Annotated in this window: 59 protein-coding genes, 2 tRNA genes and 1 pseudogene (2 of these 62 running past the window's edge); 33 read left to right on the forward strand and 29 right to left on the reverse strand. The window is 49.8% G+C overall.

Annotation, left to right across the window (positions count from 1 at the left end; translation table 11 throughout):
- Together RIF25_RS08040 and petE are read right to left on the reverse strand one after the other, a co-directional pair.
- Window positions 1-757 carry the 5' portion of an FAD-dependent hydroxylase gene (locus tag RIF25_RS08040; RefSeq protein WP_322878035.1) on the reverse strand. 470 nt of this gene lie to the left of the window's left edge, so the window shows 757 of its 1,227 coding nt (coding positions 1-757); it begins with the start codon at window positions 755-757; the stop codon falls past the left edge of the window.
- A gap of 26 nt (window positions 758-783) precedes the next feature.
- Window positions 784-1,206 carry a plastocyanin gene (gene petE, locus RIF25_RS08045; protein ID WP_322878036.1) on the reverse strand — a complete coding sequence of 141 codons (423 nt, stop codon included), beginning with the start codon at window positions 1,204-1,206 and terminating at the stop codon, window positions 784-786.
- Between the two features lie 292 nt (window positions 1,207-1,498).
- Here petE and nblB point away from each other — a divergent pair, with 292 nt between their 5' ends.
- From nblB to RIF25_RS08065, 4 genes are all read left to right on the forward strand, one after another.
- Window positions 1,499-2,167 carry a phycobilisome degradation protein NblB gene (nblB, locus tag RIF25_RS08050; RefSeq protein ID WP_322878037.1) on the forward strand — a complete coding sequence of 223 codons (669 nt, stop codon included), beginning with the start codon at window positions 1,499-1,501 and terminating at the stop codon, window positions 2,165-2,167.
- A gap of 93 nt (window positions 2,168-2,260) precedes the next feature.
- Window positions 2,261-4,390 (forward strand): bifunctional arginine dihydrolase/ornithine cyclodeaminase, encoded by a 2,130-nt coding sequence (gene argZ / locus RIF25_RS08055; protein WP_322878038.1) that lies wholly within the window; start codon window positions 2,261-2,263, stop codon window positions 4,388-4,390.
- 152 nt (window positions 4,391-4,542) lie between these two features.
- Window positions 4,543-5,100 carry a thioredoxin family protein gene (locus tag RIF25_RS08060; RefSeq protein ID WP_322878039.1) on the forward strand — a complete coding sequence of 186 codons (558 nt, stop codon included), beginning with the start codon at window positions 4,543-4,545 and terminating at the stop codon, window positions 5,098-5,100.
- Between the two features lie 123 nt (window positions 5,101-5,223).
- A complete protein-coding gene (locus tag RIF25_RS08065; RefSeq protein ID WP_322878040.1) occupies window positions 5,224-6,471 on the forward strand; it encodes an FtsW/RodA/SpoVE family cell cycle protein in 1,248 nt (415 codons plus the stop codon).
- Window positions 6,472-7,381: 910 nt separating this feature from the next.
- On the opposite strand, the gene RIF25_RS08070 is transcribed toward RIF25_RS08065, so the two are convergent.
- Window positions 7,382-9,460 carry an NAD(P)/FAD-dependent oxidoreductase gene (locus RIF25_RS08070; RefSeq protein ID WP_322878041.1) on the reverse strand — a complete coding sequence of 693 codons (2,079 nt, stop codon included), beginning with the start codon at window positions 9,458-9,460 and terminating at the stop codon, window positions 7,382-7,384.
- 110 nt (window positions 9,461-9,570) lie between these two features.
- Between RIF25_RS08070 and RIF25_RS08075 the strand changes: the two genes are divergently transcribed.
- Both RIF25_RS08075 and RIF25_RS08080 read left to right on the forward strand, forming a co-directional pair.
- Window positions 9,571-9,804 carry a hypothetical protein gene (locus RIF25_RS08075; protein ID WP_015125053.1) on the forward strand — a complete coding sequence of 78 codons (234 nt, stop codon included), beginning with the start codon at window positions 9,571-9,573 and terminating at the stop codon, window positions 9,802-9,804.
- Between the two features lie 199 nt (window positions 9,805-10,003).
- On the forward strand, window positions 10,004-10,816 hold the full coding sequence (locus tag RIF25_RS08080) for a DUF975 family protein (protein WP_322878042.1): 813 nt from the start codon (window positions 10,004-10,006) through the stop codon (window positions 10,814-10,816).
- A gap of 41 nt (window positions 10,817-10,857) precedes the next feature.
- Here RIF25_RS08080 and rsmA read toward each other — a convergent pair whose 3' ends face one another.
- The 5 genes from rsmA to RIF25_RS08105 form a co-directional block, all read right to left on the reverse strand.
- Window positions 10,858-11,679 carry a 16S rRNA (adenine(1518)-N(6)/adenine(1519)-N(6))-dimethyltransferase RsmA gene (gene rsmA, locus RIF25_RS08085; protein ID WP_322878043.1) on the reverse strand — a complete coding sequence of 274 codons (822 nt, stop codon included), beginning with the start codon at window positions 11,677-11,679 and terminating at the stop codon, window positions 10,858-10,860.
- Entirely contained in the window at window positions 11,679-12,959 is a 1,281-nt protein-coding gene (gene eno, locus RIF25_RS08090; RefSeq protein ID WP_322878044.1) for a phosphopyruvate hydratase, read from the reverse strand. The genes rsmA and eno overlap by 1 nt, the downstream gene beginning before the upstream one ends.
- Window positions 12,960-13,069: 110 nt before the next feature.
- Complete coding sequence (locus tag RIF25_RS08095) at window positions 13,070-13,636, reverse strand: hypothetical protein (RefSeq protein ID WP_322878045.1); 567 nt, start codon at window positions 13,634-13,636, stop codon at window positions 13,070-13,072.
- Between the two features lie 97 nt (window positions 13,637-13,733).
- Window positions 13,734-14,828, reverse strand: a complete 1,095-nt coding sequence (gene ald, locus RIF25_RS08100; protein WP_322878046.1) for an alanine dehydrogenase — start codon at window positions 14,826-14,828, stop codon at window positions 13,734-13,736.
- A 48-nt stretch (window positions 14,829-14,876) separates the two neighbouring features.
- The gene (locus tag RIF25_RS08105) at window positions 14,877-15,416 is read right to left on the reverse strand and encodes a DUF3172 domain-containing protein (protein ID WP_322878047.1); all 540 of its coding nucleotides are present in this window, start codon (window positions 15,414-15,416) and stop codon (window positions 14,877-14,879) included.
- Between the two features lie 151 nt (window positions 15,417-15,567).
- Here RIF25_RS08105 and RIF25_RS08110 point away from each other — a divergent pair, with 151 nt between their 5' ends.
- Both RIF25_RS08110 and RIF25_RS08115 read left to right on the forward strand, forming a co-directional pair.
- Window positions 15,568-16,749 carry a TRC40/GET3/ArsA family transport-energizing ATPase gene (locus RIF25_RS08110; protein ID WP_322878048.1) on the forward strand — a complete coding sequence of 394 codons (1,182 nt, stop codon included), beginning with the start codon at window positions 15,568-15,570 and terminating at the stop codon, window positions 16,747-16,749.
- A 17-nt stretch (window positions 16,750-16,766) separates the two neighbouring features.
- Window positions 16,767-17,468, forward strand: a complete 702-nt coding sequence (locus RIF25_RS08115) for an esterase/lipase family protein (RefSeq protein WP_322878049.1) — start codon at window positions 16,767-16,769, stop codon at window positions 17,466-17,468.
- Window positions 17,469-17,487: 19 nt separating this feature from the next.
- Here RIF25_RS08115 and trpS read toward each other — a convergent pair whose 3' ends face one another.
- The 4 genes from trpS to RIF25_RS08135 form a co-directional block, all read right to left on the reverse strand.
- A complete protein-coding gene (gene trpS / locus RIF25_RS08120; protein WP_322878050.1) occupies window positions 17,488-18,501 on the reverse strand; it encodes a tryptophan--tRNA ligase in 1,014 nt (337 codons plus the stop codon).
- A gap of 108 nt (window positions 18,502-18,609) precedes the next feature.
- On the reverse strand, window positions 18,610-19,329 hold the full coding sequence (gene nth / locus RIF25_RS08125; protein ID WP_322878051.1) for an endonuclease III: 720 nt from the start codon (window positions 19,327-19,329) through the stop codon (window positions 18,610-18,612).
- Window positions 19,330-19,428: 99 nt separating this feature from the next.
- Window positions 19,429-19,920, reverse strand: a complete 492-nt coding sequence (locus RIF25_RS08130) for an ester cyclase (RefSeq protein ID WP_322878052.1) — start codon at window positions 19,918-19,920, stop codon at window positions 19,429-19,431.
- A gap of 45 nt (window positions 19,921-19,965) precedes the next feature.
- Window positions 19,966-20,343, reverse strand: a complete 378-nt coding sequence (locus RIF25_RS08135; protein WP_322878053.1) for a hypothetical protein — start codon at window positions 20,341-20,343, stop codon at window positions 19,966-19,968.
- A 297-nt stretch (window positions 20,344-20,640) separates the two neighbouring features.
- Between RIF25_RS08135 and RIF25_RS08140 the strand changes: the two genes are divergently transcribed.
- From RIF25_RS08140 to RIF25_RS08150, 3 genes are all read left to right on the forward strand, one after another.
- Window positions 20,641-20,940, forward strand: coding sequence for a hypothetical protein (locus RIF25_RS08140; protein WP_322878054.1), 300 nt, complete (start codon window positions 20,641-20,643; stop codon window positions 20,938-20,940).
- Between the two features lie 63 nt (window positions 20,941-21,003).
- Window positions 21,004-22,176 carry a cyclophane-forming radical SAM/SPASM peptide maturase GrrM/OscB gene (gene grrM, locus RIF25_RS08145; RefSeq protein ID WP_322878055.1) on the forward strand — a complete coding sequence of 391 codons (1,173 nt, stop codon included), beginning with the start codon at window positions 21,004-21,006 and terminating at the stop codon, window positions 22,174-22,176.
- Between the two features lie 237 nt (window positions 22,177-22,413).
- A complete protein-coding gene (locus RIF25_RS08150) occupies window positions 22,414-23,307 on the forward strand; it encodes a 4-hydroxybenzoate solanesyltransferase (RefSeq protein ID WP_322878056.1) in 894 nt (297 codons plus the stop codon).
- Between the two features lie 372 nt (window positions 23,308-23,679).
- Here the strand turns inward: RIF25_RS08150 and RIF25_RS08155 are convergent, their stop codons facing one another.
- Window positions 23,680-24,117, reverse strand: coding sequence for a peroxiredoxin (locus RIF25_RS08155; RefSeq protein WP_322878057.1), 438 nt, complete (start codon window positions 24,115-24,117; stop codon window positions 23,680-23,682).
- Between the two features lie 183 nt (window positions 24,118-24,300).
- Here RIF25_RS08155 and RIF25_RS08160 point away from each other — a divergent pair, with 183 nt between their 5' ends.
- The 3 genes from RIF25_RS08160 to RIF25_RS08170 are packed head-to-tail and all read left to right on the forward strand — an operon-like array spanning window position 24,301 to window position 25,747.
- A complete protein-coding gene (locus RIF25_RS08160) occupies window positions 24,301-24,903 on the forward strand; it encodes a sigma-70 family RNA polymerase sigma factor (RefSeq protein WP_407682369.1) in 603 nt (200 codons plus the stop codon).
- Window positions 24,900-25,244, forward strand: coding sequence for a hypothetical protein (locus RIF25_RS08165; RefSeq protein ID WP_322878059.1), 345 nt, complete (start codon window positions 24,900-24,902; stop codon window positions 25,242-25,244). Before RIF25_RS08160 ends, RIF25_RS08165 begins: the two co-directional genes overlap by 4 nt.
- A 29-nt stretch (window positions 25,245-25,273) precedes the next feature.
- Window positions 25,274-25,747, forward strand: a complete 474-nt coding sequence (locus RIF25_RS08170) for a Spy/CpxP family protein refolding chaperone (RefSeq protein ID WP_322878060.1) — start codon at window positions 25,274-25,276, stop codon at window positions 25,745-25,747.
- 44 nt (window positions 25,748-25,791) lie between these two features.
- On the opposite strand, the gene RIF25_RS08175 is transcribed toward RIF25_RS08170, so the two are convergent.
- The 9 genes from RIF25_RS08175 to tpiA all read right to left on the reverse strand — a co-directional run bounded on the left by RIF25_RS08175 (window position 25,792) and on the right by tpiA (window position 34,950).
- Window positions 25,792-25,872, reverse strand: a tRNA-Leu gene (locus tag RIF25_RS08175).
- 38 nt (window positions 25,873-25,910) lie between these two features.
- A complete protein-coding gene (locus tag RIF25_RS08180) occupies window positions 25,911-28,166 on the reverse strand; it encodes a transglutaminase TgpA family protein (RefSeq protein ID WP_407682366.1) in 2,256 nt (751 codons plus the stop codon).
- Window positions 28,167-28,250: 84 nt separating this feature from the next.
- A complete protein-coding gene (locus RIF25_RS08185; protein WP_322878062.1) occupies window positions 28,251-28,916 on the reverse strand; it encodes a histidine phosphatase family protein in 666 nt (221 codons plus the stop codon).
- Between the two features lie 50 nt (window positions 28,917-28,966).
- Window positions 28,967-30,034, reverse strand: coding sequence for a type I restriction endonuclease (locus RIF25_RS08190; RefSeq protein ID WP_322878063.1), 1,068 nt, complete (start codon window positions 30,032-30,034; stop codon window positions 28,967-28,969).
- A gap of 814 nt (window positions 30,035-30,848) precedes the next feature.
- Complete coding sequence (locus RIF25_RS08195; RefSeq protein WP_015125075.1) at window positions 30,849-31,034, reverse strand: NblA/ycf18 family protein; 186 nt, start codon at window positions 31,032-31,034, stop codon at window positions 30,849-30,851.
- A gap of 264 nt (window positions 31,035-31,298) precedes the next feature.
- Window positions 31,299-32,015 carry a Stp1/IreP family PP2C-type Ser/Thr phosphatase gene (locus tag RIF25_RS08200; RefSeq protein ID WP_322878064.1) on the reverse strand — a complete coding sequence of 239 codons (717 nt, stop codon included), beginning with the start codon at window positions 32,013-32,015 and terminating at the stop codon, window positions 31,299-31,301.
- A gap of 57 nt (window positions 32,016-32,072) precedes the next feature.
- Window positions 32,073-33,749, reverse strand: a complete 1,677-nt coding sequence (locus tag RIF25_RS08205; protein ID WP_407682370.1) for an ABC1 kinase family protein — start codon at window positions 33,747-33,749, stop codon at window positions 32,073-32,075.
- A 100-nt stretch (window positions 33,750-33,849) separates the two neighbouring features.
- Window positions 33,850-34,152, reverse strand: coding sequence for a DUF6825 family protein (locus tag RIF25_RS08210; protein WP_015125078.1), 303 nt, complete (start codon window positions 34,150-34,152; stop codon window positions 33,850-33,852).
- Window positions 34,153-34,218: 66 nt separating this feature from the next.
- The gene (tpiA, locus tag RIF25_RS08215) at window positions 34,219-34,950 is read right to left on the reverse strand and encodes a triose-phosphate isomerase (protein WP_322878066.1); all 732 of its coding nucleotides are present in this window, start codon (window positions 34,948-34,950) and stop codon (window positions 34,219-34,221) included.
- A 227-nt stretch (window positions 34,951-35,177) separates the two neighbouring features.
- Here tpiA and hisB point away from each other — a divergent pair, with 227 nt between their 5' ends.
- The 6 genes from hisB to recJ all read left to right on the forward strand — a co-directional run bounded on the left by hisB (window position 35,178) and on the right by recJ (window position 40,234).
- The gene (gene hisB / locus RIF25_RS08220) at window positions 35,178-35,780 is read left to right on the forward strand and encodes an imidazoleglycerol-phosphate dehydratase HisB (protein WP_322878067.1); all 603 of its coding nucleotides are present in this window, start codon (window positions 35,178-35,180) and stop codon (window positions 35,778-35,780) included.
- A gap of 90 nt (window positions 35,781-35,870) precedes the next feature.
- A tRNA-Gly gene (locus tag RIF25_RS08225) sits at window positions 35,871-35,942 on the forward strand.
- 113 nt (window positions 35,943-36,055) lie between these two features.
- Entirely contained in the window at window positions 36,056-37,075 is a 1,020-nt protein-coding gene (locus RIF25_RS08230) for an ABC transporter ATP-binding protein (protein WP_322878068.1), read from the forward strand.
- A gap of 68 nt (window positions 37,076-37,143) precedes the next feature.
- Window positions 37,144-37,323, forward strand: coding sequence for a DUF433 domain-containing protein (locus tag RIF25_RS08235; protein WP_322878069.1), 180 nt, complete (start codon window positions 37,144-37,146; stop codon window positions 37,321-37,323).
- Window positions 37,324-37,371: 48 nt separating this feature from the next.
- The gene (locus RIF25_RS08240) at window positions 37,372-37,761 is read left to right on the forward strand and encodes a DUF5615 family PIN-like protein (RefSeq protein ID WP_322878070.1); all 390 of its coding nucleotides are present in this window, start codon (window positions 37,372-37,374) and stop codon (window positions 37,759-37,761) included.
- Window positions 37,762-37,882: 121 nt separating this feature from the next.
- A complete protein-coding gene (gene recJ, locus RIF25_RS08245) occupies window positions 37,883-40,234 on the forward strand; it encodes a single-stranded-DNA-specific exonuclease RecJ (RefSeq protein ID WP_322878071.1) in 2,352 nt (783 codons plus the stop codon).
- Between the two features lie 20 nt (window positions 40,235-40,254).
- Here recJ and RIF25_RS08250 read toward each other — a convergent pair whose 3' ends face one another.
- Window positions 40,255-40,851, reverse strand: coding sequence for a DUF3782 domain-containing protein (locus RIF25_RS08250; RefSeq protein WP_322878072.1), 597 nt, complete (start codon window positions 40,849-40,851; stop codon window positions 40,255-40,257).
- 216 nt (window positions 40,852-41,067) lie between these two features.
- Here RIF25_RS08250 and RIF25_RS08255 point away from each other — a divergent pair, with 216 nt between their 5' ends.
- The gene (locus tag RIF25_RS08255) at window positions 41,068-41,274 is read left to right on the forward strand and encodes a hypothetical protein (protein ID WP_322878073.1); all 207 of its coding nucleotides are present in this window, start codon (window positions 41,068-41,070) and stop codon (window positions 41,272-41,274) included.
- A 29-nt stretch (window positions 41,275-41,303) separates the two neighbouring features.
- On the opposite strand, the gene sufB is transcribed toward RIF25_RS08255, so the two are convergent.
- Window positions 41,304-42,740, reverse strand: coding sequence for a Fe-S cluster assembly protein SufB (gene sufB, locus RIF25_RS08260; RefSeq protein ID WP_322878074.1), 1,437 nt, complete (start codon window positions 42,738-42,740; stop codon window positions 41,304-41,306).
- A gap of 199 nt (window positions 42,741-42,939) precedes the next feature.
- On the opposite strand from sufB, the gene sufR reads away from it, so the two are divergent.
- The 4 genes from sufR (at window position 42,940) to RIF25_RS08280 (ending at window position 45,769) form a co-directional block, all read left to right on the forward strand.
- Complete coding sequence (sufR, locus tag RIF25_RS08265) at window positions 42,940-43,608, forward strand: iron-sulfur cluster biosynthesis transcriptional regulator SufR (RefSeq protein ID WP_322878075.1); 669 nt, start codon at window positions 42,940-42,942, stop codon at window positions 43,606-43,608.
- A gap of 51 nt (window positions 43,609-43,659) precedes the next feature.
- Entirely contained in the window at window positions 43,660-44,463 is an 804-nt protein-coding gene (minD, locus tag RIF25_RS08270) for a septum site-determining protein MinD (RefSeq protein WP_322878076.1), read from the forward strand.
- A 2-nt stretch (window positions 44,464-44,465) separates the two neighbouring features.
- The gene (minE, locus tag RIF25_RS08275) at window positions 44,466-44,780 is read left to right on the forward strand and encodes a cell division topological specificity factor MinE (protein WP_322878077.1); all 315 of its coding nucleotides are present in this window, start codon (window positions 44,466-44,468) and stop codon (window positions 44,778-44,780) included.
- A 149-nt stretch (window positions 44,781-44,929) separates the two neighbouring features.
- Window positions 44,930-45,769 carry a carbohydrate ABC transporter permease gene (locus tag RIF25_RS08280; protein WP_322878121.1) on the forward strand — a complete coding sequence of 280 codons (840 nt, stop codon included), beginning with the start codon at window positions 44,930-44,932 and terminating at the stop codon, window positions 45,767-45,769.
- A 29-nt stretch (window positions 45,770-45,798) separates the two neighbouring features.
- On the opposite strand, the gene RIF25_RS08285 is transcribed toward RIF25_RS08280, so the two are convergent.
- A complete protein-coding gene (locus RIF25_RS08285; RefSeq protein WP_322878078.1) occupies window positions 45,799-46,317 on the reverse strand; it encodes a type IV pilin-like G/H family protein in 519 nt (172 codons plus the stop codon).
- 177 nt (window positions 46,318-46,494) lie between these two features.
- On the opposite strand from RIF25_RS08285, the gene RIF25_RS08290 reads away from it, so the two are divergent.
- Entirely contained in the window at window positions 46,495-47,484 is a 990-nt protein-coding gene (locus RIF25_RS08290; RefSeq protein WP_322878079.1) for an SDR family oxidoreductase, read from the forward strand.
- Window positions 47,485-47,502: 18 nt separating this feature from the next.
- Window positions 47,503-48,438 (forward strand): NAD(+) kinase, encoded by a 936-nt coding sequence (locus tag RIF25_RS08295; RefSeq protein ID WP_407682371.1) that lies wholly within the window; start codon window positions 47,503-47,505, stop codon window positions 48,436-48,438.
- A gap of 4 nt (window positions 48,439-48,442) precedes the next feature.
- On the opposite strand, the gene RIF25_RS08300 is transcribed toward RIF25_RS08295, so the two are convergent.
- Window positions 48,443-49,450 carry an ArsJ-associated glyceraldehyde-3-phosphate dehydrogenase gene (locus tag RIF25_RS08300; RefSeq protein ID WP_322878081.1) on the reverse strand — a complete coding sequence of 336 codons (1,008 nt, stop codon included), beginning with the start codon at window positions 49,448-49,450 and terminating at the stop codon, window positions 48,443-48,445.
- Between the two features lie 80 nt (window positions 49,451-49,530).
- Between RIF25_RS08300 and RIF25_RS17225 the strand changes: the two are divergent.
- Window positions 49,531-49,720 (forward strand): annotated as a pseudogene (locus RIF25_RS17225) (antitoxin TumA).
- Between the two features lie 24 nt (window positions 49,721-49,744).
- The gene (locus tag RIF25_RS08305; protein WP_322878082.1) at window positions 49,745-50,092 is read left to right on the forward strand and encodes a hypothetical protein; all 348 of its coding nucleotides are present in this window, start codon (window positions 49,745-49,747) and stop codon (window positions 50,090-50,092) included.
- A 253-nt stretch (window positions 50,093-50,345) separates the two neighbouring features.
- Here RIF25_RS08305 and RIF25_RS08310 read toward each other — a convergent pair whose 3' ends face one another.
- The 3 genes from RIF25_RS08310 to RIF25_RS08320 form a co-directional block, all read right to left on the reverse strand.
- Window positions 50,346-50,789 (reverse strand): nuclear transport factor 2 family protein, encoded by a 444-nt coding sequence (locus RIF25_RS08310; RefSeq protein ID WP_322878083.1) that lies wholly within the window; start codon window positions 50,787-50,789, stop codon window positions 50,346-50,348.
- 146 nt (window positions 50,790-50,935) lie between these two features.
- Window positions 50,936-51,436: an orange carotenoid protein N-terminal domain-containing protein gene (locus tag RIF25_RS08315; RefSeq protein ID WP_322878084.1), complete on the reverse strand. Its 501-nt coding sequence runs from the start codon at window positions 51,434-51,436 to the stop codon at window positions 50,936-50,938.
- 283 nt (window positions 51,437-51,719) lie between these two features.
- The gene (locus tag RIF25_RS08320) at window positions 51,720-52,205 is read right to left on the reverse strand and encodes a nucleoside deaminase (protein WP_322878085.1); all 486 of its coding nucleotides are present in this window, start codon (window positions 52,203-52,205) and stop codon (window positions 51,720-51,722) included.
- Window positions 52,206-52,344: 139 nt separating this feature from the next.
- Here RIF25_RS08320 and RIF25_RS08325 point away from each other — a divergent pair, with 139 nt between their 5' ends.
- The 4 genes from RIF25_RS08325 to metH form a co-directional block, all read left to right on the forward strand.
- A complete protein-coding gene (locus RIF25_RS08325) occupies window positions 52,345-53,295 on the forward strand; it encodes an antibiotic biosynthesis monooxygenase (RefSeq protein WP_322878086.1) in 951 nt (316 codons plus the stop codon).
- 118 nt (window positions 53,296-53,413) lie between these two features.
- A complete protein-coding gene (locus RIF25_RS08330; RefSeq protein ID WP_322878087.1) occupies window positions 53,414-53,986 on the forward strand; it encodes a Uma2 family endonuclease in 573 nt (190 codons plus the stop codon).
- The gene (locus RIF25_RS08335) at window positions 53,971-54,549 is read left to right on the forward strand and encodes a Uma2 family endonuclease (RefSeq protein WP_322878088.1); all 579 of its coding nucleotides are present in this window, start codon (window positions 53,971-53,973) and stop codon (window positions 54,547-54,549) included. The genes RIF25_RS08330 and RIF25_RS08335 overlap by 16 nt, the downstream gene beginning before the upstream one ends.
- A 12-nt stretch (window positions 54,550-54,561) precedes the next feature.
- Window positions 54,562-55,330, forward strand: partial view of a methionine synthase gene (gene metH / locus RIF25_RS08340; protein ID WP_322878089.1) — the beginning only. It continues 2,786 nt past the right edge of the window; the window shows 769 of its 3,555 coding nt (coding positions 1-769); it begins with the start codon at window positions 54,562-54,564; its stop codon lies off the right edge, out of view.

Below are 55,330 nucleotides of genomic sequence, written 5' to 3' on the forward strand. Positions count from 1 at the left end.
TGTTGACCACAATATCGGCCTGGGGGGCGGGCAATGTCCAAACAATTCGATACCGCCTTGGGGAGAGGGGCAAGACACCCAGGGGGCCGGTGGGCCAAAAGCGTTCATAGGCAATGGGGGTCTGGGTTTGACTAAATTCCAGGGTAGCGACCACACAGTTTTGGGGATAGGGCCAGCCTTGTTGCGTAATCCCGACCTGTTGCCGGAGGGAAGACTGACTCCCATCGGCGGCAATGACTAGGCGGGCTTCTAGGGTTAAGGATTCCCCTGTAGAATTGCTTAAACTCAATCGAGTGGCATGGGACTGGGGGGTGATCCCTTGGACTACATAGGGGCAGAGATAGTGAATGTTAGGAGCTTGATTAATCGCCCTTTGCAACACAGACAGAAATGGGCCATGTTGGGCCACATAACCAACCGTCTCCATGCCAATATCCCTGGCCTGGTAGTGAACCACATAGGGATAATCCCCATCAGAGAGTTTAACTTCCGTAAAGGGCTGGAGTTGGAGTTGTAAATCTGACCAAATTCCCAGGCCAGTCAAAATTTTTTGAGAACATAAATGAAGTGCATAGGCCTGTTGTTTGGCCGCGGCCTGGGATTGGGTTTGACTTTCAACAACTGCCACAGTTAAGGCCTGATTTCGGAAAAAACTAGCCACGGTCAGACCAACAATCCCGCCGCCGACAATCACCAAATCATAGGCCTGGGCTGGGCTAAGGTTTTCTGGAACTGACCGTAAGGCTGTGGCAATCATCGGCAATCTCTAACTGGTTCTAAAATTTAACCCGTAATAATCAACTTCCCAACCATGCCAGCCCCCCGGTGTGGAGCGCAGAAATAGGCATATTCTCCGGGAGCCAACGCATCGGTAATTTCTAGCTCATAGGTTTCATTAGGTTTAACCATCAGCTTGCTATGGGAGAGTTCACCCACGAGATCAATGGTATCGGCGGGAACGTTGCTGCCATCAAAGATCACATTGTGGGGGGGAAGTTTATTGTTTTGCCATTGCACAATATCTCCTGGTTTGACGGTTAACGTGGCGGGTTCAAAGGCCAAATTGCCACTATCAGAGCCCATCCGGATGGTGTAGGTTTCTGCCGAGGCGACGGTGACTGGCCCCAACCAGGCCCCAACACAGGTGATGATCACCAACGCCAACCCAAGGAGAGGGGTAAAAAGACGGGAAAAGTTACGGTTCATGGTTCAAGCTTGCTCCTAACTGCGCCGTTGCGAGGGGATACAAATTCTGTGAATACTTAAGTTTTGTTAAGCCTCTTTAATATTAACAAAAGACCCCCGGCCTGGGTGAAAGCCCTTAAAATACCCAGTCCTAAACACCCTGTATCCCTTGACCCGCAAGCAATTTCTGAAAATTTAGGGATGCTGATTGAGAGGCAGATCCGGCTGAAAGTCCAAATAAGTTAATAAACCTGCTCCAAGAATCACTGTAGGATCTGCCTCAGTAAGTCTTAAGCAATGAATGGATTGAGGCATGACGACAGCAGCAGCAGTGCAGGCAGCTTTGGCTTCTCAAGACTTGGGAGATCGGCTCTCAGGAATCAATCAACTCCGGCAACTTCCCCCCGATGTCGCCTTTGAACTCATTCAACCCGTCATTCATGACCCCAATCCGCGCGTTCGTTACGCCGCAGTCAGTCAACTGTCGAGTTTGGGGAACTGTAACCTAGACAAGGCCCAGGCCCTGCTTTGTGATCGCCTCCATAACGATGGGGAAGTGGATGTGAAAGCCGCCGCCGCCGATGCCATTGGAGCCTTAAAACTCAGCGAAGCTTTTGCTGACTTAGCCAGTGTTTATAGCAACACATCCGAGTGGCTCTTGCAATTTAGCATTGTGGCAGCCCTGGGAGAACTGGGTAATCCCGCCGCAACCCCCCTGCTTTTGGCCGCCTTAGACACGGATCAAGAACTCCTCAAATTGGCGGCCATTGGCTCTTTGGGAGAACTAGGGGATCGGGCGATTTTACCAGTCTTAGCCAGCTACATTGACTATCCCGATTGGCAAGTCCGGCATCGCTTGGCCATTGCGCTGGGGCAAATTGGCGGGGCCCAGGCCGACAGTCTCTTGCATCAACTCAGCCAAGATAGCTCCAGTACGGTTGCGGAAACTGCCACAACGTTATTAGCCATGCAGTCTGCCTGAACTCAGGTATAATGACTCCTTGATGGCCAAAATGGCTAAATTTTCGCGACTCCCCATTTTCCAATTCAATTCAGCAAAGGTTTTTCCCCCGCTATGAGTTCTGTCTTGCGCTTTCTCATGTGTGCCCCAGAGCACTATGACGTGGACTATGTGATTAATCCTTGGATGGAAGGGAATATTCACAAGTCATCCCAACAGATGGCCCAAGAGCAATGGCAAGGACTCTATACTATTATTTCCAAACGGGCTGAAGTTGCCCTAGTTAAACCGGAAAAAGGCTGGCCGGATATGGTCTTTACGGCAAATGCTGGCCTGGTCTTGGGCGATACCGTAGTCCTGAGTCGCTTTTTCCACAAAGAACGCCAAGGGGAAGAACCCTATTTCCAGGCCTGGTTTGAGTCCCAAGGCTACACCGTCTATACTTTGCCCCAGGATTTACCCTTTGAAGGGGCTGGCGATGCTTTGCTGGATCGGGAAGGTCGCTGGCTTTGGGCCGGGTATGGCTTTCGGTCGGAGTTAGATTCCCATGCCTATTTGGCTAAATGGCTGGATATTGAAGTCTTATCCCTGCGCTTGATGGATGAGCGGTTTTATCATCTGGATACCTGTTTCTGTCCCCTCAGTGGTGGCTATCTCCTCTACTATCCCCCGGCCTTTGATGCCTACTCTAACCGTTTAATTGAACTCCGAGTTCCGGCGGAAAAACGGATTGCGGTGGCAGAACCCGATGCCGTCAACTTTGCCTGTAATGCGGTCAATATCCACCAAACCGTGATTCTCAACCAGGCCAGTGATGATCTGCAAAAAGCATTGAACCAGGCCGGGTTTGAAGTCATCGAAACGCCCTTAACGGAATTTCTCAAAGCCGGGGGAGCCTCGAAATGCTTAACCCTGCGTGTCACCGAACCCGTGCAAGTGGATATTCATGCCCAGGCCAGCTTGGAAACCCGCTTAATTCGTCTGGAGGGACATTTACTGGATTCTGGTCTCATCAATCGGGCCCTAGATGTGATTGTTGAAGGCGGCGGCAGCTTCCAAGTGGTGAATTTTCATCTCGGTGAACAACGGCAAAGCACCAGTCAAGCGGAAGTGCGGGTCACGGCCCCCTCGCGGGATGTCATGGAAGAATTGATGGCCCAACTGATTGACCTCGGGGCCATTGCTCCCCCCCAAGAACTCTGTGATAACAGCCTGGAAACGGTGATCCAAGATGGGGTTGCGCCGGATGACTTTTACGTCACAACCATTTATCCCACGGAAGTGCGGGTGAATTGTGCATGGGTACGAGTCCAGGGGCAGCGGATGGATGGCGCAATTGTCGTCAAGCAAACCCCAGAAGGCCCTGTTGCGGAATGTCGGCTCCTGCGGGATCTACTCAAAGGGGATCGGGTCGTTGTTGGCGTGGAAGGAATTCGCACCGTCCGTAAAACCGAAAGTCGGGAACAACGGGGCAGCAGCCAAGAATTTAGCTTTATGGGGGCCGGAGTCTCCAGTGAACGGCGGGTGGAATTGGTTGTGGAGCAAATTGCCTGGGAACTGCGGCGGATTCGGGATCAGGGTGGTAAGGTCGTCGTTGTCGCGGGGCCGGTGGTGATTCATACGGGCGGCGGCGAACATCTGGCCAAACTCATCCGGGAAGGCTATGTCCAGGCCCTGTTGGGGGGAAATGCCATTGCGGTTCATGATATGGAACAGGCGATGATGGGTACGTCCCTGGGTGTGGATATGAAGCGGGGTGTCTCGGTGCGGGGGGGACATCGGCATCATCTCAAGGTGATCAATCTGGTGCGGCGGGCTGGGAGTATTGCGGCGGCGGTGGAAAAAGGCTGGGTTTCCCAAGGGATTATGTACGAATGCGTCAAAAACAATGTTCCCTTTGCCTTGGCCGGTTCAATCCGCGACGATGGGCCGCTCCCAGATACGGAAATGGATCTGATTAAATGCCAGCGGGAGTATAGCCGCTTAATTCAAGGCGCGGACATGATTTTGATGCTCTCCTCGATGTTGCACTCCATTGGTGTGGGGAATATGACTCCGGCGGGCGTAAAACTCGTTTGTGTGGACATTAATCCGGCGGTGGTGACTAAATTAGCGGATCGGGGTTCAGTGGAGTCAGTCGGAGTCGTCACCGATGTTGGCCTGTTCCTGAGCTTAATGGTGCAGCAGCTGAACAAGTTAAATCGCCCCTATCAACAGGCCCGGCCTGGGCAATTAGTTTCTTAATATTGTTGGCAGCCGGTTGGACAGGGGGAATTGGTAAGGCTGATCTCAAGGAGGAGTGTGGGATAGTTCTCCAGCCTCCAGGGTGATGAAGGATGCTATACAGTAAAAACAGTTTGACTGGTCTTATTCCTCCGATCATAGGCACGTGATTTATGGCACAAGCATCACCCGCCACAGGGCAGCGGTTACGCAATTTTGTGATTGTCTTAGTTGCGATTTTCTTGGGCCTATCCATTTATATCGGTAGTGGCTCCCAAAATAACCCGGCAACCCTGGCCTATCAGGCTGAGAATTCAACCCCCTGGGCCGAAGCGCAAACCAATGGCAAGCCGACCCTGTTGGAGTTTTATGCCAACTGGTGCAGTAGTTGTCGAGCCATGGCCGCTGATCTTGGCACCCTTAAGCAAGACTTCCGAGAACGGGTCAACTTTGTCATGTTGAATGTCGATAACGACAAGTGGCTCCCAGAAATGCTGAAATATAACGTGGACGGAATTCCCCACTTTGTCTTTCTCAACCCCCAGGCCGAGGCAGTCGGGATGGCCATTGGTCAACAACCCTTGAAAATTATGACCAAGAATCTAACTGCCTTAGTCAATGGGCAATCCTTAGAATTTAATCAGGCCCTCGGGGAAACCTCGGCACTGAAAGCAAATCTTGGCCCCAAAACCGATGATCCTCGCAGTCATGGGGGTTTACCCAGCAGTTAAGGGAAACAAAGATTGTCGGACAATGGCCCTCGCCATGGAAATTGCATGGATTGCTCAACTGGGCCAAACACAGTCTAGGATGTCCTCAGCAAATATAGCTCTTCAAACCAGGATTGAGTCGTTGTGAAGTGGTGGCAGTTTATCCCGTTTGTTACACCCGGTATTCGGACTTGGAATCTTGAGGCGCGGCTGCTCCATTGGCTCACCCTGATCTGGTTGGGACTGGGGCTGCTGGTCTTATTTTCAGCCTCCTTCCACACTGGCCTGGTGGAAACTGGGGATGGTCTCTATTTTGTTGAACGGCAATGCCTCTGGATCTTTGCTGGCTGGATTGGGTTCCAATTTTTAATTCATACGCCCCTAGACCGCATTGCTCGCATTGCCTTACCTGGTTTTTTTCTCACCCTTGGCCTGGTCTTTGCCACCTATCTTCCTGGCGTAGGGAGTACGGTCATGGGGGCGACCCGCTGGATTAACTTGGGTATCTTTCAACTCCAGCCATCGGAATTCCTCAAACCCTTTCTTGTGCTGCAAGCGGCCTGGGTGTTCAGTCAGTGGTTTCGCTTAAAACTGGCATCTCGCTTGGTTTGGTTGGGGATCTTTGCCATCACCCTGCTTAGTATTTTGCTCCAACCCAACCTCAGCACCACCGCCCTTTGTGGCATGACCCTCTGGTTTATGGCCTTGGCGGCTGGCCTTCCCTATTGGCAGATGGGCGGGAGTGCATTTTTAGGGTTTGGTTTGGCTCTAACTAGCATTAGCTTGCGGGAGTATCAACGGCGGCGGGTGATGTCGTTTCTAGATCCTTGGGCGGATCAAATGGGTGATGGGTATCAGCTTGTCCAAAGCCTCTTGGCCGTTGGTTCGGGCGGGGTGACGGGGGCAGGATTTGGGATGTCCCAGCAGAAATTAGGCTATCTCCCGGTGGAGCATACGGATTTTATCTTTTCGGTCTTTGCTGAAGAAACTGGCCTGGTGGGTTGCTTGTTCCTCTTGTTGTTACTTGTTGCCTATGGAACTGTAGCCGTTAGAGTAGCAGACCGAACCGAAAATCCAACCAAGCGGCTGATTGTGGTGGGCTGTCTGGTGATCATTTTACTCCAGGCCTTGATCAATATTGGTGTATCCATCGGCATCTTACCGACCACAGGGTTGCCCTTTCCACTGTTTAGCTATGGGGGAAGTTCAATGATCGCCAGTCTCGCCATTGCTGGCCTGTTGATTCGGGCTGCCCGGGAATCCCAGATATCAGACGTGCGCTCAATCAATACCCAGCCAGCCCGTCAACCCCGGATCCGCCAGCGCAAAAGTAAATCTGCTTCAACTTCGGCTAGATTTCCGATCCCTAGTTCTAAAACAATCGGTCTGTGAGTCATGTACCCGGTTGGGATAACGTCAACGTACCCGGTGGGGATCGAACCAGCAACCGATCGCTTAGAAGGCGGTTTTCTTCAAGCCCAAATCCTTTTTTTATAAAGACTTTGATGATTTGTATAGCGTTACTCATTTAGGGTGAGATCGGGACAAGTCAGAAAATGCTTTGTGGGCAGTCTTTTTGACATTTCTACTCTCTCAGAACAGCCTGCGTAGCACTGTAGTACTTGATTGGACTGAAAAGTGGACTACCTTGAGAAAACCGATTGAGTTACCCAATGCCTATCTGAATTGCCTTGAGAGAGAGAAGCGAAGAAAGCGTAACCTCATTTGCCACTGATGGAGGACATCTGACTTCCCAGAGAGTCCTGGCTGGAGGCTGCTTAACAGGGCCGGAGATGGGGTAAGGGGATGTCATCTCAAGTTCTCCCGGTCATGTTCGTTGGGACGTGGTTCTGAGCCATGGGTAAACCATCAAGGACTGCTACTCCTGGTATTCAATGACCAAAGAAATGGGATACAAGCCCCGTCGTTCACGACGGCTTTGTTATAATCGGGATAGGAAATCTGCCACATCGCCAGAGGCTCGCACCGTAGAGTGGAGGAACCTGGAGGATCAGGGCAAACAACAGCGGTGGGACACATCGCAAAGAACTCTTGTGGAGGGTAAAGTCGTTGGACTCCCTGTGAAACAAGGAATCCTAGCCCTGCTTTACACGCAAGCTACAGGGCGGGGAGGATGTCAAATCACTATCCCCCCTGATCTAAAAGCAAGAAAGGAACAGCCAAGCCTGAGAAATGGCCAGTTTGGATTGAAAGGCGCACGAATTGTTGGAACCAGAAATTCAATACACGTTCTTGGAAATGTCTACTAGCTCTAGCCTAGGCTCAGAAGTTGAGTCAGGTTTTACGGATTTGGTGATTGGATAGTTCCAGCAGTGACCATTGGCCGGGGTAGGGTTGTTCCAGGCCGGGGCAGGGTGGGTAAGGTTTGCTCGATCCGGGGTTGGCCAACAGAATAGGTCAGGTCATAGCTCCAACAGAGTAACCGAAACCAAACCTGAGGAAATTTTGGCTCTAACCAGGCCTGGCTCTTTCTAATTAACCCTGGCAACCAGGCTCCAAACAAGGCATTCAAAAACGCCGCCCAAGTAAAGGTAAAGTAACTCCCCAACCAACGGGTCATATCCCAAGGGCCGACCATATCCCAAATCCAATAGAGTAAGCCCGGATTTTTCCAGGCCGCCGTAATCGCCATCCGATTAAAGGGCCACCAGCCAGCCCGATCCTTAATAAACCGATCCGCTAACTCCGGTGATTCCCCCGCCAAAATCCCAAAAAAGGTATTCAGCATCGCATTGACACGGTTGGGGGGTAAATTCCGCCCGGTGGGAACCATCATTCCGCGGGAAAATAGCCAAGTCACCGCCGTATTACTCTGGAAAGCCCGAATTTGATTGAGTTGCTCGGACTGTAAAAGATCGTGTTTGAGGGCTGTTTGGAGCAGATCCGTCAGGCGGGGCAAATTCCGCACTAGGGAGCCAAACCCGGTAAACACCAAGGGAGATTGTAAGGAGGCGGCATCCCCAATGGTCACGAGGCGATCAAAGGCAATAGTCCGATCTTGGCGATACAAGCTAAAGTGTCCGGGAATGTAGCCAAAGGTGGGTTTAATCCAGGCCAGGTCATCTAAATCACAACGGCGATACTCCGGCAAAATCTCAAAAAAGTCCTCATACATCTCCAACAGAGAACCGGGATTATCGGGATGGACTTTGTGATAGTGGAACAAATAAATCGTCAGTTCATCCCCCGCTGCCGGAAACAGTTCCCAAATGAGTTGCCGCCCCCGTGATAAATCCCCATGACTGTTCAAGACATCGCCGTAGTCAGCATCCCAAACTTGCGGATCTAGCCCGGAAATAATTGCCCCGACTGTTGGACAAACGCTATCAAAGGCCCGCCCGCCATTCAGTTGCCAAGCAATCGGGGAAGCAGTACCCATCGCATCCACTAAGAGTCGTCCAGTTGCGGTTTGGGGCTGTGCCGTGGGCCGATGGGTGGCTTGAATCTGCACCGCGTTGGGGTGAACAGTGGCCTTGATAAATTCAGTTTCGTCCCAAATTTCTCCCCCAGCCTGGCGGAGTTTTTGGCCACAGAGTTGGAGAAAGCGGCTGGAGTCGAGGGCAATATTTAAGACCGTGGGGGTGTGGAGAATCGGGGCCTGGCAATGCTTAGGCGTAGTCGCCGCGAAAAACTGGTTAAACCCATCTACATACTCACGGGCAATGATGCTGGCAAATTCCGCTGCCGTGAACAGGCCCAGATCAATCAGGTGTTGAAATTCCGCCCGCGAAATATTCCATTCCCGATTCATCCGGCCAAAGGGCAACCGCTCTAGTAACAAGACCCGATAGCCTAAACGTGCCATCACGGCCGCATGGACAACCCCGAGCGCGCCACCGATATAGATCAGGTCAAAATTGGGTGTTTCGGCCAGTTCGGAAGATTGACTGACAACCTGCTGTGGAGCCTGGGGATGACGAACGCCTTGCCGCCAGCGTTGCTCCCACCAATAAACCCGTTGCAGATCCGCTTCCCCATTGGGCATTTGTTGAAAATATTTAACCGTGCGGGGATAAAACGGCTCTAGGGCAGTAAAAATCGAGTTTTGGCTGAGATCAATTTCGGGTGGCTCTGGGTGTTGGAGTGGAAAAGCGGTGTGCAGAGATTTTTTCAGGTGTTGAAGCAAAGATGACTCTTGCGGAACCGGACTTTGACCCCAACGAAAGACTTTTAAGTAGGTGGTGCGCTGGAGTGACCAAGCAAAAACGGACAGTTCTGATGCTGTCCCCGGAAATTGCCAGCGAATCCCAGCGGTCGTGGCCTGAATTTGCCCCGCAAACGGCTGAAATTGGGACTGCAACCAGGCCTGGACATCTGTGGTGACGGGGGTTGGAACTTCGAGATAAAGGATTTCTTGCATTTTGTTTCAATCACACCCGAAAGGACTTGACAGATCGAGGAAATACAGTAAACTTCCAAATACTTAGTTTAAGAGAGTTTACAAATTTCTCATAATTGCTGCCCACACCTATGCATTATCCCATTCCTGGCAATCTCGCGGAAATGACTGAACTAGATCGTCAGCCGGTTAATGCTGAGTTGGTGGCTGCAGCCATTGCCGGGGTGGTAAAAATGGCCCGGGATCAGGGACAAACTTTAGAAATGTTGCAATTAGAAGTTTTGGCAGAGGACTATTTATTAGATGCGACCACGCGCCGCTGGCTAAGTGAGTTGGTGGGCCAGGCCTGGGAAACCTGTCTTTAGATATTTTTTAACTCTAAAGTTTAATCCATGACTGGGTAGGGACAGGGAACTCAAACACAGGTGGCCACTGGTTCTGCCGAGAGGGGATAGCTGGGTTCTGACTATCTGAGATAATCTAAAGGCGATGAATCATCTTAGCTACCAGGCCTGGAGGGTTGGAGTCGGGATGGGGTAATTCTCAGGTGTGAGGAAACAGGGTATGTATGACCAACGGAATAGTTCTAATGGCCTAGATCGCCGCAATTATCAAGTCAGTATTGGGTTGTTTTTGGGGGAAGGCTGGCAGATTATTAGCCAAAATGTGGGTGGATTCATTGGCTTTTTTGTCATTAGTTTCATCATCAGCATCGTCTTGAGCAATATCCCTGGCGGCGCGCTGGTGAATGGTTTTGTTTCGGCGATTCTAGTTGCTGGTAATTATATTGTTGGCTTCAAGCTGCTCCGGGGGCAACCGACTTCTTTTGGGGATTTTTTCACCGGTTTTCAGGGTAATCGCTTTCTACCCATTCTTTTAACTAGCTTGCTGACTGGGTTATTTTCCGGCATTTTTAGCATTTTAGCGAGCATGGCTTTTGTGGTTGGCTTTCTCCCCTCCTTTAAGAGCATCCTGGAGCGGCTCCAAATGGAAGCAACTTCCCCGGATAAAGAACTTGATCAAATGGTGGATTTATTGCAGCGACTGCCGGAAATTCCCGCTGGTGCGACACTAATCCTCATTATCCTAGGTATTATTCTCCTGGTTCCCGCTATCTATCTGGGCGTGGCCTATACCTTTGCAGTCCCATTAGTGGTGGAACGGCGGATCGAATTTTGGGCCGCCATGGAAGCCAGTCGGAAAACCGTAACCCATCAGTGGTTTGGCATCTTTGGTTTATTGTTTGTGCTTGGCTTGATTAACTTTGCCGGGGCTTGCCTCTGTGGCCTGGGGTTATTGGTAACGGTTCCCCTCAGTTATGGGGTGATTGTGGCCGCCTACAATAATATTTTTGGGTTATCGGATCAGCCTATTTAAGCCTATTTACGATTTAATTGCCCCTGCCTAAACCGAAGTAGCTAGTCTGAGAGGACTGATTCCAGGCCAGCTTGATCTAACCAATTGCTGAATTGAATCCAAGTTTTTAAGTCTAGATTTTCGGCTCTAGTTTGGGCAGAAATATTTAAGTCTTGAAAGGCGTTGAGGAGAACCTCCCGCTCCACCCGGCCCTTGAGGGTATTGATCAACATTTTTCGGCGGGTGGCAAAGCCCAGTTGAATCAACTCATCTAATAGTGGGGGGCAATCACAGGGAATCAGCGGGGGCTGGGGAGTGAGGCGAATGACGGTGGAATCTACTTTGGGGGGTGGAAAAAAAGCCGTTGGGGGCACATGACAAATTTTCTCGGGCTTGGCTAAATATTGCACCCGTAAGGACAAGGCTCCATAGGCTTTATCGGCCGGACTGGCTAAAATGCGGCTGGCGACCTCGGCCTGGATCAGTAAAACGAGGGATTGAAAGGGCTGGGTCTGGGGTTGGCTAATCGTTCCCAAGAGCTTGATTAAAATTGGCCCGGTGATGTTGTAGGGAATATTGGCGACGACTTTATTCGGCTTGGGGTCAGGTAGGCCCGCTAAATCTAACTTGAGGAAATCTGCCAGAATTAGATGCCAGTTCGGGTGAGTGAGCGTTGTGGTTAGGGCCTGGTGCGCCTCCCGATCCACTTCCACACTGGTGACTTGCCCGGCCTGGTCTAAAAGCGGTCGCGTTAATACCCCTGTGCCTGGGCCAATTTCCAAGACATGATCCTGGGGGGCAAGATCCGCGGCCTGGAGAATTTTGCCCAAAACCCGCGAACTCTGTAACCAATGCTGCCCAAACCGCTTTTGCGGCCGCACCATTACCGCGGGCCCAGGCCAACAGCACCGGCATAGACGGCATTGTCCCCTAGGTCATCTTCAATTCGCAGCAGGCGGTTATATTTCGCCACCCGTTCACTGCGGCAAAGAGAGCCAGTCTTAATTTGTCCGGCCCGAGTCGCAACAGCGAGATCTGCAATCGTGGTATCTTCCGTTTCCCCAGAGCGATGACTAATCACCGAGCGATAGGCATTCCGAGTCGCCAGATCAATGGTTTCTAGGGTTTCCGTGAGGGTACCAATTTGGTTGAGTTTGATCAAAATTGAGTTGCCAATGTGTTGCTCAATCCCCCGCTTAAACCGAATTGGGTTGGTGACAAATAAATCATCCCCCACCAGTTGAATTTTGCGGCCCAGTTTTTCCGTCAGGATTGCCCAATTTTCCCAATCATCTTCATGGAGGCCGTCTTCAATCGAAACAATCGGATAGGCCTCGGCAAGCTCACCCAGATAGTCAATTAAATCAATCGGGTTGCGGGTCACGCCATCGTAGGTGTATTTCCCATCGGCATAAAACTCACTGGCCGCCACATCCAACGCTAAAGCCACCTCATCCCCCGGCTTAAACCCAGCCAACTCAATGGACTGCATCAAAATATCCAGGGCCGCCCGATTGGAGCTAAGATTCGGGGCAAATCCGCCTTCATCGCCAACCCCCGTCAACAGGCCTTGATCTTTGAGAACTTTACTCAGGGCGGCAAACACCTCGGCTCCCCAGCGCAAGGCCTCCTTAAAGGAACTAGCTCCGGCCGGGACAATCATGAACTCTTGGATATCCACATTGTTGTCGGCATGGGCTCCTCCGTTAATCACGTTCATTAGGGGAACAGGGAGCAAGTTGGCCAATGGCCCACCCAAATAGCGATATAGAGGCACATCCAAGGCAAACGCACAGGCCTTCGCCGCCGCCAACGAGACCGCCAAAATCGCATTGGCCCCAAGATTGGATTTATTGGCCGAGCCATCCAGATCAATCATCAACCGATCCAGGCCCACCTGATCCGCGGCATCAAAATCAATCAGGGCCGGGAGAATTTTTTCTTCGATGTTGTCCACGGCCTGGAGTACCCCTTTACCGCCATAGCGCGACTTGTCCCCATCTCGAAGTTCATGGGCTTCAAAACTGCCAGTCGAGGCTCCACTGGGAACTTGGGCCAGGCCAATAATGCCACAGGCCAACTCTACCTCTGCTTCCACAGTCGGCCGCCCGCGGGAGTCGAGAATTTCCCGGCCGTGAATGGCGACAATGGCGGTATCCAACATCATGCTTTCCTCTGAATCGCTCGCTTGAGTCCAGCTAAGATTTTACTCTTAACTATCCATGCACCTATGTAGTTATCCCAAAACTCTTAAGCATTGCTCATTTAATAGATTTAATCTTCAGAAGCCAGAACTTGACCGCGGCGTTTGCGTGCTTCCAGGGCCTGGGCAATTAAATCCAACAGGCCGGGGGCTTCATTTTGAATCGTTAACAATAACCGCTCACCCACCGCCAAATCATCACTGGAATTTTCTGGAACAGCCATCATGATTTCTTTCACCTTAGGGATGGTCGTATCCACAATTTCTACTAAGGCCGTTAAACAGCGATAGAATTGCCGTTCCGTCAGGGTGCCATCCTCAAGGGGAAACTCAATAATGGCCCGAATCTCCCCATCGGAGGCATCATATTCCCATTGGAGCATTTTCGTTTCCCAGGAAATCCCCAGCAGGGTTTGTAAAATCACTTCTTTATAGGCATGATGCTGGACTCCAGGCAAAATATCCGGGGCAAAGAGCTTAAAAAACTCCCCCTCTTCGTCCAGTTGAATCACGACCACAAACCGATCTAAGTTATCGCCCGTTACCCCAGTAATGATTTGGTTGTAGGCCGTATCCAGTTTGTAATTGAGTTGGTGATGATCCAGATATTGGGCAATTTGTTCTAGGGCGATGGCCATGATTCATGCTCCAGGCCGGTTTTTCTTTACCCTATCACTATCTTGGCCTGGTCTTTTTGGGGTTTATCTAAATTTTTGGGTATGTTAAGGGATCACCTCAAAGGAGATCCGGAAACTCTTTATGGAGGGCAGGGTGGATAAGGCGGTGATTTTGGACATTGATACCCAGGCCCAGGCCCCGATCTTGATCACAGGCTTCGATCCCGAGATCCGCTAATTTCAACACAAAGGGTAAGGTGCTATTGGTCAAGGCCTGGGTGGCAGTGCGGGGAACGGCTCCGGGCATATTCGGCACACCATAGTGAACGACCCCTGCTTCTACATAGGTGGGTTGAGAGTGGGATGTTGGTCGGAGTGTTTCAATACAGCCCCCCTGATCCACTGCCACATCCACAATCACCGATCCTGGAATCATCTGCTGTACCAGGCCCCGCGAGACTAAACAAGGCGGTCGCTGGCCGGGAATCAACACTGCCCCAATCAGTAAATCAGCCGTGGGAATCACTTGGGCGAGGGCATTGGAGGTGCTGTAGAGATAATTTACCCGGGCACCAAACAGGGTTTCCAGATAACACAGCCGCTCAACATTGACATCAAAAATCGTCACATTGGCCCCACAACCGACCGCAATCCGGGCCGCCTCAGTCCCCACGACCCCACCGCCCAAGATCACCACCTGGCCAGGTTGGACACCGGGTAAGCCACTGAGTAATATCCCCCGCCCCCCTTGAGAACGCTCTAAAAACCGGGCCCCAAACTGCACCGCCAATCGTCCAGCAATCATGCTCATCGGGGTTAAGAGGGGAAAACTGATTTGGCCACCCCGCTCCCGTTCCACCGTTTCATAGGCAATGGCAGTTAAATCCGTCTTTAAGAGGGTTTCAGTTAGGTCTCGATTAGCGGCTAAGTGTAAGTAGGTAAACAAAATCTTGGGAAGTGTTAAAAACTGATACTCACTAGCCAGGGGTTCTTTGACCTTAATGACCATCTCCTCATCCCAGGCCTGGGCCGCGGTGGCCACAATCTTAGCGCCAACCGCTTGATAATCTGCATCCCTAAACCCTGACCCCAGGCCGGCCCCCGATTCCACAAAGACCTGATGCCCCCGCTCCTGTAACGCTTGCACCGCTGCCGGACTTAAGCCAACTCGGAATTCCTGGTCTTTGATTTCTTTGGGTAAACCGATATTCATGACAGGCCTGGAAGGAGATTATGATGAACAAAAAACAGGCACAGATGCCTAAAAGTTATTGGTTTCAGATGGGTTATTCCCCAGGCCTGGCATTCCCAAAAACAAATTTTGATCAGCATTGCTTTGATAGAGGCAGTTAATTTTGGGGGAGTTTTCAATGGAGCCAGTAAATCCAAAGGTATTCAACCGTTGCCGACATTCTCGCAGTTGATCCCCCGTAATCAGTTTCCGCTGCTCTAGTAAGCCAATATTATTGGCCCGCACTACACAGCCCGGTTGCATCACAGGTTGAGAGACAAAGACATTAAAGGGATTGAAGGTAACAAACACCCGCGAATCTACCACGATGGCACTGGCTCCATATTGGACACAGAGTTCAGGATTAGGGGCACTTTGGTCAATGAACTGGGTCGAGGCGACATTTTCCGGGGCCAATGTGGTGGTTTTACTAAAGGCAACGCCAACGCCAATTCCCAAAATAAACACGCCTCCCAATACCGCTAAGGTGGTGGAATTCATTGGAGATGTGGAAGCCGCAGAACGGGCGGGGCGAGGGGGGACGTTGCGGGGGGGGGGACGACGGGGCATAGACCTATCAACTAACAATTAACCTGATGATGCTACTCCAGTATGCCCTGCCAATTGGGTGTTTGGGGATCAGCCTGGGGCCGAGGAGTCATTATGAACAAGCTGCAAAATTTCTTTACAATGAGAAAGCAGTAACGCGGTTGTAGCCCTAATGCGTGTAATTTTAATGACCGGAAAAGGTGGTGTCGGAAAAACATCTGTGGCGGCGGCAACGGGGTTACGCTGTGCAGAATTGGGCTACAAAACCCTAGTATTGAGTACGGATCCGGCCCACTCTCTGGCGGATAGTTTTGATCAGGAATTGGGCCATGTTCCAGCCCCGATCAGTCCGAATCTTTGGGGAGCGGAATTAGATGCGCTGATGGAGTTGGAAGACAATTGGGGGGCCGTCAAGCGGTACATTACCCAGGTGCTACAGGCGCGGGGACTGGAGGGAGTCCAAGCGGAAGAACTGGCAATTCTGCCCGGCATGGATGAGATTTTTGCCCTAGTCCGGATGAAACGCCATTATGACGAAGGTCTCTATGAAGTCTTGATTATTGACTCAGCCCCCACCGGAACAGCCCTGCGATTATTGAGTCTCCCAGAAGTCAGTGGTTGGTATATGCGGCGGTTCTATAAGCCCTTACAACGGATGTCGGTGGCCCTGCGCCCATTAGTAGAACCGATTTTTAAACCCCTCGTGGGCTTTTCCTTACCCGATCAAGCGGTGATGGATGCTCCCTATGAATTTTATGAGCAGATTGAAGCCCTCGAAAAAGTCTTGACGGATAATGCAGTCACGTCAGTCCGGCTCGTCACCAATCCCGAAAAAATGGTGATTAAGGAATCTTTACGGGCCCATGCTTACCTGAGCTTGTATAACGTGGCAACCGATTTAGTTGTGGCTAACCGAATTATTCCCGATACCGTCAGTGATCCCTTTTTTGCCCGTTGGAAAGAGTCACAACAACAATATCGCCAAGAAATCCATGATAATTTTCGCCCATTGCCTGTGAAAGAAGTGCCGTTGTTTGCCGAAGAATTGTGCGGGTTAGCGGCGCTCCACCGTCTCAAGGATACCCTCTATGCCAATGAAGACCCGGCCCAGGTCTATTACAAGGAAAATACGATTCGGGTGATTGCAGACCAGGGGGAATATAGTCTGGAGCTTTATTTGCCGGGGATTCCTAAGGAAAAAATTGAACTGAACAAAAATGCAGATGAGTTAAATATTCGGATTGGGAATCATCGCCGGAATATGGTTCTCCCCCAGGGGTTGGCCGGAATGCAGCCCATCGGAGCCAAAATGGACGAAGATTATTTGAAAATTCGCTTTGCTAACGTCTCCTAAGGTCAGTACTGGAGTTTATGTCCCTACCTGTTGTGATTTTGCCGGGCTATTTAGCAGGTGCCGATGATTATGTTCCCCTCCAAAAAAGCCTTTTGGCCTTGGGGATTCCAGCCAGGATTGTCCCCTTGCGCGGGCAGGATTGGTTAGTCACCATTGGCGGCCGGCCCGTCATCCCGATCTTGGCTCAATTGGCAGCGACAGTGGCCCAGGCCCAGGCAGAATCAGGACATGAACAGGTGAATATCATTGGCCATTCGGCGGGGGGGTGGATTGCGCGGGTCTATTTAGGGGATCAACCTTACTGTGGCCAGGCCTGGGATGGGAAACGTCATGTTAAAACCCTCGTTAGTTTAGGCACACCCCACACCAGCCAAGAACGATGGACGCGGAAAAACCTGGATTTTGTCAATACCACCTACCCCGGGGCTTTCTATGACCAAGTGCAATATATCTGTGTCGCGGGCAAGGCGATTTACGGACAGAATGCTTGGCCCCTGGAGCGTTGGTTTACCTATCAAAGCTATCAACTCACCTGTGGGGAGGGCCAGGCCTGGGGGGATGGAGTTACGCCTGTGGTTTCGGCCCATTTAGAGGGAGCAGAAAATATCACCTTAGAGGGGGTTCTCCACGCGCCCCGGAGTCGTTCCCGCGATTGTCCCAATGCCCCTTGGTATGGTACTGAGTCGGTGATTTCCAGTTGGGTGAATTACTTTACTTAAAGGCTTAACCAGAGCTTAACTAAAACGTTGGACAAAATCCCATCGCATTCCGCACTTGATTGAGCGTTTCTTGGGCTACTTTTTCAGCTTGGGTTTGGCCCTCTCGAAGCACCTGGGCTAAATAATTTTTATCGGACATGATTTCTTGATACCTGGCCTGGATTGGGTTGAGCGCGGCAATGATTGCATCGGTGAGTAAGGGTTTGAACTGCCCCCAGCCCATTTCGCCACATTCCGCCGCCACGGCCGCCTTAGTTTGATTTGTGAGTACCATATAAAGCCCTAACAAATTGTTGCATTCCGGCCGTTCTGGATCATCAAAGACCAGGCCCCGCTGGGGATCGGTTTTACAGCGTTTAATTTTCTTCCGAATTTCATCAGGACTATCGAGGAGGTTAATCCGGCTGAGTTCCGAGGGATCGGACTTGGACATTTTTTTAGTCCCATCGGTTAAGCTCATCACCCTAGCTCCTTCTGTCCGAATTAAGGGTTGGGGGAGTTTGAGGACTGGTTTTGCCTCAGACCCAAACAAATAATTGACACGCACGGCAATATCACGGGTTAACTCCAAGTGTTGTTTTTGATCCTCGCCCACGGGCACAAGGTCGGCCTGGTAAAGCAAAATATCCGCAGCCATCAACACCGGATAATCCAATAACCCAGCGCAAACATTTTCCCCCTGCTTAATGGCTTTTTCCTTGAACTGGATCATATCTTCGAGCCAATTCAGGGGCGTAATGCAGTTCAGCAGCCAGGTCAGTTCCGCATGGGCCGAAACATGGGATTGGACAAATATCTTTGCGTGGGCCAAATCAATGCCACAGGCCAGGTAGAGAGCCGCCACCTTGAGGGTATTTTCAGCCAGGGTTTTGGGATCATGGGGGACGGTAATGGCGTGTAAATCTACCACACAAAAGTAGTTTTCATAGTTGGCCTGGCCAGCCACCCAATTGTGAATCGCCCCTAAATAGTTCCCTAAATGTAAACTTCCTGTTGGTTGAACCCCTGAAAGAACCCGTTGTTTGCTGGTCATGATGCTGGTCAATAGTAGTGAAATGGCTGGCCTGGTGGCGTTTGGATTAACGTTAAAACCTTGCGGCCCTTGATTTTACCCCCTCATGGCCTGGGTTAGCTCAAAGCATCAGGAGTCATCGGTAATTTTTCTGGGGTTGGGGCCGGGTGGGGGCGGTTCAAAGCGGGGTGGTTGGGGTTTGGGGGCGGTGGGACAGAGATCAGCTAAATCACATTGCTCACAGAGGGGTTTGCGGGCATTACAGATGGCACGACCGTGATAAATCAACCGAATTGACCAGTTTTCCCAGTCCGGTTGGGGCAGGAGGCGCATTAAATCCCGTTCAATTTTGATTGGTTCTGTCGCTTTGGTGAGGCCGAGGCGTTGACTGAGGCGTTTAACATGGGTATCTACGGTTACGCCCATATTGATTCCATACCCGTGGGCTAAGACAACATTGGCGGTTTTGCGGGCCACCCCAGGCAGAGTCAAGAGGTCTTCCATAACTTTGGGGACTTCGCCGCCATAGACCGTAACAATCCGCTCACAGGCCCCTTGGATGTGCTTGGCTTTGTTGCGATAAAAACCTGTAGAGCGAATTAAGGCTTCAATTTCCCTAATATCAGCACTAGCCAAGGCCTGGGCATCGGGAAAGCGGGCAAACAAGGCTGGGGTAACTTGATTGACCCGTTCATCAGTACATTGGGCAGAGAGGATTGTTGCCACGAGTAACTGGAGAACCGTTTCATAGTTCAGGCTACAGGTGGCATCAGGATACAAACGCTGCAGGCGAATCAGGAGTTCGAGGGCCCGTTGTTGATTGGCTGAGAGTTTGCGTGTAATGGCCATAGAGGCAATATTTTAGAGATTGGTCGTTAAGGAAGTTTGCCTATTATATATTTGAAGTAAATAATTCTCATGCCCTGTTTGGGGAGCAGGTAAAGGAGTTTATTTGGGAGAGAATATGTTACTGGTTTTATGTTTTATAACTTGAGAGACAAACTTTGGCCCTGGTACGATTATTAATCCTAGTTGCTGTAATAGTCCCAACGCATGGCCTTGTCCCCAATGTTCAGCAATTTTGCCATTTTCGAGACGATCAATGTGCATGACTTCGATACTGACTCGCTGGTGAGTTGCTGGTAATCCCTGAAACGGGCCAGAGTGGAGGGTACAAAAGGTTCCAGATGTAATGACTCGGTCTTCAGTTGTGACAATTTCCGTAAAGGTATGCTCCCCTTGGGTAAATGCAGTGTAAAAAGAGAGTCCAAATGCTTGAAACTCTGGCAGGCCCAATGTCTCCGGTATTCCAGCAAGGTGGGCCGTGAAGTTGGCAGAAAGAAGGGCGATAGCCTGATCAATCTTGCGTTCATCAAAAGCGCGATAGAACCCCAATACTAGAGATGTATTAGCCCTAAGGAGGTTTTCATGCTCTGCCATTGGATACTTTGCCTCATGTCATGAAGAGCTAGAGTCAGTTCGAGCCTACTCGCGAATGTCTAAGGTATCGAGATCAATGGCCTGGGATCCGCCTTGGGCCAGGAGGCTGAGGAGTTTACCCAATTGCGACCAAATTAACGCCCCTGTCCCTAAGGTCAAAATGAAGGAGACAATCCCACTCAGCCAGAGGGGAAACCCATAGATGGACAAACCAGAGGCGAGAAAGGAACAAACCCCCCCGCAAATGCCCAAATACGGGACAAAAAGTTGCTCCCCTTGGAGTTGGCTGAGGATTCGAGTTGAGCGCGTCCGTGACCATTCCCCAACCCGTTCTTTTAAGGTAATTTCAAAGGCCCGGCCACAGGCGATGGCAGCCACTAAACTAGCAACCAGTAAAAAATAGGGCGGCTCAATATACCCCACAACCAACTCCTTAAGATTTAATCAAAATAATTAAAGATTCTTTACTTAGGGTACAGCAAGATTTACCCCAATTCGGAGGACTGTAGCCTAACCGGACTGGGCAAATCCCGACAACATAATTTCAACATCGCGCCACCCTAGCCCAGGCTTGAATATCTTTGTCATATTTCCATCACAGTTAGCTAGATTGTGACAGCCCATCATCCCAGGCCCAAACAAACGCGGCAACCCAGTCTATAATGCAACCGATGTAGTAAATTGAGATTGTCTTCTTCAGCAGTTGGGTTATGGCGCGCTATGCCGAATGAAACAAATACAGTCACCCATGGCACGGCGAGTTTATTGTTTTTGTTAACCCTCCTTCATGCCAATTCTGCCCAGGCCAAGGTAGTCCTAACCTCAACTGCGCTGCCTTCCCCCACGATTCCGGCCCGTTTAGCGGCAGTGCGAAACCAATTAGAGGCTGGTAAACAGTTTGCTCCTACTAGTGTGGGTAGGTTTGGGGAAAATTTACACTTGGCGGCCTGGGAAGATAGTTGGGTGAATTTTAATGATGGAGCCTATTGGGAAGATATTTGGTCAGACTTTAGTAATTAGCCAGTCATTAGTCAATCATTAGCCATCTTACAGACACCTTAAAATATCCAAATATCCCTGGAAATGCTTATTTCTTCAACAGAGTTGGCAACCTTTGGCCCGTTCCGACTGGTGATCATTCAACCAACGCCATTCTGTAACATTAACTGTGATTATTGTTATTTACCGGATCGGCAATCTCGCCAGATTTTAGACTTAGGTTTAATAGAGCCAATTTTTACCAATCTTCTCGAGAGTCGGTTTTTGGGACAGCACTTTACTGTCTGTTGGCACGCGGGTGAACCCTTGGCCGTTCCGATTGAGTTTTATCACCAGGCCATGGGGCAGATTACCGCAATTCAGGGCCGTTATCCTCAAGTTTATTGCCTCATTACCCATGCCCTCCAGACCAATGGCACCTTAATTACTCCGGCCTGGTGTGAGTTATTTCAGCAGTACCAAATCTCAGTTGGTGTCAGTATCGATGGCCCCGCTTTTTTACACGATGCCCACCGGCAAACCCGCACTGGCCTGGGCACCCACGGGGCAACCCTGCGCGGTATTCAGCATCTCCAGGCCTGGAACATTAACTTTCACACCATTACCGTCCTGACCCAAGAAACCTTACGCCACCCCCAGGCCCTGTTTGACTTCTTTTGGGAGGCAGGGATTCATAACATTGGGTTTAATGTTGAGGAAATTGAAGGGGCCCATGGCCAATCCAGTTTGCAGGGGAATACAGAAGATTTATATCTCGAGTTCATGACAACATTTTGGCAGTTAACTAAGCAAACCCAAGGAAAACTAAGGGTGCGGGAATTTGATCGCATTAGTGAGTTTCTCTATACCCAAAAACAACTATCCCGGAATCAACTCTGTACCCCCTTTGCGATGGTGAATATTGATGTTGAAGGTAACTTTTCCACCTATTCTCCAGAACTGCTGGGGATGACCAGTGATGACTATGGGCGGTTTATCCTCGGTCACGTTCAGACAGATTCCTTTGAGGCTGCTTGCTTCACCCCGAAGTTTGCCCAAATCTATGCCGATATCCAGGCCGGAGTCAGCGCGTGTCGCGACCGTTGTGGTTATTTTGCGATCTGTGGTGGGGGCGCGCCCAGCAATAAGTATTGGGAACACGGGACATTTCAAGCCACCGAAACCCTCCATTGCCGCTACACCCAACAATTACTCCTAGATGTAATTCTGGCGGATGTGGAACAGACCCTTGGGCAAATTATGCGCCAATCTGAATAGAAGCCGATCCCAGTCCAGACCCACAGGGGCAAATTCCCCGGAAAGACCCTTTAAGATGTGAGAGTCTTCAGTCCGGCCATCATCCAGAGTTACACGCTCCGATGACGGGGCCTTTAGAACCGCGGTAAATTCAGCTTAAAATTTGTTTACAGACCTGATGGCGGCTGGCCTGAGTGCGGAACCGATGGCCGAGGCTCTTGGGGTTGGTTGGCTCTCTAGTTTTGTGGCGGTGACATTGTGCTGGATACTTCCCCGGCCCCAACAAAACCCTCTTCCACTTGGGCGGCAATATTTAAGCTTTTGCGTTGGGATAAACCCGCCGGCCGCTTGATTTTGATGATTCCGGCTCTATGGGCAGCTGTGTTGGCCAGTCGAGGCTTACCGCCCCTGGGTTTAGTTCTCATTATTGTGATTGGAACTTTTGCCACCAGTGGGGCCGGTTGTGTGGTCAATGATCTTTGGGATCGGGATATAGACCCCCATGTGCAACGGACAAAACAACGGCCCTTGGCAAGTCGGCGGCTTTCGGTTTTGGTTGGTCTGGTTGTGGCGGCGGTGGCCTTCGGGCTGGCCTGGGGGGTGGCTTTGTATTTAAATCCCCTCAGTTTTTGGTTGGCGGTGGCAGCTGTGCCGGTGATTATTGGTTATCCCCTCGCCAAACGGGTTTTCCCTGTCCCCCAATTAGTGTTGTCTTTGGCCTGGGGGTTTGCCGTCTTGATCAGTTGGGCGGCGGTGACGGGGACTTTAGAAATTGCCACGGGTTTACTGTGGGCGGCGGTCGTGGCCTGGACGATGGGTTTTGACACGGTCTATGCCTTGGCGGATCGGGAAGATGATCGGCGCTTGGGTATTAACAGCAGTGCTTTGTTCTTTGGCTCCCAGGCCCCCAATGCGATTGCTGGATTTTATGGCTTGACCGTCCTATTTTTAGGCATCTTGGGTTGGACAAGGGGCCTGGGCTGGGGGTTTGGGCTAACTTTGGCGATTGCTACTTATTTTTGGCTCAAGCAATATCTGCAATTGCGCTACCCCCAATTACCTGCCCAACGCTATGGGGAGTTCTTTAGTGAAAATGTCTGGATTGGCTTTCTACTCTTGGCGGGAATGTTCTCAGCCTGTGCCTTGGCCTAAAATCAATCACCCTATAGTTATTGCCCAGGAATTATTGTTCAGGGCTGGGGTTTCGGCCTTGGAACGCAGAAACAGAGGGTCAGGCAGTTAGCCCTAGTTAAAAAAACAGGCAGATCAGAAACCTAACTTAAAGTAGATTTCCAATCTGTCCAAAAGTTAAACTCCGAGCTATGGCGTTACGCAGACTGTTTTGAGAGAGTAGAACCGTTAAAAAGACTGACCATCAAGTATTTTCTAAATTGTCCCCATCTCGCCCTAAATGAGTAATCCTATAGCCAGGATAACAACCCGACTTTTGGGAAGTTCCCTCAGGCAAGCGTAACAATTCCCCCAATGTCTAGGTTTGTCGCCCTTCGATTAATGTCCCTGGGCCTAGTATCCCAAGTCCTTGAGAATATCCGTGGCGTGGGTATCGGTCTTGACGCTGGTATAAACATGGCTAATAGTACCCGTGCTGTCAATGACATAGGTAACTCGCTTGGCATAGCCGCCGCCATCCACGTCATAGGCCGTCATGATGGACTTGTTAACATCGGCTAGTAAGGGAAAGGGAAGGTTAAACTTTTCCGTGAATTTTTGATGGGAAGCCTCATCGTCACCACTGACCCCCAAGACGACAATATCTTTACCCTGATAGGCAGAGTAATTATCCCGAAAACTACAGGCCTCTTTGGTGCAGCCTGGCGTATCATCCTTGGGATAGAAATAAAGAATTACCGTTTTACCGGCAAAGTCGCTTAAGGAGACGGTATGACCCTGAGTATCTTTGGTTGTGAAGGCCGGGGCAGGAGTCCCAACGGTTAATGCCATAGGAGAAATATCCTTGAAATGATCACCTCTCTTAGTGTGCCGCACTTTGGGAATTTCCTCAGAGCAGATTCCTGGGCCAGGGCTAAGGATCAGCCTCACTACGCACCATTAGACCCCCAATGAACCAAACTGGCGGTGAACCAGTCTTGATCTTATGTAGGCTTTGATGAGGCAACCCGCTTGATCAACACCAGGCCCCAGGTTAACCCTGGCCCAGTTGAGGATTGTTTACGAGAACCAGCCGTGGTAGATGCCGATGGGGAGATTATTGTCGCGATTTTGGCGGGCCAACCATCTCGATTTCGGCTCCTATATCGGCGGCATCAGCAACGGGTGCGCTCCTTGCTCTTTCAACTCTGTGGCCCCTCGGCTCTGGATGACTTGGTGCAAGAAGTGTTTTTACGGGTCTGGAAAGGTTTACCTCGTATGGAACGCCGGGCTAAATTCACGACTTGGCTCTATCGGATTACCTGTAATGTGGCCAGTGACTTTCGCCGCCAGGCCGGGAAACGCCGCCAACAAGCTGAAACGCTCCAATACGAGGCTCACACTCTCGCCCCGGCCCCAGATTTGTTGGAACTCCATTACCAGGATTTGGTGCAGCGGGGCCTGGCCGTGTTGAAGGTAGATCAACGGACTGTCCTAGTCCTCCACGATTTGGAAGGGTTAGCCCAAAAAGAAGTCTCAGAAATTTTGCGGATCCCGGTGGGGACTGTGAAATCTCGCCTATTCCATGCCCGCCAGAACCTGCGCCAGTTCCTATACCAGGAGGGAATTGCCCTATGATGCCCCCCGAAGATTCCCACTCATCCCAGTTGAGTCAATTTCTGCACCGCCATCGGCCCGTCCCTCCCCCCGCCCTAGGTGATTTGGAAACCCAGATTATGGGACAAGTCCTCAGGGAAGCTCAAACTAGCAAAGGGCAACGGGTCTGGCTCTGGGGTCTGTTGAGTTTGCTGCTTGTGGGCAGTGGGGGCCTGGTAATGACTCAACTGCTCCGCCCACAGGCTCTAACAGCGAGCGAACTTTCCGAGTTGGATCTCTATGTGGCAGAGCGTTGGGAATCTCTGTTCAGCACCGCTGAAGAATCCATGCCCACTACAGTTTTTAGTTCATCTTTGGACTAATCATGTTTATATTTTATGAGGACATTCTTATGTGGAAAAAAAACACATCTCTTTGGGTCTTGGCAGCTATTTTAGCTATTCCTGGGACTAGTCTCATTCCCGCCTTTGCCCAGGACAGTTCACCCTCTCCCGTGATTCCTAATCGCCCAAACCGACCAAATCGCCCGAACTTGAACTTGACCCCTGAACAAGCGAGTCGTATGCAGGCTGTCCGGGAGAAGTATAAAGGGCAGATGACCCAAGCTCGGGAACAGTTAAAACAAGCTCGGACGGAACTGCGTCAACTAATGGTGAATGGTGCATCTGAAAGCCAGGCCCGGGCTAAGTTTCAACAGGTACAACAGCTAGAAAGCAAAATGTCAGAGTTGCGCTTCCAAACCATGCTGGAAATTAATGCTATTCTTACCCCCTCCCAACGGCAACAACTGGCCAGCCAAATGGAGCAACGGACAGGGAGGAATCGTCCCCAACGGTTGGAGGGGCAACCGGAGCAGGGAATGTAGAATTCAGAACTGAACTAGAGTCCCTTCTAAGTTGGGTTTGGTAATGCGGATGGCGAGACTCGAACTCGCAAGGCAAAGCCACACGCCCCTCAAACGTGCGCGTATACCAATTCCGCCACATCCGCATTCAAGGCATTTTCTAGCATACCGCAAATCCCCGCTTCTACCTCCATTGCCGAAGATTCCGCCGTTTGACTTGCCGCCATGTCCGGTAGAGTTTGGGTAGATTGGCCATCTGTTGTCCGTACCGCCAGGCCAGGTATGCACGGGTAATCTCCCTCAGGGCGGCTTGGAGAGTTAGCTGTACCCTTGGCGGTGTGGGCTGAGATTCTAGGGTTGCTAAATATTCCCAGGGGGTTTGACTGGGGCGTTTGGGAAATCCCTGCATGGCCAACCAATCTAAAACCTCTTGGTATAAACGCTCCATCGGTGGCAGTTTGGCTAACCGTTGCCGATAGACCAGGCCCCGCCCACTTAACCAGAGCAACCAGGCCAAGACAACAACTCCCAGAACGACTAGACTTCCCTGTAGGACTCCGCCAATGCCCTCGGAAAATAGGCCCAAGAACCACCGCCAGGCCTGGTCAAGGAACGCAAATACACTGGCAAAAGCACCCGTCACGGGCGAAGGCAACCAACCCGCGACCCAATTCCAAAACTGTTGGAGAACCGTAAAGGTTTGATCCACTTCAATGGAGGCGGGGTAAAGCTCATGGCCGGGAATTGGGTCAAAGGTAAACCAGCCCTGGCCAGGAAAAAATACTTCCGTAAGGGCATAGGCATCGGTATTTTTCACAATGTATAGGCCCGTGAAGGGATTAAATTCCCCAGTTCCCAGTCCCGTTACTAGGCGCGCTGGAATTCCCAAACTCCGCACCATCAGGGTTAAAACGGTGGAGAAGTGATCGGGATACCCTCCTTGGGCGGCCAAGAATGTGGTGGCTAAATCTTCCCCAGGTTGCAGCGGCGGCAGTTCAGGCTGAATTGAATAGCCTTGTTTGAGGGCTTGGGTTAAAAAGAGAACCTGTTCATAGGGGTTTGTCCGTGGGGTTTCTGCTTTTGCTAACAGAGCTTCGGCCTGGGCTTGCAGTTGAGGGGCAATGGCGGTTGGGACTTGGAGATAGGCGGCGCGGATGGCCTTGCTATAGGTGGTGCTGGCCTGGCCCAAACGTGTCCGATCCCGAATGGGCACTTGGGAGATGACGCTATAGGTTAAGCCTTCCGGTAAGGTTAGGGGGGCCCGCAATCCACCTTCGGCATCATAGGCAATTTCTTGGGTCGGGAAAAAGACCTCCTGGGCCTGGGCCAAGTTGGGAATCAGATTACTAAACTCGGAGACAACAGTATAGGTTTGAATCACTTCCTTGGTATTGCCGAGGGGGTTCTGATGGGGGACAACAAACCGATATGACCAGGCCGGGCGTTGGAGGATTTCTGCCGCTTCATTCCGACTCATGCGCCACCCCTGACCGGTATATTGATCAAAGGCCATCACCCGCCAAAACCCTGGGGCCTGGGAGCGGACTCGCAAAATCTCCTTAGGGGTCAGGCTGCCCCGCAGATTTTGATTGATCTCACTGCCAAAGCCATAGTAAAAATCCGGGCTAAAGCGGACTTCCCCCAATTCTCCATTCACCCCATCTCCCCCTGGCCCGGCCCCTTGACCGCTGACGTAGCCGGGATTAGTGACATTGGCCTGGTTAAACTGCCCCTGGACATCAATGTTGGCACTGACGGGTAAATTGCGAATTTGATAGCCCGGTAAACGGGGTAAGACGGCAAAGACCACCATTCCCAGGCCCACCACTAGGGCAAGGGTAATGATCCATTGGCGGCCGACTTGGCGTATTTGTTTGCGGGAAACCCCCAAGCTTTGAATAGATTGAGTAATCAAGCCCAGACGCGACCGATAATCTAAAACAAGGACGGGCAATGCCACGGCCAAAAAAAGCAGTAAAAACACCCCAAAGAGCATCGTTTGGCTAAGGGTGGCCGCCACTCCAATCAAAATCAACCCAATCACCATTGAGTAGCCCAAATCTTTCCGGCGGGGTAGGTCAAAACTGTGGAGGACTTGCAGTTGAATCAGTAACTCGGTCAACAGCATCCGGGAGTCTTGGGCAAAGCGGGCTAATTGACCAATAAACAAGACCAAGGCCAGAATCATCCCCATGGCAATTAAGAACTTGGCCCCGATATTGGGTCGCCGCCGCATTCGCCAACTCCAGGCCCCACCCAACAGACTGAGGGGAACGGCCCAAAATGCATTACTGGTTTGGGCAGCAATATCTGTCGCTAAAATCCCAATTATCACTAAAACCTGGACGGACAAGCGCAACAGGAGGGACTCTTCCACCTCTACCGGCCTAGATTGGGGCAGTTTGGGTAATCTCAGGCTCAGGCTCTTAAGTCCAGACATGGCGAAAATTCTATCGGGCAGCAAATAGCTTTAGTATAGTGAACCGGCTTGGCATCACTACATCCCCGTTCCTCACCCTAAAATCTATCCAGGCCAATGGGGGGAAGCATTAAACTGGCGAATTTTCCAGAGGGCAGGGTTCAAAGGGCGGTTGGGATGATTGGCCCAGTCTAAATGGGGGATGGAGAGGTCTAACTCAAACCAGGCCGTGGGGGCAACCTGAATCTGCCAGACCTTATCGCATCCTAAAATCACGCTGAGGAGATATTGCAAAAAGCCAGCATGACTGACGAGCCAGAGGTGGTCTTGATCTTCAATTTGGGTTAAGAGGGTATGCCAAAGCCTTGCCGCCCGCTCATTGGTTTGGGTTGGAGTTTCGGCCTGGGGGATGGGGAGCCAATCTAGTTGGGATGTTAGTTGTTGACAGAGTTCAGGATAGGTTGCAGTAGCTTCGGCCCAGGTTAAGCCTGTAAAGATCCCTAGGTTGATCTCTCTTAAATTCTCAAGAGTTTGGCTGGGGGCCTGGGGATGGGGGGGCGTGGGTCTAGCGAGAATTTGGGCGGTTTGGCTGGCTCGTTGCAGGGGACTGGTTAAAATCTGGGTGGGTGGCGGGTAATGGGCCGATAAATAGGAACTCAGGGCCTGACTTTGCTGAATACCGATAGGGGTCAACGGGGGATCACTCCAACCCAGCATCCGACCCTCTGGATTTCCTTCAGCTTCACCGTGGCGGATCAAAATGAGTTTCATGAGCCAAGACATTACCTCTATCTATCATCGCTACTGATTTCTGATTATTTCTAACTTTGATAGATTTCAACGATTTTAGTTATCTCGTCAGCGTATTTGTATAAGTCAGTCAGGGCATCAATCGGGTGACGTACTTCCCTGCGATCCTGATCAAACGTAATGATGCTTTTCTGTTTAGTATTAAAACACAAGCGGCAAATTGGTTTACGGTTGTTGTCATCTAGTAGTATGCCCATATAGGATTTTGTATCTCGGTAAATAACCCGTTCAGGATCAAGAATCTTGGCAATAATTGCTCGAACAATACGAAATCCCTCTAACTCTTCTTCTGTGGTAATAATCTCACTCTTAACTTCTTCAGCCCCAATTTGGCTATCTTCAACAAGTTGCTTCTCTTCTTTTTGTAATGCTGAACGTAGCCGATCCTCTATCCTTTCATTAATAAACTGCTCAAAAGCCTTCTTGACAATCGGAGTAAACTGTTCTTTTGCCGTTGCAGTAAATCTATTGCCTAAATTAGCAGAAATGAAGAAAAACTTGACAAAATCTTCATCAGGACATTTAGATTCATATTGAGTGAATAGGTATTTTTTGATGGCTGATATATATTTTAATTCATTGGCAACGCTGAGTACCTGGTCTAGGTTGAAGTCATCTTTAGCTAATTTCTTGACTTCCTTGAGAGCAGGAGTTTTAGGATCACTTAAATCCAGTTCTAGAAATGGCTTAGAATCCATTTTATTTGGAGCTTCAAGATCCGAATAAAAATTATATTGAACTCCATTAGTTAAAATGGCAATGCGTGCGTTTGTGACTTGGAAATATCTAAAGAGTTGAGACATTTCTGCATGACTAAGGTCTGTATCAACTTTCTTACACTCGACTAGGAAGATAACTTCACCACCGTACATGACTGCATAATCTACTTTTTCGCCTTTTTTTGTTCCAACATCTGCTGTAAATTCTGGAATCACTTCGCGAGGATTGAAGATGTCATACCCTAATGCTGCAATAAAAGGCATGATCAGAGCGTTTTTTGTAGCTTCTTCAGTTTGTAAATGGACAACTAATTCAGGAATACGTTGAATTAAAGCCGCAATTTTCTCATCAAAGCTCATTATTCTCCCTCTTGCTTATATTTGATTAAGCGGAATATGTGATTCAGGTAACTTGTTCCTACCTTAAACAAGAAATAATCGAATGAACAGTCTCTTAATAAATTTTATCTAATTGTTGATTATTGAAATAAAAAAAATGAAATCTTGGTATTACTGATCTAGAAATAACACTTTATATTCACGAAAGTGAACTTGATTTTTTTCCTGCCTATATGGTGTCACCCTAATTTCAATCCTAGGATCATCATCTTTACCCACGCAATAGCAGGCAGATCATATGGGACTGGTAGATGGGGTAAGTCTCTCTGAATCAGTACACTCTTGGCCGCTTTCAGGCTAGACCCTGTGATCAATCTATATTCCTTAATGGCCTCGATCTTCTTTCTTTGTCGGACTAGCTCTAACAGGCGTTCGCGTTGGATACTTGAAAGCTCTAAGCTGGCCAACTCACTCCCATCCGGCTCGACCCGATTTAGATGAGTTGTATTCCGACTGAAGAAAAACGCTAAGCAGGCCAAATTCAGTACGAGTAAAACACCAACCCCAAAAATAGCCAAAAATAATTGTTAAAGTCACAGGACAAACTCCTGAAGGGATGAAAGGGTGAGGAGCAATATCCCGATTATGGAGTGGGGTCTTTCAGAACTGTATTACCATTAAAAGTCAAGAAAATTATGGAGTCGAATCTAAACATTAAAAATACTAAAAAAGTAAATACTCAATCAAGAGAAAGGTTCACCCCACATCCCCGGCCGGTGTCCCGTTTACGAGAATCCAGCCTGAGCCTTGAGGTTGACCTAAACAGTCCATAGAACTACGCCGCGCGCTTAATCAAAGAGCGAATGACGTTATCCTTCATCATCAACAGCCGTGAGGCCTGGAGCAATAATTCCTTAGCCTGTTGCTGAGTCATTTCGCCGACCTGTTCCTCCATCAGCCGCATTTGAAACTGCTGTTCAAAGGTAAGTTCGACACTGAGTTCGGGTAGCATTGAGTCCATAGTTATCTCCTCTGAGGACGTATTGCCAACTTGTATTACAAAGTGTAACAAATATATTGACAACGTTGCCACTTAATGGATAACACTCACCCCCTCGAGATTTTGTTCAAAATGAACATTTACTCAAAAAACTCAGGTGATTTCCTGGGAACTTGGTCGTTTTACGCCCGAAAGCCTTGAACTATCAGCAACGAAGCCGATTTATAAGAATTTCTTAAATCAAAATAAACTTTGCTTATCAACACCCCCATCAGTCCCCGTTATCTACAGGGTGATTAAAACAACGGTGATATTGTCTCTCCCCCCGCTGTCCTTAGCCGCATCCACGAGATTTTTGGCGGCCTCGGCTTGGTTTGGATCACTCAGATAAATTTCTAGGAGTTCTTCTGTAAGTTCTTCGGTTAAGCCATCAGAGCAGAGTAAAAATCGGTCTCCGGCCTGGACTTGAATCGGTTCAATATCCACCGTCATTAAGTCTTCCCGCCCGAGGCATTGGGAAAGGACGTGTCGCCAAGGATGATGTCGGGCTTGTTCGAGGGAAAGGGTTCCTAAACGCACGGCCTGGGCAATCCAGGTGTGGTCTTCGGTGACTTGGGCCAGTTTGTTATCCCGCCAATGATAGATGCGCGAGTCCCCCACATGGGCGCACCAGGCCCGCTCGCCATCTAACAGCAACACTACGGCCGTTGTGCCCATATCCGACTGTTCAACGTGATTTAGTTGTTCAGCCAAAATGGCCTGGTTAGCGGCGAAAAACGCATCTTTAAGGGTTTGAACCGGATCGAATGGCTGATGAGCTAAGTTCTTCTCTAAATGCTGACTAATTTTTTCAACTGCTAGCTGACTCGCCACTTCTCCCCCAATATAGCCACCCATGCCATCGGCCACAATAAAGAACCGTCCTTGGGGGTCATCTAACCAGAATGAGTCTTGATTGTTTTTGCGAACCAGCCCAGTATCCGTCAGCCCAATAAATTTCATCGTCTCAATGCGCTCACCTTTTCTTCATTAACCATAAACTGCGATCCTGGCATTAGACTAAAACATCCGGTCATATTTATCAATGCGTAACAACAGGCGAATATAGGCCACTGTCACCCAGGCCACCACTGCTGCGGCTAAAACGGCTAACCAGATCAATTGATTGACGACTAAGATGGTTGCAGCCAGGGTGAAACTCCCAATCAAGATTGTGTAATTCAGCCCCAAATTAATATTACTGATCCGCCGGAGAATCCGATCACTTTCCACGGAGCGTACCCGTAACCGCAAATCCCCACTTTCCAGCTTGTCTAAGGTATCTTCTAATCGGCGGGGTAACCCGAGGGCGGAATTTCCCATCTGAGCAGCTTGGCGACTCAATTCCGAGAGGAGATTATCATTATCGGAAAAATTACTATTGGTCATAAGTTGGGTGGCAAAAGGTTGAGCAACCTGCATAAAGTTAAAGTCCGGATCCAAGCCCTTGCCGACACCCTCTAGGGTGGAAAAGGCCCGCATCACAAAGGTAAAGGTGGCGGGAAATCGAAAGGGTTGGTCATAAGCAATTTCATATAAATCATCGCTAATCTTGGCCACAGACTGGACTTCAAAGGGCTGATCCATGAAATTATCCAGCATATACTGAATCGAACGGCGCACCGGGCCCATGTCATCCGTCGGCACTAAAGCTCCCAGTTCGACTAAGGACTGCACCACTTGGTCACCGTTGCGCTGGGCAATGCCCATGAAGGTTTTCAAGAGTTTGTCGCGAGTGACGGGCTGAACAGTCCCCATCATGCCAAAGTCATAGAAAATTAACTGCCCATTGGGACTGACGGCAATATTGCCTGGATGGGGATCTGCATGGAAAAAGCCATTGTCCAAAAGTTGATGGAGATAGGCCCTTGCCCCCAGTTGAGCTAAGATTTTCCGATCGAGTCCGGCAGCTTCGAGGGCTTCGTAGTGGCTAATTTTAATTCCTGGCATATATTCCAAAGCCAAGACTCGGGGGGAAGCATAGCGCCAATAGACCCGCGGCACCATCACCCAATCCATTTCCCGAAAATTCCGGCGAAAGGTATCGGCATTACGCCCTTCGTTGAGATAGTCAATTTCTTCGTAGAGGATACGGCAACACTCGTCATAAATGCCCATCCAGTCGCGCCCGCGCCCCCAACTGGGATGGTTTTGGAAGTAGCGGGCAATGCCTTTGAGAATGTCGAGGTCAATGGCAAATAACTGACGTAAGCCTGGCCGTTGGACTTTGACAACCACTTCTTCGCCAGATAGTAACTGCGCCTTATGAACTTGTCCTAAACTAGCTGCGGCCAGGGGAATCGGGTCGAAACTCCGAAAAAGTTCTGGGATGGTGCGGCCAAAATCCTCTTGGATGATCTGGGAGACCTGTTCGTAACTGAAGGCTGGGACTCGATCTTGAAGTTTGGAGAGTTCTTCTACATATTCTGCTGGAAACAGATCAGCTCGGGTTGAAAAGAGTTGACCGAGTTTAATAAAGGTGGGGCCAAGGTCTAAAAAGGTGTCTCGAATCCAAATGGCTTGCTTCCGTCTGCGGGTGGCGCGTTTTTCATCGCTCATGCCCCCCGGATAGCTCCAGGCCTGGCCCAGTCGCCACCGCCGAAAGAGAAACTGCCAAACAAAAGACCAAATATCGATGAACCGCCGTTTCCGGGAATATTTCTGCCGATTCCAGCGATAGGCTTTTTGGGTTGGCATTAGCCCGACAGTAGTTTCCGGCGGCACAGACACAGCAGTTCCTTCTTCTAGGGGCAGTGACTCCTGTTGCGAATTGTAACGAACTTCGGCGGCTGTCACATCAAGCTTGGCGGTAATTCAACAGGGCAGAACGTAAGCGGGCAATTTCGGCGCGTAATTCGTCAATGGTAGCTTGGAGGTCTTGGCTGGGTTCACTGCTGGGGCTGGTGGTGGCGACTTGGCTGGCGACGGTTTCGGCCCGTTCCATGACTTGCCCAGTAAATTGCCGTAACCGTTCCCGCTGTTCAGCATCAAATTTGCCTAGTTCACTGAGAATATCCGTTAGGCAGTGGGTGGCATTTTCCCGCAAAACTTCAGCCGCAGCCCGGCCGAGAAAAAACGCATGGAGGGGAGATTGACTCATGAATTTCCTATCACAACGCTCAAGGCAAACGCCCAAATTATAACCTGTTCCACCCGTTGGCTGCTTTTAGGCTCCCTCGTAATTGACAATGCGGGCAAAACTACTGGCCTGGAGACTGGCTCCCCCCACCAATGCGCCATTGATTTCCGGTTGAGCCATAATTTGGTCGATGTTTTGAGGATTGACGGAGCCACCGTATTGGATGGTGACTTCGGGATTGGTTAACTGGCTACGAATCATGCTAATGACTCGATTGGCCTCGGTATCAGCGCAGGTATCCCCTGTCCCAATGGCCCAGATTGGTTCATAGGCAATGACGAGGTTGGTTTGATCAATGCCCTGTAGGCCAATTTCAAGCTGGCTCATAATATGGGTTTCGGTTTCGCCAGCATCCCGTTGAGCTTTACTTTCGCCCACACAAAGAATTGGGGTTAAGCCATGGGCCTGGGCGGCTTTCAGGCGTTGATTGACGGTGGTATCAGTTTCGCCAAAATATTGCCGCCGTTCGCTGTGGCCGATGACGACATACCGCACACCAATTTCAGTGAGCATTGGGGCGGAAATCTCCCCCGTAAACGCGCCTTGGTCTTGCCAGTGGACATTTTGCGCCCCTAGCTGCACCCGGCTGCCATGGAGATTTTTGGATAAACAGAGCAAATCGGTAAACGGGACACAGAGGAGGACTTGACGGGTTTCGGGGGTGATATCTAAGGAAGGTAAAAATTCATGTAAAAACTCGACCGCCTCGGCCTGGGTTTTATACATTTTCCAATTACCAGCAATAATAGTCCTAGGCACTGACGTTTACTATCCTGAAAAATAACGTTAACGAATGTTCCCGTAATCCCAAATCAAGATCTATCAGGCTTAATTCGGGTTAGTTTTCGGGATTTGTGTAGAATTAGTTTACGCTGTTGTGGTGTTCTTTTCCTAATAATTTTTGTAGCTTTACCTGTTTCTCCTACCCCCTTATGTATCCCGAACTTCAATCCCATTCAGGGCCATCTCATCTTGATTCCCAAGTGATGTCCCCTCCTCGCCAGGCGATGGTAGAGCGAAAAACTGGGGAAACCGAGGTCACGGTTAACTTGAACTTAGACGGAACAGGTCGGGCTGAGAATCAGACGGGGATTCCCTTTTTAGACCATATGCTGGATCAACTTGCCTCCCATGGCCTGGTGGATGTGAGTGTTGCCGCAACGGGGGATATCCAGATTGATGACCACCATACAAACGAAGATGTGGGGATTACCCTTGGCCTGGCCTTGGATCGGGCGTTGGGAGATCGGCGGGGAATTCAGCGATTTGGCCATTTTGTTGCGCCCTTGGATGAAGCCTTGGTTGAGGTGGTCATGGACTTTTCCGGGCGGCCCCATTTGACCTATTGCCTGGAGATTCCAACCCAGCGGGTCGGCAGCTATGATACTCAACTGGTACGAGAATTTTTCGTGGCGGTTGTCACCCAGGCCCGGCTCACGCTCCACATCCGCCAATTAGATGGGATTAACTCTCACCACATTATTGAAGCCACATTCAAGGCCTTTGCCCGAGCCTTACGTATGGCAGTTGCTCCTGACCCGCGTCGCTTACAGGCCATTCCTAGTTCTAAAGGGATTATTCAAGCTTAGGTGAGGTTAGGTAGGAAACCCAAAAGGGAATCCCCAAAACTCAGGGCCTGTGATATTCTAGAAGTCCCAATGGTGCAGTGCCATTTCAGTGCGGGTGTAATTCAGTGGTAGAATGCAAGCTTCCCAAGCTTGACGTCGTGGGTTCGAGTCCCATCGCCCGCTTTTTGCATTTACTTTTTTGCAACTTTAACTCTGCTTAAACCTAAGTTTTGCACGTAAAATTACACCGGTCTCAAAAAGTCGGGACAATGGTAGGGAAGGGAGTAGGAATAATTATGACTGCTGCGGTGCGGGTTGAACATCTAAAGAAATCCTATGGGGCTGTCCAGGCCTGTCGGGATGTCACCTTTAGGATTGAACCTGGGGAAATTTTTGGCCTCTTGGGGCCGAATGGGGCGGGTAAAACAACGACTTTACGCTGCTTATCTACGCTCACCCAGGCCGATGCGGGGATTTTAGAAATCGCGGGGACAGATGTGGGTCAATGTCCTAAATTAGTTCGGCAAAAACTCGGCTATGTGGCTCAAGAGGTGGCATTAGATAAAGTCTTGACAGGGCGGGAACTTCTGCAACTCCAGGCCGCGATTTATCATTTACCGTCTGCTCAAATTGCCCCGCGAATTGACAAAATCGTTGATGTCCTAGGCCTGGGGGAATGGATTGACCGCAAATGTGGCACTTACTCTGGTGGGATTCGGAAACGTTTAGACCTTGCCGCTGGCCTGTTGCACCAACCCCAAGTTTTAATTTTAGATGAGCCAACTGTGGGCCTAGATATTGAAAGTCGAGTCGTAATTTGGGATTTTCTGCGTCAACTACGCCAAGAGGGAATTACGGTATTACTCACAAGTCATTACCTAGAAGAAGTGGATTTATTAGCTGATCGGGTTGCAATTATTGATCAGGGAAAAGTGATTGCTTCGGACACACCCCAGGCCCTCAAGGATCAAGTGGGTGGCGAACGGATTACCTTAAGGATTCGAGAGTTTACATCCGAGCAAGAAGCGAATCAGGCCAAGGAGCTTTTACAAGGCCTGGATGTTGTGCAAACCGTAATTATCAATACAGCCCAAGGAAACTCTCTCAACTTGGTCGTTCAATCTAATTCCAACGCCCTCAGCGCGATTCAAACTCGATTGAGTGAGGCAAATCTCCCTACTTTTGGCATCGCCCAGGCCCGTCCCAGTTTAGATGATGTGTATTTGGCGGCAACGGGGAAAACTCTCATGGATGCTGAATTGGCAGCAGTCGGGAAACGGGATGAGAAAAAAGAACGGAAACAAAATATGCGTTGAACTGTGTCGTAATTATAATTGTCATGGCAATATGAAACAAGTTTAATTTCATGAATGAGGATCTAACGATGAAAATTCAAGGTATCACAATCAATCCAAAATGGATCGGCGGTGTTCCCTGCATTCGGAATTTGCGGATTCCAGTTGAGACAATTCTTTACCTAATTCATCAAGGTTCTTCTCGGAAAAATATTCTTGCGGCTTATCCAGACCTCCTTGATCAAGATATTGATTGCACTACTCTATGAAATAGAAAATTCATCAGAATCATCATCTCAAGATTTAGCTTGCCTTGCGTGAAGTTTCTTGTTTATAACTGTATTTCTTGGATTGTTCGCGATCAACTATGTGGGCATGGTTATGATGCAGTTCATGTTAGATATTATGGATTACAAGAAGCAGAAGATATTGATATTTTTAGGCTGGCATCACAAGAAAGACGAATTATTATATCAGCGGATACTGACTTTGGTACTCTCTTGGCTGATACAAGAGCAGTCAGTCCATCGGTCATTCTCTTTCGGGGACACACGGAAAGAAAACCGGCTGCAATTGCTCAAAAGCTTTTAGATATTTTTAACGATGTTAGTATTCAGGAAGCTCTTAAAACAGGTGCAATTATAATCATTATGAATTCAAAGATTCGAATAAAGTCTCTTCCAATAAAAGTGATCAGGCCTAACTGATTTGTTGAACATCCAGGCCTGGGATTAAATAAATTTTCTTCTTTATCGTGATGAACAATACGTTCGATTTGTGGATTTACTCTGATACTAGATGTTATGACAGTTCTTTAATCCCAATTTCATGGCCAGTCTTCCCGATCAACGTTGGCACATTCACCCCCCGGCCCCGCAGGCTCAGGCTATTGCCCAGGCCCATCATCTCAGTCCGATTGCGGCTCAACTCCTGATTAATCGTGGGCTAACTACTACGGAGGATATTCAAGGGTTTCTCAATCCCCAATCTCTCCATTTGCCTGCTCCCAATACCGCCTTTGTAGACTTGGATATTGCCGTAGAACTGTTGCGCCAAGTGATTACGAAGGGCGAGAAAATTGCCATTTGCGGCGATTATGATGCTGATGGGATGACCAGTACAGCCCTACTATTGCGAGCTTTACGGGCCGTGGGGGCCAATGTGGACTATGAAATTCCCAGTCGGATGCAGGAGGGCTATGGGATTAATCACCGGATTGTGGAGGACTGTCATCGGCGCGGGGTAAAGGTGATTCTGACGGTGGATAACGGGATTGCTGCCCCCGGCCCGATTGCCCTGGCCCGCCAACTGGGATTAATTGTCATCATCACCGACCACCATGATTTACCTCCAGAACTTCCACCAGCCCAGGCCATCCTCAATCCCAAACTCTTACCAACCGAATCTCCCTATGGGGTTTTAGCCGGAGTTGGGGTGGCCTATATCTTAGGGATCAGTGTCGTCCAGGCCTTTGGCCAAATGAAGGATTTAGTCCGGCCGCTCTTGGAACTCTGCACCTTGGGAACAATTGCGGATTTGGCTAGTTTAACGGGAGTGAATCGCCGCTGGGTGCAACGGGGCCTGGTAACGATTCCTCAATCCACCTTAGTCGGAGTTCAAGCCTTAATGACGGTTGCTAAATGTCGGCCCGAAGATAATGCGGCTCTAAAACCAACCGCCGTGGGATTTCGTTTGGGGCCCCGGATCAATGCCATTGGCCGGATTGGCGACCCCCAGGTGGTGATTGATTTATTGACCACAGAGGATCTGCTCCAGGCCGAGGCCCTAGCGGAAGTTTGTGAGGAAACCAATCGCCGCCGCCAAGAATTAACCGAAAGCATTACCGCCGAAGCCGTGGCCCAAGTTGAAGCGGCCCAATTGGATTTACTGGTAAAGCGGGTCTTAGTCCTTGTCAAAGCGGGTTGGCATCATGGGGTGATTGGGATTGTCGCCTCGCGGTTGGTGGAGCGGTATGGTGTGCCCGTGTTCATTGCCACCGAAGAAGATGAGACCCACCTGCGCGGCTCGGCCCGCGGGATTCCGGAATTTGATGTCTTTGCGGCGTTGCAGTATTCCGGGGACTTACTGGAAAAATTTGGCGGACATCGGGCGGCAGGGGGCTTTAGTCTGGAAAAAGTGAAACTCTCGGCCTGGCGGAAAAGGCTCACCGAATTTGCTAATCAATGCCTGCAACCGGAACATCTTAAGCCCCTGATTGCCATTGACAGTGAAATTCGCCTCGATGAGATTACCCCAGACCTTTGGCAACAACTCCAGGCCCTGCAACCCTGTGGCCTAGGCAACCCAGAACCGCTCTTTTGTAGTCGCAATGTTCAAGTCCAAGAACAACGGCTCTTTGGGGCTAATCAAACCCATCTGATGCTGACCCTGACCCAAACCCATCCCCAAACGGGAGCATTGATCTCTCAAAAAGCCAAGGCCTGGAACTGGAGGAGTTATTACCCCCTCCCCGCTGAGATTGATGTGGCTTATACCCTGGAAGAAAATACCTGGCAAGGCAACACCACCCTAGAACTCCGGTTAGTCGGCGTACAATCTGCGGCTTCTTCCCTAGCCAAAGGAAAACCGAAGACGGCCAATCGGACTAGCCTTAGAGGTAATCCCGCCGCCAATCGCCCCAATTTAATCGTCCAATGCCCTGAACCGCCCACCTATCCCCGCCCCGCCGCTTGGCTAGAGTTAGAGGATCTGCTGGGGCTTTGTAAGACTCTCCGGGGCCGAGTGCTTCTCTATGGGGATCAATGCCCCTACATTTCCACCCAATCTACGCCCGCCCAAATTGACTATGACCGCCCCCGCCAGGCCTGTGACACCTTTTTGCTTTGGAATCTACCCCCCTCGCTCACCCATTTACGTTGGTTACTCGCTAAGGGCCAACCCCAACAAGTCTATGTCCGTAACCAGGCCCCAAGCCTCCCCACTGCCACAGAGTTAAAAATGAAACTCAGCATCGCCGTCAGTCAATTAGACGGAAATACGGTCAATCTCTTGGCCTGGGGCCAAACCCACTGGGTCGCACCGTCAACGATTGTGGCCGGTTTACGGGAACTGGGCCATGACTGTGAAGGCTATCGGGCCACCCTGGGCCTGGAACAAGAATTGAATCGGCTTTCCCGTTGGTATGCTTATACCCCCGCAGAACTAGCCCAACTCAGCTAATCACAGGAGCAAATTACTGACTAAAAAGATTGCGGCACAAAATTAGCAGGTATATCCAAGGAAAAAACTTCATCTTGAATCCGGGCCACATAAATCCCTTCTTGTAAAATCCGCTCCCGTAACTCTGGCCCCATATCCACCGCTGCCAAAATCCCATAGAGTTGCTTGCCTTGATGTTCTGGAAAAAACTGACGAAAACGGCTGAGGAGATTTTTTAACTGGGTCAGGGCCTCTTCTCGGGCATGGCTTTTAACTTCGACGACATACACTGCATTCACGTCCCCATTGCTATAGGCGAGAACATCAACTTCAATATGCTGTCCCCCTTTACTGACCCGGACACTGGGACTAATCACCTCCAGGCCAAATTGGTCTCGTAAAATCCGCTCCATTGAGGGTAAAGCTAAACCTTCCGTAAAACTGCCAAACTTAGCCCCCAGGCCCCCAATTTGTTTGCCGAGTTCTCGCAACTGTTGACCGGTTTCTTTCAATTGGCGATCGGTCTCTTTCAATTGGCGATCGGTCTCTTGTTGGGATTGCTTTAATTCTTGTTGAGACTCAGCTAGTTCTCGGAGAATTTGCCAAATATCTTCAGCAGCAGTGGAGTTTGTTGTCATTGGAGTTTGGCCTGGACAGGATACAGCTTGATCCTAAACCAAGAACCCCAGCACAATTCAGGCTGTTTTCTCAATTCATCGTTCAAAGAATGAATAGGTCGAATTGCCAGAAGGATTTGATCAGACCATCTCGGAAGCATCTCCAGCCTACATCTCATCAAAATGGGTCATGTTATATTGCTAAGGTCAGATCTATTCCTCAACCCGTGGAAGTCAATGACTGCTGCTGAACTCGCTACCTATATGGAAGCCACCGATAAAATTGCCCAGCCCTGGCTACTAGCTCAGTTGCGCCTGAGGAAACTTCAAGAACAACGCAGCGAGCTATCCCCGGAAGTCTATGCCCAGGCCCTGGCCGATATTCATCGGGATTTGATGCGCTTGGGAGAATGGTGGCATGAACAGGAAGAGGATGTGTTTTAGGGCCTTTGAGTTGAGAGACTTAGCCAGAATTAACCAACACTGCCTTCCAGCTTCAAACTCAATAGCCGATCAGCTTCCACTGCAAATTCCATCGGTAACTGGTTAAAAACATCCCGACAAAAGCCACTAATCATCATTGAAACTGCATCCTCGGCGGAAATACCGCGTTGGGCAAAGTAAAACAGTTGATCTTCGCCAATTTTCGAGGTGGAGGCTTCATGTTCGACTTGGGCGGTGTTGTTTTGGACTTGAATATAGGGAAAGGTATTCGCCCCGGCCTGGTCACCAATCAGCATCGAATCACATTGGGAATAATTACGGGATCCAATCGCCTTTGGCCCCATCTTCACCAGGCCCCGGTAACTATTTTGGGAACGCCCTGCCGAAATCCCCTTAGAAATAATCGTGCTGCGGGTGTTTTTGCCCACATGAATCATCTTGGTACCGGTATCCGCTTGCTGACAGTTATTGGTCAGGGCAACGGAGTAAAATTCACCCACTGAATGATCACCAATCAAGACACAACTGGGATATTTCCAGGTAATCGCCGAGCCAGTTTCCACTTGTGTCCAAGAGATTTTCGAGTTTTTGCCCTGACACAGGCCCCGCTTGGTGACAAAGTTGTAGATTCCCCCCTTGCCATTTTCATCCCCGGCATACCAGTTTTGCACCGTAGAATATTTAATTTCCGCATTGTCAAGGGCCACCAATTCCACCACCGCCGCATGGAGTTGATTTGTATCAAACATCGGCGCAGTACAACCTTCGAGATAGGTCACAGAACTACCCGATTCGGCAATGATCAATGTCCGTTCAAACTGCCCCGAATCCCCATTGTTAATCCGAAAATAGGTGGAGAGATCCATCGGACATTTTGTGTCTTTGGGGATATAAACAAATGACCCATCACTGAATACGGCGGAATTTAAGGCAGCAAAATAGTTATCTCCCACCGGAACGACACTGCCAAGATATTTCTCGACTAATTCTGGGTAGTCATGGACAGCTTCCGAAATGGAGCAGAAAATTACCCCATGTTTGGCTAAATCTTTCCGAAACGTCGTGGCCACCGAAACACTATCAAACACTGCATCCACAGCCACATTGCTCAAGCGTTTTTGTTCCGAGAGGGGAATGCCCAATTTTTCAAAGGTTTCCAGGAGGACTGGATCTACCTCTTCCAGGCTATTCAGCTTGGCGGCTTGCTTGGGAGCCGAATAGTAAATAATGTCTTGGTAGTTAATTGGCGGGTAATGCACATGGGGCCAAGTGGGTTCGGTCATTTGTAACCATTGCCGATAGGCCTTGAGGCGAAAGGCCAACATAAATTCTGGTTCATTCTTTTTGGTAGAAATGAGGCGGATCACATCTTCATCCAGGCCCCGTGGAATGGTTTCCGACTCAATCTCGGTGACAAAACCATACTTATAGGGTTGATTAACAAGGGATTGAACCGTAGCAGACATGCGAGTGTTCTCTTTTGGAATTCAAGCAGTGGACAGGTAACTGAGCCAGATCGGGAAAATGGTAGGATAATTAAACAACAAGGAAGTTTCCTTAATCCTATGCTAATTTAGCAACATCTTTGTTGTCAAAGTCAAGGCTGCCGTTGCCCTGTTGTCTGGTTGTCCTGGTGGTTTACCCTTTCTAATTCTCTAACCTGCTGTGTCCATTACCCTCACGACTAAACAGGAAATTCTCGACTATCTCTTACACCAGGGCCAGGCCTCAGCCCAGGAGTTAGCCCAGGCCTTGGCTGTGAGTCCCCAGGCCATTCGCCGCCACCTGAAGGATTTAGAAGCAGAACAGTTAATCCGCTATGAAGTCCAAGCGAATGGTGTGGGTCGCCCCCATAATCATTATTCCCTGACAGATATTGGCCGCGACCGCCTCCGTACCCTGCCCAATACCACCTCTGGCCGGAACGAATTTGCCCTCGAGCTTTTGGATACCTTGACTGAAACCCTCGGACATTCTCAGATGGAGGACATTCTGCATCAGCAATGGAAACGTAAGGCCGCCACCTATCGCCAACAACTGGGAGAAAAGCCGTTGATGGAGCGCTTAGCTGGCCTGGTTGAACTCCGCCAAGCCGAGGGCTATCGGGCCGAATTTTTTCCGGTGGATGGGGATCATCAGCCGCCCCAAAAATTTGTTTTGACAGAATATAATTGTGCCATTGCCAATGTGGCCAAAGCCTTTCCCTCCATCTGTGATCATGAATTGGAGATGTTTGCCGCGGCCTTGCCGGATTGTCAAGTGACCCGCACCCATTGGTTAGTGAATGGCGAACATCGCTGTGGCTATTTAATCGCTTGGGCGGGATTGGGGTAAACTGAGTTAGCTAAATTTTTCCAATTGATTTAAGGATTCTGGCACAGGTTCATGGGGCGCATCATTGTCATTACGTCGGGCAAAGGCGGGGTCGGCAAAACCACAACCAGTGCAAATTTGGGCATGGCCCTGGCGCGCCAGCAAAAATCCGTCGCCCTAATTGATGCTGACTTTGGTTTGCGGAATTTAGACCTGCTGCTGGGCCTGGAAAATCGGGTTGTTTATACGGCCATTGATGTCTTAAGTGGTCATTGTCGGTTGGATCAAGCCCTAGTTCGGGATAAGCGGCAGAATCAACTGGTGCTTTTACCCGCTGCCCAAAGCCGGACTAAAGAAGCGATTACGGCCGAACAAATGCGCCAATTAGCCGCCGCTTTAACAAAAAAATTTGACTATGTGTTGATTGACTGCCCAGCCGGGATTGAAGGGGGGTTTCGCAACGCCATTGCCCCGGCCCAGGAGGCGATTATTGTCACAACTCCCGAAATTGCTGCGGTGCGGGATGCGGATCGGGTAATTGGCCTCCTAGAAGCAAACCGGCTTCACAATACCCAACTGATTTTGAATCGGCTGCGGCCGGCGATGGTAAAAGCTAATGACATGATGTCGGTGTCAGATGTGCAGGAAATTCTCTCAATTCCGCTGTTGGGAATTGTCCCCGAAGATGAAAAGGTGATTGTTTCCACAAACAAAGGTGAACCCCTGGTATTAGCCGAATCCCTCTCCTTAGCCGGCCAGGCCTATGTGAATATTGCCCGGCGCATGGGGGGGGAGACCGTAGAGTTTTTGGACTTAAATGGGGAAAGTAATGGGATGTTTGCCAAGCTGAAACGGCTACTTACCAGGAAGCTCTAGCCATGATTACGGATCTCTTAGAACGGATTTTTCCCCGTCAGCAAACCAGCCGTCAACAGGTCAAGCAACGCCTGAAACTGGTATTAGCCCACGACCGCTGTGATCTGAACCCCGAAATTCTTGAACACCTGCGCCAAGACATTCTAGAAGTTGTTTCCCGCTATGTGGAACTGGATTTAGATGCCCTAGATTTTTCCCTAGAGTCGGATCAGCGCACCACAGCTTTAATTGCCAACTTACCAATCCGGCGGGTCAAACTCCCCACCCCCACTGAAGAGAGTCCCGTCCCGATACAACCCGATGCCTTGGAGCTTTAGGGTATCCCTTGCGCACAATTGGAGCGAATCACAATGTTAGAAGCGACTGAATCCCTTGATCTACCCAGCTTGATTGCCGGAGTGTTAGCTGGATTGATTATCTTGGGGGGGATGACGATGATGTTTACTACGGTCTGGACACGCAAGTGATGGGGAAAGTCCGCAGTAGTCGCCTGCTGGAAATGGTCATTACCTACCTTGTCCTTGGCCTGGTGGCGGTGGGAATGCTCCTGCCTTTGGTGTGGCTCGTGAGTACAAGTTTTAAGTCTCCCGCTGAAAATATTTTCGCCTTTCCACCCCAATGGTGGCCCCAGTCGCCGACTCTGGCTAATTTTCGCACCGTTTGGGAAACAAACCCCTTTGGGCAATACCTCTGGAATAGTACTCTGGTGGCTGGGTTGACGGTGCTCCTTAATCTTTTGACCTCCGCCCTAGCGGCCTACCCCTTGGCACGGTTAGACTTTCGCGGCCGAGACACCATTTTTGCCCTGGTACTCGCGACAATTATGATTCCCTTCCAGATTGTGATGATTCCCCTCTATATCCTGGCGGTGCAGTTAGGCTTGCGGAATACATACTTGGGGATTATTTTTCCGGCCATTGCTTCGGCGTTTGGTATTTTTCTATTGCGTCAGGCTTTTCAGGGGGTTCCGAAGGAATTGGAAGAAGCGGCCCGTTTAGATGGATGTTCAGAGTTGGGGTTGTGGTGGTTTGTAATGATTCCCGCCATTCGCCCGGCCCTGGTGACATTGGCTATCTTTGTCTTTATCGGGGCATGGAGCGATTTCCTCTGGCCGCTGATTGTTTTGGATCAACAGGAACTCTACACCTTACCCATTGGGGTGGCCACCTTAGCGGGGACATTTTCCTTGGATTGGCGATTGATTGCCGCGGGTTCGGTGATCTCAATTGTCCCGGTGTTGATCGTCTTTTTAATACTGCAACGCTATATCATGCCCTCCCAGGCCAGCAGTGGTCTGAAAGGATAGGGCCTTTTCATTAACATCCCAAATAAATCTTATCGAGTTACTTCGGAAGCCGGAATCTGGATCGAACCATCTCCACAGGCCAGGGAATAGGGCGGTTGAGTCGGATCGGCCCCCCGGACAATACGTGGATCAGCCGGTCTGATTTGCCCAGGAACTTGGTTTTGGCAAATGATCGTGGTGATTTGATTACTACCATCGGGAACTAAAAAAGCTGCCCCGACATAGGATTTTAAGTTCACTGCATTGGGGGCCGTGGTGGGAATGACATAGCTATAGGCTGCTTCGGTGGTGGTTCGCACTGCATAGTCAAAGGTCGCAGGTAAGGTTGCCCCCATATATTGCTGAATACTGGTCACATCCGCCAGCCATTGCCTATTTTTTTGGAATACAGTCCGCTGGGTTTCGGTCATGTTAGCCACCGCATAAAGACCTTCCTGTTGGGCAATCTGGGCCTGGGTTTGAGCCAATGTTGCTGGGGCAATTCCACCCAGAATACCGAGCACGCAGGTAAAAGAGACGATCTGAGCAGAACTGGGGCGACTCACCATGAGCAAACTTCCTTCAGGACAAGTTGAATTCCCTAAATTGTATGCCCACAGGGCCAGTCTAGAAAAAACGGTTAATTTTAGCCTAGGGAGACTTTTTATGATCCCGGAACCTTAATAAAAGTTTTACGAATTCTGATAAAGTATTACAAAAGTTAAGAATATTTATTTGGAATTTTCATGAGCCTATTGGTTGTTGGCGCGACTGGCACTCTGGGGCGGCAAATTGTCCGGCGTGCCCTAGATGAAGGGTTATCAGTGCATTGTCTTGTCCGCAATCGGCGTAAAGCAGCATTTTTGAAGGAGTGGGGCGCGCACTTAATTCCTGGGGATATTTGTGAACCGGAAACCTTACAACCAGCCTTAGAAGGAATAACCCAGGTTATTGATGCCGCCACCGCTCGTGCCACTGATAGCCGCAGCATTAAAGATGTGGATTGGCAAGGGAAAATCAACCTGATCCAGGCCTTGGAAAAAGCGCACATTCAGCGATATGTCTTTTTCTCGATCATGGCGGCGGCGGATTATCCCCATGTCCCCTTAATGGATATTAAATACTGCACCGAAAAATTTATCCAAGAATCCACCCTGAACTACACGATCTTACGCCCCTGCGGATTCTATCAAGGCTTAATTGGTCAGTATGCGATCCCAATTTTGGAAGGGCAGTCGGTTTGGTTGGTGGGCGAAAACACACCTCTGGCCTACATGGATACCCAAGATATTGCTAAGTTTGCCATCCAGGCCCTCAAGTCTGGGGCTACCGAACGCCAAAGTTATGATTTAGCTGGGCCCAAGGCCTGGGGTTCAGAGGATATTGTCCGAGTTTGTGAACGTCTGTCCGGAAAAACTGCCAAGATTACCCGGATTCCCCTGGGTTTATTACGCTCAACTCGGAACGTGGTCTCTTTCTTTGAGTGGGGCTGGAATGTCGCAGATCGACTCGCGTTTACAGAAGTGATTGCCACTGGAAAACCTCTCAACTGTTCCATGGACAAGACTTATCAAGCCTTTGAATTGGCCCCGGAAGCAACGTTAACCCTGGAAGCCTACATGCAGGAATATTTTAGTCGGATTATGCGTAAGCTCAAGGAACTAGACTACGAAAAGAGCAAACAGAAAAAACAGTCCCGTAAACGTAGCCCCTTCAAATCCTCCAACGCGCCCTAAAACCCTTGGTACATCGCAATCGTGAAAGCAGGGATCATCTACAACGAAGCCAAACCAGCGGCCGCCAATCTGGCTATGGAGATCAAGGACAAACTAGAAAATTGGGGCTGGCGGGTTGGCATGGCCACAGGAGTTGGTGGCATTTTAGGCTATTCCCGCCCAGATAGTCCCGTTTGTCATACCCCGATTGATTGCCTGACTCCGCCGGGATTTGATGCCGAGATGGAATTTGCCTTGGTGTTGGGTGGAGACGGTACGGTGTTATCGGCCTTTCGGCAACTCGCCCCCTGTGGCATTCCCCTCTTAACCATCAATACGGGTCACATGGGGTTTTTAACCGAAGCCTATGTTGAAGAGGTGCCCCAGGCCCTTGAGCAGTTGGTTAATGGTCAATACACCGTTGAAGACCGGACTATGCTCACGGTGCAGGTGATTCGTAAAAATGGCTGTAGCAATCCCGGTGGGGTGGTGATTTGGGAAGCACTCTCCCTCAATGAGATGGTTTTACATAAAGAACCGTTGACGGGAATGTGCCACTTTGAGGTGGATGTGGGGTCACACGCGCGGGTGGATATTGCCGCTGATGGGTTAATTCTCTCCACACCGACAGGTTCAACGGCCTATGCTTTGTCCGCAGGTGGGCCAGTGATTACACCGGGGGTGAATGTCTCCCAACTCGTCCCCATTTGTCCCCATTCCTTGGCCGCGCGCTCCCTTGTTTTTGCCAATACTGAACCTGTCCGCATCTATCCAGCCAACCCCTTTCGCCATTTAATTATGGTTGTGGATGGGAATGCCAGTTGTTATATTCAGCCGGAAGATCAGGTCTTTGTCAGTCGCTCGCCCTATGCTGCCCGCTTTATTCGCTTACGGGATCCGGAGTTCTTCCATGTCCTACGCCAGAAACTCGGTTGGGGCCTGCCGCACAGTGCCAAACCCAGGCCTGGGGAATAATTTTCTATCCAAGCTGGACAACCTTTTGAGCCAATTCCACCATCCGATTTGAGTAGCCCCATTCATTGTCATACCAGGCCAAAACTTTCACCTGAGTTTCATCCACTACCATTGTTGACAGGGCATCTACAGTGCCAGAACGGGGGTCGCGGCAATAATCTACAGAGACTAAGGGGCGTTCTTCATAGCCTAAAATCCCTTGGAGGGTCGTTTCCGCCGCCGTTTGGAGGAGTTGATTGACCTCATTGATTGTCGTGGGCCGGGCCACTTCAAACACACAATCCGTTAGGGACGCGTTGAGCAAGGGAACCCGCACCGCCAGGCCATTGAGTTTGCCTAAAAGTTCTGGGTAGATCATCCCAATTGCCGTAGCAGAACCCGTCGTCGTGGGAATTAGGGACATGAGGGTTGACCGGGCCCGGCGCAGATCTTTATGGGGGGCATCCACAACCACTTGGGTATTGGTGGCGTTATGGAGGGTTGTAATTAAGCCATGCTCAATCCCCAGGCCCTCATGAATGACTTTGACAATCGGGGCTAAACAATTGGTGGTACAGGAGGCGGCGGTGAGGAGATGATGGGCTTGGGGATCGTAGAGATGATCATTCACCCCCATGACAATATTCAAGGCCTGGGATTTGACCGGGGCAGCGACAATGACCTTCTTGACTCCCTGTTCAAAATAGGCAGCCAGTTGCTCGGGTTGGCGAAACTTACCGGAACATTCTAAAACTAGCTCAATCCCCAATTCTTGCCAGGGCACAGTCGTCGGGGTAGCAAACTCGGAAAAGCTGAGAGCCTGATCCTGAATCCAAACCTGCTCATCTTTTGGCACAACTGCTGGCGGCCAAATCCCTTGGACAGAGTCAAACTTCAATAAATGGGCCGCAGTTTCCACACCGCCTTTAATTTCATTGATGTGGACAAATTCTAACTCTGGTCGCTCCCAACCCGCCCGCAGGGCCAACCGTCCAATCCGGCCAAAGCCATTAATCCCAACTCGCCAGGCCATGGGGTTTCCTCACGTACATACAACTACTCGGCTGAGTTCAATATATCAAAAAAAATTGATAAGACTAATCCCCCCAACCCTTGGATGTCCTTGTCGCTGTTGCCAAGCAACTCAGCATCAATGAAAACCAAATAATATCTAGAGTCGGAAGACTTTTTCTATCAAGACAATCAGGGTTTGCTTGGCGATGCTGCTGCATTTGTGGAGTGGGCGAATGATTACCGCCACTATCTGGCCCTGCACCATGAAGGAGAACAACGGCTGTCTTGACAGTAGCGAGAGTGAATAGAACTGATGGTAGATAGCTTCTTGACCAAAGAAATGGGATGCAAGCCCCGCACTTTAGGGCGGCTTTGTTATAATCGGGACAGGAAATCCGCCACATCGCCAGAGTCTCGCACCGTAGAGTGGAGGAACCTGGAGGATCAGGGCAAACAACAGCGGGAGGGCATCTCGCAAAGAACTCTTGGTGAGGGTAAAGTCATTGGGCTCCCGGCGATCCAAGGAATCCTAACCCTGCTTTACACGCAACCTACAGGGCGGGGAGGATGTCAACACTGTATTTATACCACTCGCATGACTGATCATTTGGGGATGCCCTATCTGATGGCTCAGTTCTACTGCTATCACGGTGGCAGTTGAGATTCAAAATGACACCTTAGCAATGTAAGATTGCCACCACATCAACACTCCTAAAGCAACCAGGCCTGGGGATTCCTACCTCTATTTATGGAGTCATTTCGATGCATAATCGGATATTAAGCGGCACAATAGTCTCGAATCCTCACATCAGTAGGGGGCTGTACGCTTAAGGGTACTTAAATCATGCTTAATCTATATACCTGGAATAACCATAGTGGCGGTCAAATCACGATTCACAAGCCCTGCAGGCCCCTTATTGAGAGCGGAACTTGACTAATTCTTCTAAGCTGGCTAACAAGTTAACCCGGACAGACTTAATTTTCCCTGACACGGTTAAACAAAAATCCCAGGCCACGTTGACATTAAACAAGGGCAATTGGACAGAACCACGGACTAAAACGCGTTGCTCATTGGTAGAGTTATTAGTTCTAATCAGTTGATAGGTTGCGGGAATGGCGCGCATCCCGACTGCCTCGGCCTGGAGATAATGGCTAATTGCCTTGGGACCAACCACTGCATCTTCAAAGGGCGGAAACAACATCCCATCCGCTGCAAAGAGGGCCACTATATCAGCATAAGCTTCTGCATTGAGAGCCGCAAAGTAGGCACTAATCGTCTCGGAGATTTGGGACTCGTTCAGAAGTTGGGGTAATTCTTCTAAAAGTTGTTCCGCGTTCAGTTCTAGTAGAGCCGTCATGACACGTTTCTCCTGATTGGGGTTGTGAATGAAATTCTGACTAGATACACCAAACCCCTAGACTGATGACCTGAAACCAACACATTGGAGATGGCCTGGTTAAACGATCAAAAGTTAGGGGCTGAGTGGATGTAATCTAGCCGTTCTTAGTCTTGGAAGGGATCAACACCCATCTCAACAACCGCATTCCGCAAAACGGTAATTTGTTGACCAAAATCAAGATTCTTGATGGCTGTAAAAGCTTGTTCCGCATCCCGAGAGAGGGCATAACCAGGGGGCATGGGGACGACAAAGCCTTGACGCATCAATTCAGCCAGTTGGAACCAGAAGGCTAGTTTTGTGTTGGGGCTGAAGACACCATAGGCCTGGGTGAGGTGAGTAGCAGTGTGAGTGACTAAATCCCGCATGAATTGGAGTTGGGCATCAAAATTCAGAGATTTAACTTGGTTGAGCAACCCTTCTGCCAGTTGTAAACGGGCTGTTCCCGGAGCAGCGGCTGTAATCGAGCGACCGCATTCGGTGTAGAGAAACCAAAGCAAGCCCAATTTGTCATCCACACTGAGACAGTTGAAGAGGGTCGTGGTGTCTTGAACGGCTGTGTTAATGGGATTGAGGGTTAAGCGTCCAGCTTCAGTTGTGTAAACCATAAGTCAGATAAGAGAGTGATACATCAGCAAAACCCGGTTTTCCGAGCAATGGCTATCTCTTCCTCCTAGTCAACATTGTGCAACAGAACTTTACAAAGTGCAAATAAACGTTACAAATGAGAGATATAGTAAATCCCTATCCTCTTGTGGGAACCTTTTCAAAGCCAGTCCGAATCAGGTGTATAGCCCTAAAGACTAAATCACTGTCTTGGCTTTAGATTGTGAACCCTGACCCGCATCTTTATAGTTCAACTAAAGTTTGGAGCAATTTCCAGGCCTGGGCTTAATACTGCACTCGATCGGATTTTTCCTGATAGCGCTTCCAGACGGCGACAGACTCTCCCCGTAAAATTTCTGAGTGGGGAATTTTCCGCGCCATCGGTGGTTTCGCCAAGTCTTCGTAAATAGCTGTGTCGTCAAAATCCCCATACTTGAGGGCATCTTCACAATGGGCAGCAAAGACAATCCGGTCAATTCTGGCCCAAAAAGAAGCTGCGGCACACATTGGACAAGGTTCGGCACTGGTATAGAGCGTACAGCCGCTTAGATCAAAGGTATCGAGAACTTTACAGGCCTTGCGAATTGCCTCCATTTCCCCGTGCCAGGTGGGATCTTTTGCGGCGACCACATGGTTATAGCCCTCGGCAATAATTTCGCCATCCTTGACAATCACTGCACCAAAAGGCCCCCCTGTACATTCAATCAATCCTGCCTGTTCACTCAGTGCAATTGCCCGCCGCATAAAGGTTTCATCATCGGCCTGGGTCATAGTCAGGTTCCATTAAATCGTGTGAATATCTAAGTCAAATCATAGAATTACTCGGGATTAGGGAGTAGATTTAGACATGATCATTCACACAAGGCCTTAAGGATCGGTCATTCCTAAGTCCTTTTTCCTGGGTTAACCGATGATTCTGCCCCAGCCAACGGCCGCAGCAATTGCCTTAATTTCCTTTCAAATTAAACCAGGCTGTTTGGACGATTATCAAAGCTGGCAAGAGCAAGTCAGTCAAACCCTGGCCCGTTATCCTGGTTTTTTGGGGCATGAAGTACTTCCCCCCAGGCCTGGGATTCAAGCCGATTGGGTTGTGATTTTTCGATTTCGGACCCTAGCAAACCTGGAACAATGGCTCAATTCCGCTGAACGGGAAGCACTGCTGAAAACAACAACGGACATATTTATTGCCCCGGCAAAACAACAGATTTTACTGACTGATAACCGCCCCGGCCAGTTGGTTTCGGTTATTTTTACCAATCGGGTTAAGCCAGGTTATGAACAAGCCTTTCAAAAGTGGCATGAAAAAGCAACAATGGTGCATCGGCAATTTTCCGGATTTGTCAGTTTTGATTGTTTTCCGCCCCATTACGATACGGATCACGAATGGGTAGATGTGGTTCAGTTTGACAGCCCCGATCACTTAAATGCTTGGCTAGCCTCACCCCAGCGTCAGAAACTCCTCAAGGAATTAGAGCCGTTAGTGGAATCCTTTGAAGTCCGGCCTGTGGTTAGCAGTTTTGCTGGTTGGTTTCCCGCCCGTGTCAATTCATCCACCCCTACCCCGCCCCCGCCCTGGAAACAAGCCATTGCCGTCATCTTGTGCCTTTACCCGACGGTGATGATCATTAACTTAACCATTGCCCCTTATTTTCCCCGCCCCCTGGCAACGAGTATGCTCTTGGGTAATATCATTAGCGTTGGCTTTTTGACCTGGCTGGGGATGCCCTTTGTCAATCAAAAGCTCCAAGGCTGGCTACGTCCTCAACAACCCAGCGTTAAAACGGATTTAGTTGGGATCATTACGGTTGGCCTGGTGGTTGGAATGATCTGGCTTATTTTTTACAACCTGACAGTCAGCTAATCTCTATTCAGACATGAACCGTGCCAGATAAATCCGGTTAATGTTATGGTTATCAGTAGAGTTTAATAGAATAGATTTCTTAGTTAAGACTGAAGAATTGATTGAAATTGTTGTAGCCATGTCTTCACCTGTACCCCCACCATTAACAACAACGATTTCTTTGGCAGAATTTCAGCAACTTTGCGCGGCCTGGCCCGACTTACGATTAGAACGTGATCCTCAAGGTGAGTTAATTCAAATGGCCCCCGCTGGGAGTGAAACTGGGCATCGTAATTTAGAACTGGGAGGGCAACTTTGGTATTGGAATCGTCAGGCGCGGTTAGGACTTGTGTTTGACTCCTCGGCTGGATTTTTGTTACCCAATGGAGCGGTGCGTTCTCCTTACCTGGCCTGGGTTTCTCTTGCGCGGTGGCAACAATTAACGGATGCAGAAAAACAAGGCTTTGCCCCAATTTGTCCTGATTTTGTCTTGGAATTAGCCTCACCGTCAGATCATCTCCCAACACTCCAGGCCAAGATGTCTGAATATATCAACAATGGGGCGCGTTTAGGTTGGTTGATTGTGCCGTTATTAAACCAGGCCTGGGTCTATCGTCCTGACCAAACTCCTTTGCTGTTAGAACGTCCGGCCCAACTCTTCGGGGATGATGTGTTACCGAATTTTGTTTTAGACTTATGTACTCTCTCTTAAGCACAGCGGTCTCAACTCCTATTTCCCTCGCAAAATTTAGGCAGATTTGTGCGGCCCGGCCCGACTTACGATTAGAACGTGATTCTCAAGGTGAGTTAATCCAAATGGCCCCCGCAGGGAGTGAAACCGGGCGACAGAATGCTGATTTGATCTACTACTTTGTGGCCTGGAATCGTCAGGCGCGGTTAGGACTTGTGTTTGACTCCTCGGCTGGATTTTTGTTACCCAATGGAGCGGTGCGTTCTCCTTACCTGGCCTGGGTTTCTCTTGCGCGGTGGCAACAATTAACGGATGCAGAAAAACAAGGCTTTGCCCCAATTTGTCCTGATTTTGTCTTGGAATTAGCCTCACCGTCAGATCATCTCCCAACACTCCAGGCCAAGATGTCTGAATATATCAACAATGGGGCGCGTTTAGGTTGGTTGATTGTGCCGTTATTAAACCAGGCCTGGGTCTATCGTCCTGAACAAGTTCCAGTCATGTTAGAACGGCCGACTCAACTCACAGGCGATGAAGTGTTACCAAATTTTGTTTTAGACTTAACGGATCTCTGGCATTCCTAACCCCGCAACTTTATGGCTTCTGTATTCCTTGACCGTCTCCACAGTCCCAACCGGCCCGTCATGGTTTTTGATGGGGCCATGGGAACTAACCTACAAGTGCAAAACCTGACCGCAGAAGACTTTGGTGGCAAGGAATATGAAGGCTGTAATGAATATCTCGTCATTACCAAACCAGAGGCCGTGGCCAAGGTTCACCGGGATTTTCTCGCGGCCGGGGCGGATGTGATTGAAACGGATACCTTTGGCGGCACTTCCATAGTTTTAGCGGAATACGACCTAGCCGATCGCGCTTACGAACTCAACAAAACCGCGGCGGAATTAGCGAAACGCCTGACCACCGAATTTTCGACACCGGATAAACCCAGATTTGCCGCCGGATCTATGGGGCCGGGGACGAAACTGCCAACCCTCGGTCATATTGACTACGATACCCTCCAAGCAGCCTTTGCTGAACAAGCCCGGGGCCTGTGGGATGGTGGGGTAGATTTATTCCTTGTGGAAACCTGTCAGGATGTGCTGCAAATCAAAGCGGCTTTGAATGGAATCTTGCAAGTTTTTGAGGAAAAAGGCGACCGGCGGCCGATTATGGTATCCGTAACGATGGAACAACAGGGGACGATGCTGGTAGGCTCGGAAATTGGAGCCGCCCTGACGATCCTAGAACCCTACCCGATTGATATTTTGGGTTTGAATTGCGCTACCGGCCCCGACTTGATGGCCGATCATATTCGCTATTTAACAAAACATTCGCCGTTTGTCGTCTCTTGTATTCCCAATGCGG

Source organism: Pseudocalidococcus azoricus BACA0444 (assembly GCF_031729055.1).
GTDB classification, from domain to species: domain Bacteria; phylum Cyanobacteriota; class Cyanobacteriia; order Thermosynechococcales; family Thermosynechococcaceae; genus Pseudocalidococcus; species Pseudocalidococcus azoricus.

What these genes read in the sequence shown, in the direction of transcription:
- recJ (WP_322878071.1), top strand. Translation starts at nt 37,883, where the DNA reads ATGGCCAGTCTTCCCGATCAACGTTGGCACATTCACCCCCCGGCCCCG.
- RIF25_RS08060 (WP_322878039.1), top strand. Translation starts at nt 4,543, where the DNA reads ATGGCACAAGCATCACCCGCCACAGGGCAGCGGTTACGCAATTTTGTG.
- RIF25_RS08180 (WP_407682366.1), bottom strand. Translation starts at nt 28,166, where the DNA reads ATGTCTGGACTTAAGAGCCTGAGCCTGAGATTACCCAAACTGCCCCAA.
- RIF25_RS08140 (WP_322878054.1), top strand. Translation starts at nt 20,641, where the DNA reads ATGCCGAATGAAACAAATACAGTCACCCATGGCACGGCGAGTTTATTG.
- RIF25_RS08285 (WP_322878078.1), bottom strand. Translation starts at nt 46,317, where the DNA reads ATGGTGAGTCGCCCCAGTTCTGCTCAGATCGTCTCTTTTACCTGCGTG.
- RIF25_RS08075 (WP_015125053.1), top strand. Translation starts at nt 9,571, where the DNA reads ATGCATTATCCCATTCCTGGCAATCTCGCGGAAATGACTGAACTAGAT.
- eno (WP_322878044.1), bottom strand. Translation starts at nt 12,959, where the DNA reads ATGTTGGATACCGCCATTGTCGCCATTCACGGCCGGGAAATTCTCGAC.
- RIF25_RS08205 (WP_407682370.1), bottom strand. Translation starts at nt 33,749, where the DNA reads ATGCCAACCCAAAAAGCCTATCGCTGGAATCGGCAGAAATATTCCCGG.
- RIF25_RS08210 (WP_015125078.1), bottom strand. Translation starts at nt 34,152, where the DNA reads ATGAGTCAATCTCCCCTCCATGCGTTTTTTCTCGGCCGGGCTGCGGCT.
- ald (WP_322878046.1), bottom strand. Translation starts at nt 14,828, where the DNA reads ATGAATATCGGTTTACCCAAAGAAATCAAAGACCAGGAATTCCGAGTT.
- RIF25_RS08070 (WP_322878041.1), bottom strand. Translation starts at nt 9,460, where the DNA reads ATGCAAGAAATCCTTTATCTCGAAGTTCCAACCCCCGTCACCACAGAT.
- hisB (WP_322878067.1), top strand. Translation starts at nt 35,178, where the DNA reads ATGTCCCCTCCTCGCCAGGCGATGGTAGAGCGAAAAACTGGGGAAACC.
- nth (WP_322878051.1), bottom strand. Translation starts at nt 19,329, where the DNA reads ATGGCCATTACACGCAAACTCTCAGCCAATCAACAACGGGCCCTCGAA.
- RIF25_RS08200 (WP_322878064.1), bottom strand. Translation starts at nt 32,015, where the DNA reads ATGAAATTTATTGGGCTGACGGATACTGGGCTGGTTCGCAAAAACAAT.
- RIF25_RS08335 (WP_322878088.1), top strand. Translation starts at nt 53,971, where the DNA reads ATGTACTCTCTCTTAAGCACAGCGGTCTCAACTCCTATTTCCCTCGCA.
- RIF25_RS08190 (WP_322878063.1), bottom strand. Translation starts at nt 30,034, where the DNA reads ATGAGCTTTGATGAGAAAATTGCGGCTTTAATTCAACGTATTCCTGAA.
- RIF25_RS08330 (WP_322878087.1), top strand. Translation starts at nt 53,414, where the DNA reads ATGTCTTCACCTGTACCCCCACCATTAACAACAACGATTTCTTTGGCA.
- RIF25_RS08105 (WP_322878047.1), bottom strand. Translation starts at nt 15,416, where the DNA reads ATGCCCCGTCGTCCCCCCCCCCGCAACGTCCCCCCTCGCCCCGCCCGT.
- sufB (WP_322878074.1), bottom strand. Translation starts at nt 42,740, where the DNA reads ATGTCTGCTACGGTTCAATCCCTTGTTAATCAACCCTATAAGTATGGT.
- RIF25_RS08165 (WP_322878059.1), top strand. Translation starts at nt 24,900, where the DNA reads ATGATGCCCCCCGAAGATTCCCACTCATCCCAGTTGAGTCAATTTCTG.
- RIF25_RS08130 (WP_322878052.1), bottom strand. Translation starts at nt 19,920, where the DNA reads ATGGCAGAGCATGAAAACCTCCTTAGGGCTAATACATCTCTAGTATTG.
- RIF25_RS08185 (WP_322878062.1), bottom strand. Translation starts at nt 28,916, where the DNA reads ATGAAACTCATTTTGATCCGCCACGGTGAAGCTGAAGGAAATCCAGAG.
- argZ (WP_322878038.1), top strand. Translation starts at nt 2,261, where the DNA reads ATGAGTTCTGTCTTGCGCTTTCTCATGTGTGCCCCAGAGCACTATGAC.
- RIF25_RS08305 (WP_322878082.1), top strand. Translation starts at nt 49,745, where the DNA reads ATGGTAGATAGCTTCTTGACCAAAGAAATGGGATGCAAGCCCCGCACT.
- RIF25_RS08250 (WP_322878072.1), bottom strand. Translation starts at nt 40,851, where the DNA reads ATGACAACAAACTCCACTGCTGCTGAAGATATTTGGCAAATTCTCCGA.
- RIF25_RS08170 (WP_322878060.1), top strand. Translation starts at nt 25,274, where the DNA reads ATGTGGAAAAAAAACACATCTCTTTGGGTCTTGGCAGCTATTTTAGCT.
- RIF25_RS08320 (WP_322878085.1), bottom strand. Translation starts at nt 52,205, where the DNA reads ATGACCCAGGCCGATGATGAAACCTTTATGCGGCGGGCAATTGCACTG.
- trpS (WP_322878050.1), bottom strand. Translation starts at nt 18,501, where the DNA reads ATGACCAGCAAACAACGGGTTCTTTCAGGGGTTCAACCAACAGGAAGT.
- RIF25_RS08080 (WP_322878042.1), top strand. Translation starts at nt 10,004, where the DNA reads ATGTATGACCAACGGAATAGTTCTAATGGCCTAGATCGCCGCAATTAT.
- RIF25_RS08315 (WP_322878084.1), bottom strand. Translation starts at nt 51,436, where the DNA reads ATGGTTTACACAACTGAAGCTGGACGCTTAACCCTCAATCCCATTAAC.
- rsmA (WP_322878043.1), bottom strand. Translation starts at nt 11,679, where the DNA reads ATGGTGCGGCCGCAAAAGCGGTTTGGGCAGCATTGGTTACAGAGTTCG.
- RIF25_RS08280 (WP_322878121.1), top strand. Translation starts at nt 44,930, where the DNA reads ATGGGGAAAGTCCGCAGTAGTCGCCTGCTGGAAATGGTCATTACCTAC.
- RIF25_RS08300 (WP_322878081.1), bottom strand. Translation starts at nt 49,450, where the DNA reads ATGGCCTGGCGAGTTGGGATTAATGGCTTTGGCCGGATTGGACGGTTG.
- nblB (WP_322878037.1), top strand. Translation starts at nt 1,499, where the DNA reads ATGACGACAGCAGCAGCAGTGCAGGCAGCTTTGGCTTCTCAAGACTTG.
- RIF25_RS08110 (WP_322878048.1), top strand. Translation starts at nt 15,568, where the DNA reads ATGCGTGTAATTTTAATGACCGGAAAAGGTGGTGTCGGAAAAACATCT.
- minE (WP_322878077.1), top strand. Translation starts at nt 44,466, where the DNA reads ATGATTACGGATCTCTTAGAACGGATTTTTCCCCGTCAGCAAACCAGC.
- RIF25_RS08230 (WP_322878068.1), top strand. Translation starts at nt 36,056, where the DNA reads ATGACTGCTGCGGTGCGGGTTGAACATCTAAAGAAATCCTATGGGGCT.
- RIF25_RS08095 (WP_322878045.1), bottom strand. Translation starts at nt 13,636, where the DNA reads ATGGCCATCGCCCTAGAACAAATTGCCCAATATCTGGATCATCACCAA.
- RIF25_RS08115 (WP_322878049.1), top strand. Translation starts at nt 16,767, where the DNA reads ATGTCCCTACCTGTTGTGATTTTGCCGGGCTATTTAGCAGGTGCCGAT.
- minD (WP_322878076.1), top strand. Translation starts at nt 43,660, where the DNA reads ATGGGGCGCATCATTGTCATTACGTCGGGCAAAGGCGGGGTCGGCAAA.
- petE (WP_322878036.1), bottom strand. Translation starts at nt 1,206, where the DNA reads ATGAACCGTAACTTTTCCCGTCTTTTTACCCCTCTCCTTGGGTTGGCG.
- RIF25_RS08290 (WP_322878079.1), top strand. Translation starts at nt 46,495, where the DNA reads ATGAGCCTATTGGTTGTTGGCGCGACTGGCACTCTGGGGCGGCAAATT.
- RIF25_RS08195 (WP_015125075.1), bottom strand. Translation starts at nt 31,034, where the DNA reads ATGGACTCAATGCTACCCGAACTCAGTGTCGAACTTACCTTTGAACAG.
- RIF25_RS08325 (WP_322878086.1), top strand. Translation starts at nt 52,345, where the DNA reads ATGATTCTGCCCCAGCCAACGGCCGCAGCAATTGCCTTAATTTCCTTT.
- RIF25_RS08235 (WP_322878069.1), top strand. Translation starts at nt 37,144, where the DNA reads ATGAAAATTCAAGGTATCACAATCAATCCAAAATGGATCGGCGGTGTT.
- grrM (WP_322878055.1), top strand. Translation starts at nt 21,004, where the DNA reads ATGCTTATTTCTTCAACAGAGTTGGCAACCTTTGGCCCGTTCCGACTG.
- RIF25_RS08310 (WP_322878083.1), bottom strand. Translation starts at nt 50,789, where the DNA reads ATGACGGCTCTACTAGAACTGAACGCGGAACAACTTTTAGAAGAATTA.
- RIF25_RS08255 (WP_322878073.1), top strand. Translation starts at nt 41,068, where the DNA reads ATGACTGCTGCTGAACTCGCTACCTATATGGAAGCCACCGATAAAATT.
- RIF25_RS08155 (WP_322878057.1), bottom strand. Translation starts at nt 24,117, where the DNA reads ATGGCATTAACCGTTGGGACTCCTGCCCCGGCCTTCACAACCAAAGAT.